The organism is Anatilimnocola aggregata (genome assembly GCF_007747655.1).
GTDB lineage: Bacteria > Planctomycetota > Planctomycetia > Pirellulales > Pirellulaceae > Anatilimnocola > Anatilimnocola aggregata.
Genome location: NZ_CP036274.1, coordinates 7,957,091 through 8,014,761 on the forward strand (window position 1 = coordinate 7,957,091; position 57,671 = coordinate 8,014,761).

The 57,671-nt window shown below is 58.7% G+C and carries 46 protein-coding genes (2 of these 46 running past the window's edge); 22 read left to right on the forward strand and 24 right to left on the reverse strand.

Annotated features, from left to right (window positions below; all coding sequences use genetic code 11):
* Positions 1–380, reverse strand: partial view of a phosphotransferase enzyme family protein gene (locus tag ETAA8_RS30285; RefSeq protein WP_145097867.1) — the start only. It extends 628 nt beyond the left edge of the window; only the first 380 of its 1,008 coding nucleotides appear in the window; it begins with the start codon at positions 378–380; the stop codon falls past the left edge of the window.
* A 357-nt stretch (positions 381–737) separates the two neighbouring features.
* Between ETAA8_RS30285 and ETAA8_RS30290 the strand changes: the two genes are divergently transcribed.
* The 4 genes from ETAA8_RS30290 (at position 738) to ETAA8_RS30305 (ending at position 7,710) form a co-directional block, all read left to right on the forward strand.
* On the forward strand, positions 738–3,398 hold the full coding sequence (locus ETAA8_RS30290; protein ID WP_145097870.1) for a zinc-dependent metalloprotease: 2,661 nt from the start codon (positions 738–740) through the stop codon (positions 3,396–3,398).
* A 205-nt stretch (positions 3,399–3,603) separates the two neighbouring features.
* Complete coding sequence (locus ETAA8_RS30295) at positions 3,604–5,829, forward strand: hypothetical protein (RefSeq protein WP_145097872.1); 2,226 nt, start codon at positions 3,604–3,606, stop codon at positions 5,827–5,829.
* Positions 5,830–5,841: 12 nt separating this feature from the next.
* Positions 5,842–6,774 carry an ABC transporter ATP-binding protein gene (locus ETAA8_RS30300; protein WP_145097875.1) on the forward strand — a complete coding sequence of 311 codons (933 nt, stop codon included), beginning with the start codon at positions 5,842–5,844 and terminating at the stop codon, positions 6,772–6,774.
* Positions 6,775–6,864: 90 nt separating this feature from the next.
* Positions 6,865–7,710, forward strand: a complete 846-nt coding sequence (locus tag ETAA8_RS30305; protein WP_145097878.1) for a sugar phosphate isomerase/epimerase family protein — start codon at positions 6,865–6,867, stop codon at positions 7,708–7,710.
* Between the two features lie 23 nt (positions 7,711–7,733).
* Here ETAA8_RS30305 and ETAA8_RS30310 read toward each other — a convergent pair whose 3' ends face one another.
* Genes ETAA8_RS30310 through ETAA8_RS30320 form a run of 3 tightly spaced genes read right to left on the reverse strand, consistent with a single transcriptional unit; the run spans position 7,734 to position 11,127 of the window.
* Positions 7,734–8,168, reverse strand: coding sequence for an acyl-CoA thioesterase (locus ETAA8_RS30310; protein ID WP_145097880.1), 435 nt, complete (start codon positions 8,166–8,168; stop codon positions 7,734–7,736).
* On the reverse strand, positions 8,165–10,375 hold the full coding sequence (locus tag ETAA8_RS30315; protein ID WP_145097883.1) for an ABC transporter permease subunit/CPBP intramembrane protease: 2,211 nt from the start codon (positions 10,373–10,375) through the stop codon (positions 8,165–8,167). The genes ETAA8_RS30310 and ETAA8_RS30315 overlap by 4 nt, the downstream gene beginning before the upstream one ends.
* The gene (locus tag ETAA8_RS30320) at positions 10,375–11,127 is read right to left on the reverse strand and encodes an ABC transporter ATP-binding protein (RefSeq protein ID WP_145097885.1); all 753 of its coding nucleotides are present in this window, start codon (positions 11,125–11,127) and stop codon (positions 10,375–10,377) included. Before ETAA8_RS30320 ends, ETAA8_RS30315 begins: the two co-directional genes overlap by 1 nt.
* 240 nt (positions 11,128–11,367) lie before the next feature.
* Between ETAA8_RS30320 and ETAA8_RS30325 the strand changes: the two genes are divergently transcribed.
* Positions 11,368–12,174: a sulfite exporter TauE/SafE family protein gene (locus ETAA8_RS30325; protein WP_202921356.1), complete on the forward strand. Its 807-nt coding sequence runs from the start codon at positions 11,368–11,370 to the stop codon at positions 12,172–12,174.
* On the forward strand, positions 12,167–13,153 hold the full coding sequence (locus ETAA8_RS30330) for a sensor histidine kinase (protein ID WP_145097890.1): 987 nt from the start codon (positions 12,167–12,169) through the stop codon (positions 13,151–13,153). The genes ETAA8_RS30325 and ETAA8_RS30330 overlap by 8 nt, the downstream gene beginning before the upstream one ends.
* Here ETAA8_RS30330 and ETAA8_RS30335 read toward each other — a convergent pair.
* The 3 genes from ETAA8_RS30335 to ETAA8_RS30345 form a co-directional block, all read right to left on the reverse strand.
* On the reverse strand, positions 13,128–14,354 hold the full coding sequence (locus ETAA8_RS30335; protein WP_145097893.1) for a DUF58 domain-containing protein: 1,227 nt from the start codon (positions 14,352–14,354) through the stop codon (positions 13,128–13,130). The two genes, ETAA8_RS30330 and ETAA8_RS30335, sit on opposite strands and share 26 nt — an antisense overlap.
* Before the next feature lie 45 nt (positions 14,355–14,399).
* Entirely contained in the window at positions 14,400–15,296 is an 897-nt protein-coding gene (locus ETAA8_RS30340) for an AAA family ATPase (RefSeq protein ID WP_238397836.1), read from the reverse strand.
* 163 nt (positions 15,297–15,459) lie between these two features.
* Positions 15,460–15,975, reverse strand: a complete 516-nt coding sequence (locus ETAA8_RS30345; protein ID WP_145097899.1) for a YhcH/YjgK/YiaL family protein — start codon at positions 15,973–15,975, stop codon at positions 15,460–15,462.
* Positions 15,976–17,098: 1,123 nt separating this feature from the next.
* On the opposite strand from ETAA8_RS30345, the gene ETAA8_RS30350 reads away from it, so the two are divergent.
* From ETAA8_RS30350 to ETAA8_RS30390, 9 genes are all read left to right on the forward strand, one after another.
* Positions 17,099–18,913 carry an SLC13 family permease gene (locus ETAA8_RS30350; RefSeq protein WP_202921357.1) on the forward strand — a complete coding sequence of 605 codons (1,815 nt, stop codon included), beginning with the start codon at positions 17,099–17,101 and terminating at the stop codon, positions 18,911–18,913.
* A 124-nt stretch (positions 18,914–19,037) separates the two neighbouring features.
* Complete coding sequence (locus ETAA8_RS30355) at positions 19,038–19,997, forward strand: DUF1559 family PulG-like putative transporter (RefSeq protein ID WP_145101112.1); 960 nt, start codon at positions 19,038–19,040, stop codon at positions 19,995–19,997.
* 112 nt (positions 19,998–20,109) lie between these two features.
* On the forward strand, positions 20,110–21,486 hold the full coding sequence (locus ETAA8_RS30360) for a neutral/alkaline non-lysosomal ceramidase N-terminal domain-containing protein (protein WP_145097901.1): 1,377 nt from the start codon (positions 20,110–20,112) through the stop codon (positions 21,484–21,486).
* Between the two features lie 180 nt (positions 21,487–21,666).
* The gene (locus ETAA8_RS30365; RefSeq protein ID WP_202921358.1) at positions 21,667–22,062 is read left to right on the forward strand and encodes a response regulator; all 396 of its coding nucleotides are present in this window, start codon (positions 21,667–21,669) and stop codon (positions 22,060–22,062) included.
* 114 nt (positions 22,063–22,176) lie between these two features.
* Entirely contained in the window at positions 22,177–23,844 is a 1,668-nt protein-coding gene (locus tag ETAA8_RS30370; RefSeq protein WP_145097907.1) for a glycosyltransferase family 4 protein, read from the forward strand.
* A complete protein-coding gene (locus ETAA8_RS30375; protein ID WP_145097910.1) occupies positions 23,841–24,716 on the forward strand; it encodes a DUF3472 domain-containing protein in 876 nt (291 codons plus the stop codon). The genes ETAA8_RS30370 and ETAA8_RS30375 overlap by 4 nt, the downstream gene beginning before the upstream one ends.
* Positions 24,717–24,761: 45 nt before the next feature.
* On the forward strand, positions 24,762–25,355 hold the full coding sequence (locus ETAA8_RS30380; RefSeq protein ID WP_145097913.1) for an isochorismatase family protein: 594 nt from the start codon (positions 24,762–24,764) through the stop codon (positions 25,353–25,355).
* A gap of 66 nt (positions 25,356–25,421) precedes the next feature.
* Positions 25,422–25,682 carry an addiction module protein gene (locus ETAA8_RS30385; RefSeq protein WP_202921359.1) on the forward strand — a complete coding sequence of 87 codons (261 nt, stop codon included), beginning with the start codon at positions 25,422–25,424 and terminating at the stop codon, positions 25,680–25,682.
* On the forward strand, positions 25,679–25,972 hold the full coding sequence (locus ETAA8_RS30390) for a type II toxin-antitoxin system RelE/ParE family toxin (RefSeq protein ID WP_145097916.1): 294 nt from the start codon (positions 25,679–25,681) through the stop codon (positions 25,970–25,972). Before ETAA8_RS30385 ends, ETAA8_RS30390 begins: the two co-directional genes overlap by 4 nt.
* Before the next feature lie 12 nt (positions 25,973–25,984).
* On the opposite strand, the gene ETAA8_RS30395 is transcribed toward ETAA8_RS30390, so the two are convergent.
* On the reverse strand, positions 25,985–26,422 hold the full coding sequence (locus ETAA8_RS30395) for a VOC family protein (protein ID WP_145097919.1): 438 nt from the start codon (positions 26,420–26,422) through the stop codon (positions 25,985–25,987).
* Between the two features lie 17 nt (positions 26,423–26,439).
* Positions 26,440–28,005, reverse strand: coding sequence for an MFS transporter (locus tag ETAA8_RS30400; RefSeq protein WP_145097922.1), 1,566 nt, complete (start codon positions 28,003–28,005; stop codon positions 26,440–26,442).
* Positions 28,006–28,255: 250 nt separating this feature from the next.
* Here ETAA8_RS30400 and ETAA8_RS35045 point away from each other — a divergent pair, with 250 nt between their 5' ends.
* The 3 genes from ETAA8_RS35045 to ETAA8_RS30410 are packed head-to-tail and all read left to right on the forward strand — an operon-like array spanning position 28,256 to position 32,190.
* A complete protein-coding gene (locus ETAA8_RS35045) occupies positions 28,256–29,653 on the forward strand; it encodes a hypothetical protein (RefSeq protein ID WP_202921360.1) in 1,398 nt (465 codons plus the stop codon).
* Entirely contained in the window at positions 29,625–31,346 is a 1,722-nt protein-coding gene (locus tag ETAA8_RS30405) for a tyrosine-protein kinase family protein (protein WP_202921361.1), read from the forward strand. Before ETAA8_RS35045 ends, ETAA8_RS30405 begins: the two co-directional genes overlap by 29 nt.
* 25 nt (positions 31,347–31,371) lie before the next feature.
* Positions 31,372–32,190 carry an ExeA family protein gene (locus ETAA8_RS30410; RefSeq protein WP_145097927.1) on the forward strand — a complete coding sequence of 273 codons (819 nt, stop codon included), beginning with the start codon at positions 31,372–31,374 and terminating at the stop codon, positions 32,188–32,190.
* 1,215 nt (positions 32,191–33,405) lie between these two features.
* Here the strand turns inward: ETAA8_RS30410 and ETAA8_RS30415 are convergent.
* The 9 genes from ETAA8_RS30415 to ETAA8_RS30455 form a co-directional block, all read right to left on the reverse strand.
* Positions 33,406–35,028, reverse strand: coding sequence for a hybrid sensor histidine kinase/response regulator (locus ETAA8_RS30415; protein ID WP_145097930.1), 1,623 nt, complete (start codon positions 35,026–35,028; stop codon positions 33,406–33,408).
* 94 nt (positions 35,029–35,122) lie between these two features.
* Positions 35,123–37,543, reverse strand: coding sequence for an ATP-binding protein (locus ETAA8_RS30420; RefSeq protein WP_145097933.1), 2,421 nt, complete (start codon positions 37,541–37,543; stop codon positions 35,123–35,125).
* Positions 37,544–38,200 carry a hypothetical protein gene (locus tag ETAA8_RS30425; RefSeq protein ID WP_145097936.1) on the reverse strand — a complete coding sequence of 219 codons (657 nt, stop codon included), beginning with the start codon at positions 38,198–38,200 and terminating at the stop codon, positions 37,544–37,546.
* A gap of 212 nt (positions 38,201–38,412) precedes the next feature.
* Entirely contained in the window at positions 38,413–38,832 is a 420-nt protein-coding gene (locus ETAA8_RS30430) for a hypothetical protein (RefSeq protein WP_145097939.1), read from the reverse strand.
* Between the two features lie 65 nt (positions 38,833–38,897).
* Positions 38,898–39,800 carry a DUF1559 domain-containing protein gene (locus tag ETAA8_RS30435; protein WP_202921974.1) on the reverse strand — a complete coding sequence of 301 codons (903 nt, stop codon included), beginning with the start codon at positions 39,798–39,800 and terminating at the stop codon, positions 38,898–38,900.
* Between the two features lie 388 nt (positions 39,801–40,188).
* A complete protein-coding gene (locus ETAA8_RS30440; protein ID WP_145097945.1) occupies positions 40,189–41,628 on the reverse strand; it encodes a DUF1501 domain-containing protein in 1,440 nt (479 codons plus the stop codon).
* Between the two features lie 154 nt (positions 41,629–41,782).
* A complete protein-coding gene (locus tag ETAA8_RS30445) occupies positions 41,783–42,844 on the reverse strand; it encodes a WD40 repeat domain-containing protein (RefSeq protein WP_145097948.1) in 1,062 nt (353 codons plus the stop codon).
* A gap of 69 nt (positions 42,845–42,913) precedes the next feature.
* Entirely contained in the window at positions 42,914–44,200 is a 1,287-nt protein-coding gene (locus ETAA8_RS30450) for a DUF1501 domain-containing protein (RefSeq protein ID WP_145097951.1), read from the reverse strand.
* A 117-nt stretch (positions 44,201–44,317) separates the two neighbouring features.
* Positions 44,318–45,925 (reverse strand): DUF1549 domain-containing protein, encoded by a 1,608-nt coding sequence (locus ETAA8_RS30455; protein ID WP_145097954.1) that lies wholly within the window; start codon positions 45,923–45,925, stop codon positions 44,318–44,320.
* A gap of 218 nt (positions 45,926–46,143) precedes the next feature.
* Between ETAA8_RS30455 and ETAA8_RS30460 the strand changes: the two genes are divergently transcribed.
* Together ETAA8_RS30460 and ETAA8_RS30465 are read left to right on the forward strand one after the other, a co-directional pair.
* Positions 46,144–46,356 carry a hypothetical protein gene (locus tag ETAA8_RS30460; RefSeq protein ID WP_145097958.1) on the forward strand — a complete coding sequence of 71 codons (213 nt, stop codon included), beginning with the start codon at positions 46,144–46,146 and terminating at the stop codon, positions 46,354–46,356.
* A gap of 48 nt (positions 46,357–46,404) precedes the next feature.
* Entirely contained in the window at positions 46,405–47,361 is a 957-nt protein-coding gene (locus tag ETAA8_RS30465; RefSeq protein ID WP_145097961.1) for a serine hydrolase domain-containing protein, read from the forward strand.
* A gap of 271 nt (positions 47,362–47,632) precedes the next feature.
* On the opposite strand, the gene ETAA8_RS30470 is transcribed toward ETAA8_RS30465, so the two are convergent.
* Together ETAA8_RS30470 and ETAA8_RS30475 are read right to left on the reverse strand one after the other, a co-directional pair.
* Positions 47,633–47,959, reverse strand: a complete 327-nt coding sequence (locus ETAA8_RS30470; RefSeq protein WP_145097964.1) for a hypothetical protein — start codon at positions 47,957–47,959, stop codon at positions 47,633–47,635.
* Positions 47,959–49,206 (reverse strand): glycosyltransferase family 4 protein, encoded by a 1,248-nt coding sequence (locus ETAA8_RS30475; RefSeq protein ID WP_145097967.1) that lies wholly within the window; start codon positions 49,204–49,206, stop codon positions 47,959–47,961. The genes ETAA8_RS30470 and ETAA8_RS30475 overlap by 1 nt, the downstream gene beginning before the upstream one ends.
* A 256-nt stretch (positions 49,207–49,462) precedes the next feature.
* Here ETAA8_RS30475 and xylB point away from each other — a divergent pair, with 256 nt between their 5' ends.
* Complete coding sequence (xylB, locus tag ETAA8_RS30480) at positions 49,463–50,980, forward strand: xylulokinase (RefSeq protein WP_145097970.1); 1,518 nt, start codon at positions 49,463–49,465, stop codon at positions 50,978–50,980.
* 8 nt (positions 50,981–50,988) lie between these two features.
* Here the strand turns inward: xylB and ETAA8_RS30485 are convergent, their stop codons facing one another.
* Positions 50,989–51,426, reverse strand: coding sequence for a hypothetical protein (locus ETAA8_RS30485; RefSeq protein ID WP_145097973.1), 438 nt, complete (start codon positions 51,424–51,426; stop codon positions 50,989–50,991).
* A gap of 562 nt (positions 51,427–51,988) precedes the next feature.
* On the opposite strand from ETAA8_RS30485, the gene ETAA8_RS30490 reads away from it, so the two are divergent.
* Entirely contained in the window at positions 51,989–52,291 is a 303-nt protein-coding gene (locus ETAA8_RS30490) for a hypothetical protein (RefSeq protein ID WP_145097976.1), read from the forward strand.
* A gap of 9 nt (positions 52,292–52,300) precedes the next feature.
* Here ETAA8_RS30490 and ETAA8_RS30495 read toward each other — a convergent pair whose 3' ends face one another.
* From ETAA8_RS30495 to ETAA8_RS30505, 3 genes are all read right to left on the reverse strand, one after another.
* Positions 52,301–52,945 carry an NUDIX hydrolase gene (locus ETAA8_RS30495; protein ID WP_145097979.1) on the reverse strand — a complete coding sequence of 215 codons (645 nt, stop codon included), beginning with the start codon at positions 52,943–52,945 and terminating at the stop codon, positions 52,301–52,303.
* The gene (locus tag ETAA8_RS30500) at positions 52,942–54,687 is read right to left on the reverse strand and encodes a DUF6798 domain-containing protein (protein WP_145097982.1); all 1,746 of its coding nucleotides are present in this window, start codon (positions 54,685–54,687) and stop codon (positions 52,942–52,944) included. The genes ETAA8_RS30495 and ETAA8_RS30500 overlap by 4 nt, the downstream gene beginning before the upstream one ends.
* A gap of 289 nt (positions 54,688–54,976) precedes the next feature.
* Positions 54,977–57,671: the 3' portion of a hypothetical protein gene (locus ETAA8_RS30505; RefSeq protein WP_145097985.1), read on the reverse strand. 35 nt of this gene lie beyond the right edge of the window; only the last 2,695 of its 2,730 coding nucleotides appear in the window; its start codon lies off the right edge, out of view — the gene reads right to left on this strand; it ends in the stop codon at positions 54,977–54,979.

Sequence of the window (57,671 nt, forward strand, 5' to 3'; positions counted from 1 at the left end):
AACGCGGAGCGAAGTCGCGCCGGCGACGGGTTTTGCTGATAGTCGGCCGAGCCCGGCAACCAGGTCATAAGTTCCCAGGTGCTGCCCGCCACGTCGCAGATGGTGGCTCCCTGTGGCGTGATTTGCGGTTCGGGGAGGAAAGTCATCCCCTGCCCGCGAGCGTGCTGCAAGACGTGATGGATCCACGGCAATCGGGCAGGAGACGGATGACTGGCCGGCCAGCGCTTAAGACAGAGCGACTCGGCATCGGGCGCGGTGACCCGCCACACGGATGACCCGCTAAAACCTTCGCGCCCCAGCCGTTGCAACTGGAATTTTGTGGCGCTGCCCCTAAAGATACTAAGGGCGGTAAGTGCGGCGGAATCGTCCATTCGTGGCATAGGCTTCCAGCCTGTGAAGAACTGCAGATGACAGGCTAGAAGCCTATCCCACGGAAGGCAGCTATCCCACCGGAAATAGCGAAGATTGTGCCGGTCGGGCGAATCAGGCAACCAAAACCGTCGTTCGAGGCACAAAACTTAGTAATTTGCTGAAACTTCCACTGCAGCAGCGACCTAGAGTGCAACCATTTCGACGGAATCGCCGTAGGAAAATGGCAAAGTGAAACGGCTGGGGTATATTTAACGGTCGCTGAGGGGTCGGTATACGAGTTGGTTTATCCAAAAATCTTGATTCGCAATCGCTGACAAGCGGCTCATCGCTGACTTGTAGGGTTGCGGCAAAAGCGAGTGATTCACATGCTTCGACGGATTCTGGCTGGCACTCTGTGCTCAGTGGCGACAGCTTTATCGTTTTTCCTGCCGGTCGATGTGACCAGTGCTCAAGAGAAGCCCGCCGAGAAACCGGCTGCTCCCGCGGCACCACCTCATGCTGCATTGCTGAAGGACGCGAAAGCGGTCAGCGGGCTGTTGCAGTTGCATCAAAAAGGGAACAACCTTTTCGTCGAGTTGATGCCCGGCGACTATAGCTCCGAATACATCGTGCTGATTTCGATCTCGCGCGGCATTTCGCAAGGTCCGCTGTTGGGGGGCATGAGTTGGGGCTTCGGCGACGACTGGGTGTGGCAGTTCCGCAAAGTGGACGAGAACGTTCACATCATCCGCAAGAATGTCCGCTTCAAGGCGACCAGCAACTCGCCCGAAGCTCGCGCGGTTCGCAATGCCTATACCGATAGCGTGCTGTTCAGCATTCCGGCCACGGTCAAAGGGCCCAAGGGTGGCGACCTGGTCGATCTGACGCAAGTCTTCATGAGCGACCTGCCACAAATTGGCCAGGTGTTGCCGGGCTTCGTCTTCTCGCCCAGCAAGAGTTCGTGGGCGGCGGTGAAGGGTTTCGAAAACAACATGGAACTCGAAGTGGCCGCGACCTATGCGTCGAGTGGCAGTGCAGAAATCGATACCGTTCCCGATAGCCGCGGCGTGACGATCAACGTTCACTACTCGCTGAGCAAGATTCCCCAAACGTCGTCCTATCAGCCACGCCTGGCCGATGACCGCGTCGGTTATTTTCTCACAGCCGTGAAAGATTTCTCGAGCAAGAGCAATCGCGAACAGTTCGTGCGCTACATCAATCGCTGGGATCTGCAAAAGTCGGATGCTACAGCCAAACTGTCGCCGCCGGTCAAGCCGATCAAGTTTTGGATCGAGAAGACCGTTCCCTATAAGTACGAGAAGGCGATTTACGACGGCATTTACGAGTGGAACAAAGCCTTCGAAGCTGCTGGCTTTGTGAATGCAATTGTTGTCGAACGTCAGCCCGACAATGCCACGTGGGATCCAGAAGATATCAACTACAACACGTTCCGCTGGATCACTTCGAACGCGGGCTTTGCCATGGGCCCCTCACGGACCAATCCATACACGGGTCAGATTCTCGACGCCGATATCATCTTCGATGCCGACTTTTTGACCTTCTGGAAAGAAGAGTACGAAACCTTCACGCCGGCCACAGTGGCCGCCATGACGGGTGGCGAGCTTGACCTTCGTCCGACCGAAAACAAGCCCAGCGTGCTGTTCGATACACGCACGGGCCTGATGCCCGATTGTGCCTTGAGCCGCGGCATGAGCATGCAGTTGGCTTCCGGCGCAGCGGCGATTCTCGCTGCCGATCCGAAGGCTGCTCCGGAAAATACCGAAAAGTTCATCACCCAAGCTCTGAAAGAAGTGACGATGCACGAAGTCGGGCACACGCTCGGCCTGCGGCACAACTTCAAGGCCAGCAAATGGCTGAGCTTGAAAGACCTGAACGACCCGACAAAATCGGGGGGCGCGATGGTTGCCTCGGTGATGGATTACAACCCGGCGAACATCGTGGGCAAGGGCGAAAAGCAAGGTGACTACTATCCCACGACCGTCGGCCCTTACGACATGTGGGCCATTGAATACGGTTACAAGCCACTTTCGGGCGGCGTGCAAGGTGAAGTGGCCGAGTTGAAGAAGATCGCGTCGCGCAGTGGCGAAGCCACGCTTGCCTATTCGACTGACGAAGATACGCGGGGCATCGATCCCGATCCGGATAGCAACCGGTTCGACCTCGGGGCCAATCCGATCGACTTTGCCAAGCATCGCCTGAAGATGGTGCAAGACCTGATTCCGGGGCTCGTCGAACGGACCACGGCCGAAGGAGACGACTACACCCAGGCTCGCCGCACATTCAATATCGTCGTGGCTCAAGCGGGACAGTCGATGTTCTTTGCTTCGCGGCAAGTTGGTGGTTTGAAGACCAGCCGCAGCCACAAGGGTGACAAGAACGCCAAGCCGCCGATTCAACTCGTCGACGCCAAGCTGCAGCGTGAAGTCCTCGACCTGCTCGATAAGAACCTGTTCAGCGATAAGCCGTTTGCCTTCCCACCGGAAATCTACAATCAGTTGGGTTGGTCGAACTGGTCGCACTGGGGCGTCTCGCCATCGGTACGCAAAGACTTTGGCGTGCACGATTTTGTGCTGATGTGGCAAGAGCGAGTCCTGGCGCAGTTGCTCTCGTCGATCACGCTGGAGCGGATGCACGACGCCGAACTGAAGGCTTCGCCTGATGCTGACGTGGTGACCACGGCCGAACTGCTCGATCGGCTGACCAAGAGCATCTTCAGCGACGTCGAGGGACTTAAGGAAGGCGAGTACACCAATCGAAAACCTGCCATCACCAGCTTGCGTCGTAACTTGCAGCGGTCGTACCTGAAGAGCCTCTCGCAAATGGCAATGGGCAACACCGGTGCTCCCCAAGATTGCCAAACGGTTGCGTACATGCAGTTGGGCGATCTGCAAGGCAAGATCAAGAAGGTGCTGGAGAACGCCGAGATGACCGGCAAGCTCGATGTCTATAGCCGGGCCCATCTGCAGGAAACTTCGGCCCGCATCCAGAAGGTGCTCGAAGCACGGTTGAGCCTCAACTCGCCGTAGTTACGTTCGCTTCTCAGCGGGTAAAGCAACCAATTCACCCGGCCAGTTGATTCCGTTCAGCTGGCCGGGTTTTTGCTTTACGCGGCACAATTTGTCACCTGCGGGTAAACACAAACTTCACATTAGCCGCCGACTCGGCGGAAACAGCCAGCCCGGGCATTTACCGCCCATTCTCCCGGTGAGCCCGGCCAGTTATTCTGGCAGGATGCTTTGGTCCTCTCACGTTTGGCGGCTGCTCCTTTTACTCCTCGCCTGTTGCTGCGCGGTTGCGAGTAGTCCATCACCAGCGCTGGCTGCCGATCGCCTGGCGATTGAATCTGTCGTTGCCGGTTTCGATGGCGTTTATAAAGCGGGTTTCTGGACCCAATTCGTCCTGCGATTGAAGGCCGGACCAGAGGGCGCTCAAGGTCGGCTCGACTTGCTCACTGAAGATGGCGACGGAGTGCCGGTCATTTACCCGGCCGACGATTCGGGCGTGATTGACCTCGCGGCGAACGCCACAACGACCGTGCGGTTGTATGCCAAGGCTGGTCCACAGCGTAGCGAGTGGCACTTGCAACTCCGCCGGCCCGATGAAGACCAGGTTCTCTGGTCCCAGCGGCTTAACATTTCGCCACCGCAAAAAGCCACGCGCGAACTGCTGGTCACCATCGGTCCCGATCAGGGAATTGCAGCCGCCGTGAACCTGGTGAAGCGCCCCGAAGAAGTTTCGTTCCTGCTCGCGGGTGTGAAGCAGGCCAACGAGCTACCGGATCGAGTGTGGGGTTATGAAGGTGTCGAACGTATTCTGCTAATTGCCAGTCCGGCCGGCATTGCGGATGACCTGACACCGCCACAAATCGAAGCACTCGAGAAATGGGTCCTCCTCGGCGGCAAGCTGATTCTGTCGATGGGAACCAAGGCTCCGGAGTTGCTGGCCCCAACGCGACCATTTTCCAAGTTCGCACCGGGCAACTTCGAGTCGCTCGATTCGCTGCGCGAAGTGACGGGGCTTGCCAACTATTCAGGTGCCGAGTTCCCCCGCCGCCTGCTGGCCGATGATCGCCGGCCCGCAGTGGTAAAACTGGCGAAGAACACGGCGCGCGTGGAACTGGAGCAAGGTGGTCAGGCAGGCAATCCACCATTGATCCTGCGGCAGATGCAGGGCTTCGGGCAAGTGACCTTTATCGCATTGGAACTCGATCATCCCACGCTGCTCGAGTGGAAAGGGCATAGCCGCTTTGTAGCCCGCGTGCTGCAACTGGGTGGACCGGCGGCCGATAACCTGGCCGCAGCCCGCAGTAACTCGATCACACATCTGGGCTACGACGATCTCGTCGGCCAGTTGCGCGCGGTGCTCGATCAATTTCCCGGCGTCACGGTCGTCAGTTTCACAGCCGTTGCGATGGTCGCCATCTTGCTGCTGCTGCTCATCGGCCCCGCCGACTACTTCGTCATCAATTACTTGAATCTGCCGCGCACCATCACTTGGGTTACGTTCCCGCTGGTTTGTCTCGCCTTCTGCCTGGGGACGTGGTTGCTGGGCCGCTCGGCGCACGGCAACTTGACTCGCATCAATCAGGTGGAAGTTGTCGATATCGATATCAGCCAGAATCTGGTTCGCGGCACGCTCTGGACGCATCTCTATTCGCCACATGCCCGCAGCGCTCAACTCTCGCTGCGTGTCCAAGGCAGCGGCGAACTGTGGCAAGAAGTGCAAGGCGTGGCCGACTGGCAAGGACTTCCCGGCGCGGGACTGGGGGGCCTGGCTTCGCCGCAAGTGGCCCTCGACGCGTCGACTCCTTATTTGATTTCACCACCGGGACGCATTTCGGTCATCGATGGCTTGCCACTTCGCACGGCCAGTTCCAAAGCTCTCTCGGCCCGCTGGTGGGGCAAGGCGACCTTCACACCCGATCTGACGCCGCTGCGGTACAACACCTACGGACATCTAGCTGGCGAACTAACGAACCCGCTGCCCATCAAACTGAGCGACTGCTTGCTGGCCAGCGGTGAGTGGCTTTATCGTCTCGAAGCGCTCGAGCCGGGACAAAAGTTGCAACTCAGTTCGCTGACGGCGCTGAATCTGGAATCGCGCCTGCAGCGCCGACAAGTGATCGACACCAAAGACCTCTCGACGCCGTGGAACCCGACCGACACCGACCTGACCCGGATCATGCACATGCTAATGTTGCACGATGCGGTTCACGGCCCCAAGTACACCGGCATGAGCCATCGCTTTCAGCCCCAGATCGATCTCAGCCAGCATGTACGGAGCGGCCGCGCGGTCCTCATGGGGCGGGCCGAATCTCCCACGGCTTCGCTCCCCCTCGAAGGTTTGCGGGCCGATGAATTGCAGGCGCAAACCTGGACCTGGTATCGCCTGGTCTGGCCTGTGCAAGATCGCGAAACCGATACGACGACCGCCTCCTCGAAATCACTCTCGCCTTGACCTTAGCTTGCCATGATTAAGACCGTCGATCTGACGAAAAAATACGATGAGTTGTATGCGATTCAGGATATCAACCTGGATCTCCAAGCTGGCGATCTATTCGGCTTTATCGGCCCCAACGGTGCGGGCAAGACAACGACGATGAAGATCCTCGCCACGCTGTTGCAGCCATCGTCGGGCGAAGCTTACGTTTGCGGTCATTCGATTTATCGCGAGCCCAAAGAGATTCGCCGTCTCGTCGGTTACATGCCCGATTTCTTCGGTGTGTACGACGATATGAAAGTGATCGAGTACCTCGAGTTCTTCGCCGCCGCTTATCGCATCTCGGGTGCCAAGCGCCGCGAAGTCTGCAACGAGAAACTGGCCCTCGTCGATCTCGATTTCAAGCGCGACGCCTTCGCCAGCACTCTGTCGCGCGGTCAAACGCAGCGTCTGGGTCTGGCCCGCGTGCTGCTGCACGAACCGCAAGTGCTGCTGCTCGATGAACCCCTCAGCGGGCTCGATCCGCGAGCGCGGATCGAAATGCGCGCGGTCCTGCGGCGCTTGGGCGAGCAAGGCAAAACGATCATGGTCAGCAGCCATATTTTGCCGGAACTGGCCGATATGTGTAATAAGGTCGGCATCATCGACCGCGGCGTGATGGGCTTTAACGGCACCGTAGCCGACGTCATTAAGAAGGTTCGTCCGCGGGTTGTGCTGCACATTGAAGTGGCCGGCGATCAGCAGGCGGCCGCAAACAAACTGCGAGAAAACCGACTTGTCGAGAGTGTCGACTTAACCCCTCCGTTATTGACGGTCACACTGCGAGAAGGCATCGAAGAGTACGCCGAACTCTCCACACTCTTGATCTCGGCGGGCTTTCCCCTCAAGCTATTCCGCGAGGAAGAAGTCAACCTTGAGTCCGCTTTCATGCTGCTGACCAAAGGGCTGGGCGTACGTACGTAACGATTTCGCACCTGGCGACCCAACCCGTACTTCCTTTCCTGGTTCTTCATTCTGCCTTCTAAATTCTGGATTCAAACAGGGGGTTCTGCGATGGAAGTCTGGCCGCTCGGAGTTTTTACTAGTGTCGACGCCGGACTCGGTGTGAAGTTGGAAGTAGCCCACGAATTGGGCGTTCCGACGATTCAGATTCACGCGCCGCACGAAGCGACCCGCACCAAAGCGGCCGCTGATGCCTTCTTAAAGAAAATTGGCGACTACAACATTCGGCTGACGTGTGTCTTCTGCGGATTTGAAGGGGAAAGCTACGCCGATATTCCCACGGTGGCCAAGACCGTCGGCCTAGTCCCGCCGGAGACTCGCGCGGCCCGCACCCAAGAGACCAAAGAGATTGCCGACTTCGCCAAGCTGCTGGGGTGCAATACCGTCGGCATGCACATTGGCTTTGTGCCGCACGATAAGCACGATCCGCTGTACCAGCAGATCGTGACGACCGCCCGCGAGATTTGCGATCACTGCGATCGCAACGGTCAGCAGATCAATCTTGAGACCGGACAAGAATCGGCCGCTGGGTTGCTGCAATTCATTGGCGATGTACAGCGGGACAATCTCTACATCAACTTCGATCCCGCTAACATGATTCTGTATGGCAACGGCGAACCGATCGCCGCCCTCGCCGAGGTGGGCAAGTTCGTTCGCAGCGTCCACTGCAAGGATGGCAAGTGGGCGAAAAATCCGGGCCAGGAATGGGGGCAGGAAGTCGCGCTCGGCGAAGGGGACGTCGGCATGGAAAACTACCTGCGCAAGCTGCTCGAAATTGGCTACCGCGGCCCGCTCACCATCGAACGCGAAATCCCACAGGACCCTGTTCGCCAGAAGGCCGAAATCGGCGGCGCACTCGCCCTGCTGAGTAGTTTGAAGAAGAAGATTCTCGGTTAGATCGCACTCACGCGTGACGAGTGCTAGGCCATGAGCGCGCGAAACTTCTGCTGCATATCTTCGGGAATGGGAGCCGCGCGCATCGGTTGACCGGGGCGGGCGGCAATGCACGCCAGCCGCAACCGACCGCGGGCGACGAGTTCTTCCCGGCGAAAGACCGTGAACTGCAACATCACACTGCTGGGACGCAGGCGCTCAATGGCAACTTCGATTTGCAGTTCGTCGGCCAGTTGAATCGGCAGCAGCAGGTCGCAAGCGGCCGAGACGCGCGGCCAGCCTTGTTCGACACCATCATCTCGTCGCCAGAGCATGGGAATGCCCAGCGAGCGAAAGAGTGCCTGCTCGGCTTCTTCGAAATATCGCAGCAGATTTGCGAAGTGCAGACAGCCCGTGAGATCGGTTTCGGAGAATGCGACCCGGCGGGCATGACGAAAAGGAACTGGCGAACCCTCGGTCATGGGCTCGCCTTGCGTTTGCCAACAAACACGAGGGCGGCACCGACAATCGCCATGACCGCTGCCACCGCGAGGAGCTGCCCCGGCAAGTGCGATTCGTTCTCGGGATCGAAGCCGAACTTCTGAATGTCCGACTTCCAACGGGCCATGGCCATCAGCAGACCGTTGTGGACCATGTGAAGCAGCATGCCGGGCCACACGCTACCGCTGCGCCAACAGATCCAGCCCAGCACGAGGCCAAGCATAGCGCTCGAAATCACGCGTTCGAGTACTGCCAGGCCGCCGACCGACAAGTGAAACACACCGAAGAGGGCCGCTGAAATCAAAATCGCTCCCCAGTAGGGCAATTTCTGTTGTAGAGCATTCTGCAGATAGCCGCGAAAGAACAGTTCTTCGCAAATCGCCGGCATGATCGCCATCGAGATTAGCACGAACGCAAACGGCACCTGCTGCAACTGCTCGATGAACTTCTCGACGCCGGGAATCAGCTTGGCCAGGTCGGCCGAAGAGAGTGTCGAGATGCCCAGATGCTGCGCGAGTACGACGAGTTCGTGCGCGAACGGCCACAAACTGAGTCCTAACAAACCCGCGCCGATGACCGCCAGCGGCGAAGGGATTCGCAATTGCCACGCGGTCGTTAGCCGCAAGTGCTGCCAAAGGGAGAGACCGAGCGGGATCAAGAAAAAGACAAACCCCAAACCGGCGGCGGACCACGTCAGCTTTTGCTGCATGGTGCCTGTGGTCATTTGCCCAAGCAGGCCGTTGACCACGAAGTAGCTCGGGTAAATGATGGCGACTGCCGTGGCTGCCTGAGCCAGCGTCGGCAGTGGTTGCGGCTCGGAGGGGCGACGCATCAAGTCGGCCCAACTTCCCTGACTGCCATACAGAACGGCATCGCTGCCGAAGATCTTCGCCGCAAAAGCCAGGGCAGCGAGGGCATACAAAACGGTCGTTATCACGGCGGTGGCGGCGGCAATCGGCTCCGCGCGGTTCTGCAGCAAGTCGCGCGAGAGGAGCACGATGTTCGCCAGGGGCGTAATCGCGAGCACACCTTCCAGTTTCAATCCGGGCAGGAGGCTCAAAAATCCGGGAGCCAGCGAAAGGAGCACGAGGGGAATCAGATAGGCCTGCGCCTCTTTAAAGCTACGGGCAAAGCTGGTGACGGTGAGCATTACCGCCGAGAAAAACGCAGCAAACAGCAGCAGCAGGCCAAGCACGGCAAAGACGGTAGAGATTGGCAAACCGTGCGGACCCAGCAACAGTTTGCTCAGGCCGCTGGCCTGCAAGGTGATTGTCATGGCCGTGAGGTTGATGACCGCGGTCATCAGTGCCACGAAGAGCACGGCAAAGTACTTGGCGAGGAGCAGTCCCAAGCGTGGGACGGGGGCGGCCATCAAAGCTTCCAGCGTGCCCCGCTCTCGCTCCCCGGCAGTCAGGTCGATCGCAGGATAAACCGCGCCGGTCATGGTCATCAAAATCAAAATCAGTGGAATCAATGAGGCGATCTGCACCGTCTCGTCGTCGGTGCGAATGGGCTGGTGCGACCAACTGATCCGCGGCCGATCATCGCCACCCAGGATCTTCAATTCGCGATACAGCAGGGCATCGTTGGCGGCGCGCAGGCGGCGGTCGATGAACTTGGCCAGATCGCGGCCATACGAACTCTTCGGCAGATAAATCAGATCGAAATCCAGTCGCTGCGGATCATCTTCATCCCGCTGGTGGACCCGAATGGCAACATCGGCCACCCCGCCATTGACGAGCGCCAGCAAATCGGAATCGTAGACACCTTGGATGCGATCGAGTTGCGGCTCTGGCAACGCTTGCTGCAACAGCGAAGTTGCACTCGGCACCGAACCGCTGGGCTTGGTGGTTTCGACGTTCTCGGCGGCAGACTTGATTTCGCCCGTTTCGCGCAGCCAACTATCGCCGAGCTTCACGCGCTGCATCAGTTCGAGAACTTCCGATTCATCGCTGGCGGCAATGGTCCAGTGCATCGCACTATCGGCCGGTGCGCTAAGGAGCATGAACTGCTGAAAGACCACGCTAATGATCGGATAGAGGAGCAGCGGCATCAGCACCAGCGTGACGATGGTGCGGCGATCACGCAGCGTCTCACGCAGTTCTTTGCGCGTCAGGCGCACGACGCGGGTAACCCACGATTGCCGGACGACGCCCAGCTTGTCGGCAGGTGTTGGCTCGACAGACATCAGTTCCGGGCCTCCAGCAAGTCGGCGGCCGAAAGTCCTTTCAAGAACATTTCGGTCAACGTGTCGCAGCTCGTCCGCATGCGCAGTTCGGACATCGTTCCTTCGTGCATCAAGCGTCCTTTGTGCAACAGCCCAAACCGATCGCAGAGCCGTTCGGCTTCATCCAAGCGGTGCGTACTGACGATCACCGCTTTGCCCAAATTTCGGGCCGCGGCGATGAAATCGAAAATCACCTTGCTGCCAAGCACATCGAGCCCGCGGGTCGGTTCGTCGAGCAACAGCACCGGCGGATCGTGAATCAACGAGCGCGCGAGATTCACCCGCTGCTTTTGTCCTGTGCTAAGGGTAGCGCTGCGGCGGTCGAGAAAATCTTTCAGATCAAACAGCCGGCTGAGGTTATCGAGACTCTGGGCGGCTGTTTCATCAGGCACGCCATATAAATCGGCAAAGAAGAGGAGTAACTCGCGCGGCGTCAGCCATTGGTACAAACCGGCGCTGGTACTCACCAGGCCAATGCGCGCCTTCACGGCGTCGGGGGATTCGACCGAGCGAAAGCCATCGACCTCGGCATAGCCACTGGTCGGCGCAAGCAGGCCCAGAATCATCCGCAGGGTCGTCGTTTTGCCAGCTCCGTTTTCGCCGAGCAGGCCGTAAACTTCACCGCGGGGTACGACCAGCGATAAGTGGTCGACGGCGACGACATCGCGGCCTGGATTGGGGAATGTCTTGGTCAACTGTTCGACGGTGATCATTTCGCCTCAGTCGGCACGTGCGGGGGAGCGAGCAGGAACATGACATTATCAGCATCCCCTGCACTAAGGGCGATGGCCCGTTGAACAATTTCTTCACAAAGGCTTGTTCTTCGCCGGAAAAACCGGGCATTTCGCTCCCTGGCTATTGAACGCCACACAGGACGATTGGTTCTGCTCGCGACTGTCGAGTATTCTAATCACTTCTACCCGCCCCCCTCCTTTCCACATCTATCTTCCCCAGTGCCCCCTTACCTCACGGTTTTGTTGATCTTGCTGGCCAGCAGCGTGGTGCAGGGGGCTGTTGGTTTTGCGGGTGGTCTGTTCGCGATTCCGCTGTTGCTGATGATGGGCATTAGCGCGCCCGAAGCGGTGTCGATCAATATGGTCGCATCGACGGTGCAGAACGCCCTGGGTGCCTGGCGACTGCGGCGAGAAATCGATTTTCGGGTGGCCTTTCGCCCGACGATCATTCGTTTCATCACGTTGCCGCTGGGAGTGGCAACGCTCTACTGGGTCGGCAACGCCAACAAGGATCTGGCGTCGCAAGTCGTCGGCTGCATCATCCTGCTGATTCTTGCCGCTCAATGGCTGCTTAGCGTGCCGCCGCAAGATCAGTTGCACTGGGCTTGGGAGATTCTCGCTTTCAGTTTCGGGGGCTTCCTGCTGGGACTGTGCGGCATGGGTGGCCCGATGATGGTGCTGTGGGTGATGGCTCATCGCTGGCCAATTATCAAGGCCAAGGCTTTTTTATATTTCATCTTCAGCACCGGCATGTTGCCGCAGGCTTTTTTCCTGTGGCTCTTTTTTGGCGACGAGATTTTCGGGGCCATCGGGCTTGGGCTGGCCGGCATTCCCTCGCTCATCATCGGCATGCTGATCGGACTGAAGATCGGCAGTCACCTGCCCGATCACGTCATCCGCCGGCTGACGATTGCCGTTCTGGTGGTGATTGCACTTAGTTCGATCATCGTGCCGATGCTAAAATCAAAACCAGCTGCTGCTCGCTTATCAGCCCCTTACACCACTCACGGAGCCTGCCATGTTTGAACGTCGCTCGCTCCGCTTGCCGATCACGCTGGGCGTCGTGCTAATCGTGCTCGTGGTCTTGATGCTGGTCGGCACGATTCTGACGCTCGTCATAGCGCTCCTCAGTTCTCCCACTGGCGCAGGCTGGTATTGGGCTTGGCTATCCATCGGCACGACGTTGCTCATTCTGATCTTGCTCGGTGTCATCATGTATCTGGTGCTGTCGATCAAGGCAGTCAACCTTACGCGGCGGCAGTCGAACTTTATCGATAGCGTCACCCACGAATTGAAGTCCCCCATCGCTTCGCTCAAGCTTTACATTCAAACGCTCAATCGGCGACAGATCAGCCCAACAGAGCAGGAATCGTTCTTTAAAGACATGCTCGAAGATGTTGAGCGCCTCGACCAACTTATCAATCACCTGCTCGATGTGGCTCGCATGGATCGCGTGGCTAAGCCCGGCGAAGAAGCCGACGTGGCAATTGACGACGTCCTGCGCAGTTGCACTCAGCAAGTTTGCTTGCGGCATCAGGTCCCGCTCGAAACGGTCCGATTGGACCTAGCCCCCGCAATCATTCATTGCCGCCGGGTCGATCTCGAACTGGTCTTTCGTAATCTGATCGATAACGCCGTGAAGTACGCAGCCGATGAGAATCCGAGCGTCGAGGTCAAAATGGACTTCAGCGAATCGGGACGCGTGATTGTCCGCGTTTGCGATAATGGCCGCGGCATCCCCCCCGAACTTCGCCGCAAAATCTTCGGCCGCTTCGTGCGATTGGGGAGCGAGCTCGAACGAGATAAGCCCGGTACGGGTCTCGGGCTGCATATCGTCCGCACGTTGCTCGGCCGCCTGCGCGGCCAGATCCAGGTGCGCGATCGGCCGCAGGGCCGGGGGACGATGTTCGAGGTAAATTTGCCAGGGACACAGCGCGCAGCCCTCGCCGAGACCGAAGACAAGCCTAGTCCATCGAATCCTATTCCAACGAATACAGAGAGCTGAATTCGGCGCTGGCAACGCGAATGGTGTGCTGTGCCGAAAGTGACGAAGTCTGTTCAATAGCGCCGGGCGGCAGAATCTCCGGTTCATCGCTGCCCGGACGCGAACTGACCACCAACACGCAGGCCGATGCAGGGAGTTCAGCTTCTAATTTCGCGCCAGCGGCAGACCGATGATCGTTCGTTTCGCTCTTGAGCAATGCCAGCTGGGCCAGGACTTCTTCCAGAAACACGGGCGAACGCGAACCCACCCAACACTGCTGCTCGGCACTGGCGATCAAAACCGCCAATTGACCCACGTCGCGCTGGGCCAGATCTGCCAGCGCGGTGCAGACGAAACTAATCGCACCTTCGAGCCGAGCTTGCTCGCCAGCAGTGGGAGTTGGAGGCAAGTAAGGATCGAGCACGATGGCTACCATCCGACTCGCTTCGCGCTCGAACTGCTTGACCATCGGTCGCCCCGCGCGGGCTGTCGTGCGCCAGTGCAGCCAGCGAGTACTATCTCCCGCTTGCCACGGGCGAACCGCAAAGAAGTCGCCGTCGCTGGCCCGCTGTCGCAATTGCGGCTCTCCTTCACCACTGATGGCAGCAGCAATTCGATGCGTCCACTCGGCACTCAAGCGGCCGATGCGCGGCAAGATCAGCACCGCGCGCGGCACGGCAATCAGCACCTCAGCTTCGACCAGACCAAGCGGAAAGCAAGTTCGCAGGCGAACCGCAGGCGAGCGGTATTGGCCGCGGCGCGAAAAGACCAGTTCATAGTGAACGCGGACCGATTCGCCGGGGCCCAGGTGCGGGCAAAACGTCGTCGCCACCGTCTGCACCGAGTGAAACAATTCGGCCACGTCACGCAGGCGGGCAAACAGCGGGGTCACTCCGGCGGGCGGAACCGAGCGATCCATCGTCCAGCGATCTTCGACAGTTAACAGCCAGGCGGCAAACCAGCGGCGCTCATTGCTGATCTCGAACTCGGCAATCAACGGCTGCCCGGCATGCACCGCGCGAAACGGCAGCGGGCGGATTGAAACGCCGCGCATGCTGGCCAGCGACAACCGCCAGTTGATTAGCAGCGGGGCCAGCATCATGCCGCCCAAGACAACCAGCAAGTTCACGTGGCAAAGCGCTGCGCCGCCGACAATGAAGACGAGCACGGCCAGATAGTACCAGCCTTCGCGCGTCAGTCGGGCTTGCAGTTGATAGGACATAATTTCGTAGGCCGACGACTGAGCAGGGGGCAGCTCCAGAAATCGCTAGCGCGGCACGGCCACCTGGTCGGTTAGGCGGCGAATGATCCCTTCGGCCGCTTCGCGGTGCGACGTGCGAGCGAGCCCCTTGAGGAGCACGCGATGAGCAAACACAGCAGGCGTTAAGCGTTTGATATCGTCGGGAATCACAAAGGTGCGCCCTTCGATCAAGGCCAACGACTGGGCCGCCCGATACAAACTGAGCGCGCCGCGCGTACTCACACCGACACGCAGTTCGGCACATTGCCGCGTGAGATGAACGATCTCCAGCAGGTAGTCGCCGAGCGAATCGTCCACGCGCACTTGCCGCACGGCTTGCTGCAGTTGCAGAATCTGTTCGCCCGTCACGGCGGGCTGCAAATCTTGCACAGGCTCGCCCAAGCGATGGCTCGACAGCACGCGCCGCTCGTCGGCAGCGTTCGGATAGCCCACCGAGATGCGAACCAGAAACCGGTCGAGCTGACTCTCGGGAAGGGCGTAAGTCCCTTCGTATTCGTAAGGGTTTTGCGTGGCAATGACCAGAAACGGCACAGGCAGCTGCATGGTCTGGCCATCGACCGAAACTTGACCTTCGCTCATTGCTTCGAGCAGCGCGCTTTGCGTGCGGGGTGGAGCCCGGTTCACTTCGTCGGCGAGCACGATGTTGGCGAAGATGGGCCCGCGATGAAACACGAACTTCGCGTCCTTCGCGTCATAAACGGTGCTCCCCAGAATGTCGCTGGGGAGCAGATCGGGGGTGAACTGTAGCCGACAAAAATGCCCGGAAACACTCTTGGCTAAAGCCTTTGCCACGAGAGTCTTGCCCACGCCTGGCACATCTTCCAGCAGCACATGCTCGCCCGACAAAAGCGCGACGAGACACATCCGCACCACTTCGGGCTTACCCAGCACCACGCTGCAAATGTTCTTTTCGAGTCGCGCTACCAGCTCAGCGATAGTGGCCTGCGGTCCAGTGGCCGTTCGAGCAGCAGGAGAGGTGGCAACGTTCATGCAGAGAAGTACTTCCAAATAGACGGGCCAAGCGACTCTTGCATTCTGACTGAACAGGCCCCGCACCGCCATCCTATCAATTGCGGGGATCGACCTTGATGACGATCTTTCGCACCTGTTGCTCGGTGGGGCCGGAGAGGTGTGAAGATAGCGTGAAGTCGCTGGCGGGGTCATCGCTGACGGCGACACCGGGCATGTGAGCATCGTGGGGGCCGAAGACGGTAAAGAAGCTGGCAGGCACCAGGACGAAATCGCCCGGATCGCTGGCCGAACCGGCGAAAAAGCCCACGTCCTTGGTCGCATCGTGAGGTTCGGTAACCGTCAGGCGCGAGCGTGCAGCCCAGCCCATCCGTTCGACGCCGCGGGCGACGAATTGCACGTCCCAGTACCGCTCGTGGGCTTCGAACTTGCCGACCGAGCGCGGTTTGGGAGTGTACTCCTGCACGAGGGCGAACAGTTTGTCCCCCTCTAGTTCGTGCTTGCCGAGCGGCAGGTTGAGGACGTCAGCAGAGCGCAAAAAGTCGAAGGCCTGGGCGAACCGCGGTCCCAGTCCTTGGTACAGATCGGCCCGGGAAAGGTGGTCGATAATCATGGTCGGTGTCTCGTCAGCAGAATGAATTCCGGATTCAAAGCGGGTCTATCATACCGCAGCCCCGCGCGCCTTGCCGGGCTGGGAGAGCGTTCGCTCCAGCCCTTTCTGAGGTGACCCGAAACGCGAATCGGCCTCGGCGTCCGCAGCTCTAAGGACTGGCGTGGATAGTTAGAAGATGCGGTAGCCGTTCCCGCCAGCATGATGTCGGGGATACTGACCCTCGGTTTTGCCGCATTTCAGGTAACCCGAAGCGTGAGCGAGGCGCGTGCTTATCGCGGTTAAGAGCCGTCGCGAGAGTTAGACCATTCGAAGTTGCCCGCGCTATGGTGCTGCGATAGTCATCCCAACGCATTGCGAGAGACTTGCACTTCCTTGCCTCACGCTCGCTTTCCTCGCTGACGCTTCGGGTTTCCTAAAGAAGTGCCAGCGTGGATGGTCAGAAAATGCTGCTTGCAGGGACCAAACTAGTCACGGGCCAAGCGTCTAATGTTGGCGAGCAGCTCCTTTTCAATTTGGTAGCAGATGTGTGTTAATTACGTGGATTTTCGTTGGCAAAGAGGAAAGTTATGTCGCCCGGTTGCTGATGACTAACGGAACATACCGCTCCACTAACTCGCTCCGGCTTCGCTTGACGTGATGGATTGCCAAGCGGTGATGGGAGGGGATTTTTAGTGGAAATTTCCGGAAATCGATTTTGGCGGTTTGGCTGCGAATTTCCGCTATCAAATTGGCATAACCGATTACTGAATTGCATCTTACGATCCAAACAAGGAACTGCGAAAAAATGCGAATTACGGAAATTTCCACAGCCCCGTTGGCTGGTGTTTGGTGGGCTGTTCAAGCCGATTCCATTGCCGATTTAGGGCGGGTAAGAAGCCCTGAGCGAAGGCGCGATTGTGGCAGGATTCCGGAAATTTTTGCCTGACGAAATCAACCAACTGGCGGCGGGAACATGCGTAGCTTGCAGTGGCAATAGCTAGCAACCAGAATGTTACTCTTGCAAATCAACATAATGATCTTTCTGTCGAGATGACGATGGTGATTCGCAGGGGCGGAGTCGTCGCGAACCAAAGGCGCGCTGACTCAGCCGCGTACACGTCAACGTGCCACGCAATGATTGATCATGATGCTGCTTGCCGCCTTCGATCCGAGATTCATCTGGAACTACCTGCCCTTTACGCAGGGGCAGTTTACGCTGTCGCTGGTCTTGGGCACGCTTGGTTTGCTCACGTTCACCAATCTGGCTCCCGACGTGGTGCTGATTTTGGGGGTGTGCCTGCTGGTGCTGATGGGCATTCTGACGCCCGGCGAAGCCCTCTCGGGCATGTCGAACGAGGGGATGATTACGGTCGCGATTCTGTTTGTGGTCGGAGCCGGGGTGCAGCAAACCGGAGGCGTCGATTGGATCGCCAAGCGAATCTTCGGGCGGCCGAAGACTGCCCTCTCGGCCATTTCGCGACTCGTCTTTCCGACGATGTTCTTCAGCGCATTCATGAACAACACGCCCCTGGTGGCGATGCTTATTCCTGCCGTCGGCGACCTGGCCCGCCGCGAACGAATTCCTGCCTCGAAGTTGATGATTCCACTTAGCTATGCCGCGATTCTGGGTGGCACCTGCACTTTGATTGGCACCAGCACCAACCTGGTGGTGCAAGGCATGTGGATTAAGGAAGGTCATCCCGCGCTGGGAATGTTCGATATCACTTGGGTCGGCTTGCCGGCCGCGCTGATCGGGGCGTTGTACATCATCTTTGCAGCCCACTTTCTGCTTCCCGATCGTCGCCCGGCCGTCAGCACGACCGACGACCCGCGTGAGTACACCGTTGAGATGCACGTGCAGCCCGGCAGTCCGCTGGCGGGAAAGTCGATCGAGAACGCGGGACTGCGACACTTGCCGGGGCTGTTCCTGGCCGAGATCGAGCGGGAAGGTGTCGTTATTCCTGCCGTTTCGCCGCAAGAGATTTTGCATGGCGGCGACCGGCTGCTGTTCGTGGGTAATGTAGAGTCAGTGGTCGAGTTGCAGAAGATTCGCGGCCTGGCTCCAGCAACCGACGAAGTCTTCAAGCTGTCGGCACCTCGTCCGCAGCGGTGCTTGATCGAAGCGGTGGTTAGCAACACGTGCCCGTTTGTCGGCAGCACCATTCGCGAGTCGCGTTTCCGCAATCACTACAACGCAGTGGTTGTCGCCGTTGCCCGCAATGGTGTGAGGCTGCATCAGAAGATCGGCGATATCATTCTCAAGCCGGGCGACGTGCTGCTGGTCGAGGCGCATCCGTCGTTCGCCGAACAGCAACGAAGTTCGCGAGATTTCTTTCTCGTTTCGACCGTCGAGAATTCGACGCCACCTCATCATGAGAAAGCGCTGATTGCAACTGGCCTGCTGATGATGCTGGTGTTCCTCACCACGATCGAAGTTCTGCCAGTGGTCGTTGCTGCGTTTCTGGTTGCCGGGCTGATGATCCTCACGCGGTGCCTTTCCGTCGAGAATGCTCGCAAGAGCATCAACTGGGAAGTACTGCTGGCCATTGCGGCAGCTTTCGCCTTGGGCAAGGCCCTGGAGGTCAGCGGCGCGGCGAAGCAGGTGGCCGACGGACTATTATCGCTGGCAGGGACGAATCCTTGGCTGGCACTGGTGATCATCTATTTCACGACCGTAACCGTGACCGAGCTCATCACCAACACTGCTGCGGCGGCACTGATGTTCCCCTTCGCCATGGCCACCGCCTCCAACCTGGGGGTCAACCCGATGCCCTTCGTGATTGTGATCATGATGGGTGCTTCGGCCGGCTTTGCGACCCCGATCGGGTACCAGACGAATCTGATGGTCTACGGCCCGGGTGGCTATCGCTTCAGCGACTATGTGCGCGTCGGCCTGCCCCTTGATATCTTGATTGGCATCGTGACGATCATCATCACGCCGTGGATTTTTCCGTTCTAATAAACCCTCCTGATTCGCCAACAAAGAAAAATCTCGAAAAAACTCTTGTCCAGAGTTTTCTCCCTGGGTATTCTGCGGCGTCCCTCTCCTTGCACCATTCGGTCGTTTCTTGGGAGAGTTTGTTATGCGGTCTGGCCGGTTTCGTCGACCTGTGTGCGCGGTAGCGAACCGCGGTTTTACTTTGGTCGAATTGCTAGTGGTCATTGCGATCATTGGGGTGCTGGTGGCGCTCCTGTTGCCGGCGGTTCAAGCGGCCCGCGAATCGGCCCGCCGATCGACTTGCCAGAACAACCTCAAGCAGCATGTTCTGTCGTTGCATAACTTCGAAGATGCCTATCTTCAGTTGCCACCGATGGTGTCGGCTGGCTGGACTTCTGCCCACGCCACGCAAGAGAAGTTTAAGGGAGCCATTGGTTTTACGTTCTTTACCTGGCTGTTGCCGTACATCGAACAGAAGCCGCTGTACGATGCATCGGCAATGAATGTGGGAACCGTGGTAAACGGGCGAACGGTTTATTTCACGCCAATCAAGGCTCATCTCTGTCCGAGCGAGATCAGTGCTCCCAAAGGAATTGGAACCACGACCAACGCCAGTGCCAACACGTGGGCGACGAGCAACTATGCCGGCAATTACTACGTGCTTGGCAATCCGTCGGGCACGACGGTCGCCCAATGCCGAGAGGGGCAATCGCGCCTGGCCAGCCTTGTCGATGGCACTAGCAACACGATTGTTTTGGCAGAGCGCTATGGTATTTGCGGTAACACGGGAGTCGTCAACAGTAGCGGCACAAACGGCAATCTGTGGTGCGATTCGAACCTCAATTGGCGGCCCGTGTTTTGTTTGAATCCATCCAAAGAGCCGGCCCTAGCGACCGGAGCTTATCCGCCGTGCGCCAAGTTTCAGCAGTCGCCGCATTGGTACAACAACTGCGAATATTTGCGGACACAAACACCCCATCCCGGCGGCATCATCGTCGCCATGGCCGACGGCAGCGTGAAATCGATTCCGCACTCGATTGCCGATGCCGTGTGGGCTGCGGCCTGTGATCCCACCGACGGCGTTCCCCTGACAAACTGGCCGTAGAGCGTTTTACGGTACTCTGCTGGAAACGATTGACACCTGAGCACGCGACCGTTCAGTTAGGAACATCGTGCGTGTATCGCCCGCCTTCCTCTCCGCCTGCCTGGAGCCACTCATGTCTTGGCATCATTGCCTCTGTTCGTTGGCGCTATCGCTACTCCTCACGCTGGTCGTGCCGCAATCGATTCTGGCTGCTGATAGTTGGCAAGCAGGGCTGGCCAAAGTCAACATCACGCCGACGAAATCGATGTGGATGGCCGGCTATGGTGCGCGGAACAAGCCTTCGGAAGGGAAGTTGACCGATCTGTGGGCAAAGGCGATCGTGCTGCAAGACGCCAGTGGCCACCGGGCACTGGCCATCACGCTCGATCTGGTTGGCATCGACCGGATATTGTCGCAGTCGATCTGTCAGCGGATTGAGAAAGAGCACCGGCTGAAGCGTGATCAGGTGGCGCTCTTCTGCTCGCATACACACAGCGGACCCGTGGTGAGCAAGAACCTGAGACCGATGCACGAGTATCTGCTGCCAGCCGATCAAAAGGAACTGATTGCCGAATATGCCCAAAAACTGGAAGACCAATTGGTGGAGTTGGCAGGGGCAGCCGTGAAAGACATCCAGCCCGCCAAGCTCAGCTGGGCTAGTGGCAAGGCGACCTTCGCGGTTAATCGCCGTACCAATAAGGAGGCCGAAGTCCCCCAACTGCGCGCGGACGGCAAAATTCTTGGCCCCAGCGATCACGATGCGCCGGTTTTGGCTGTGCATAACGAACAAGGTGAACTACGCGGCCTGCTGTTTGGCTATGCCTGTCACGCGACGGTACTTTCGGGCTATGACTGGTGCGGCGATTGGCCCGGCTATGCCCAGCTGGAACTCGAACAGCGACATCCGGGTTGTCTGGCGCTTTTTTGGGCGGGCTGTGGTGCCGATCAAAACCCGCTGCCGCGTCGCACGGTGGCGCTGGCCGAGGATTATGGTCGTCAAATGGCTGATGCCGTCGATGCCACCTTGAAGCAAGCGGGAACTCCGCTCACCGGTTCGCTGAAGACGACCTATCGCGAGCTCGCGGCACCCCTGGGAACGTTGCCGACCAAGGAGGATTTGCAAACCGCCGCCGATGGCAAAGATAAATATCAGGCTGCCCGCGCCAAGATGCTGCTGGCCGATATGGCTGCAGGCAAGGCGCTGCGAAGCGACTATCCTTACCCCGTCGCGGTGTGGCAATTGGGCCCCGACGTACAGTGGGTAATCCTCGGCGGCGAAGTCGTGATCGACTATGCCTTGCGATTGAAGAGCGATCTGCGCGGCACGAAGACTTGGGTCGCCGGTTATGCCAACGATGTGATGGCCTATATTCCCAGCCGGCGAGTGCTGATTGAAGGAGGCTACGAAGGAGGCGGCTCGATGGTCTATTACGGGCTGCCAACTATTTGGGCTCCGGAAATTGAAGAGTCGATTGTGAAAGAAGTGCTGCAGCAGGCAAAAACACCATAAATTCCGCAGCGAAACAGGCTTTGACACCGCGCGGTCAGCCAGCTATTCTCCCGACCCACCTGGACTGCCCCACGCAGTCCGTTGAGGATTGGCGTGCACAGATGGCCACGCTTTTCCGAGCTAGCAGTGTCGACCTCCCCGGCCTGGCAATTTGAGAAATTCCCTTGCGGAGCCCCGCGCGTGAACCGATCCTACCCCGAATCGTCTCGCCCCGATTCAACGCAGCCTAGCGTGCTGCTCGTCGAACCTTCGTCCGAAGCGCGTGAGGTTCTTGCCACGATCCTGCAGTTGCGGGGGCTGCGCATTTTCGAAGCGGACGAACCACGTCACGGTCTGGTTATTGCCCGTGCCGAGCGGCCGGATGTGATCGTGCTAGACTTCGATCAACCTTGTGTCGACGATGGAGTGCAGAATGATTTTGCCGCCGAAACTCGTCACCCTAATACGGGCCTGATCGTGCTTGGCAACAGCCCGCCTCATCGCCAAGCGCAAACCGACCGCTTCGTAGCCAAGCCGTTTCACTACGGCCCGCTGGTGCAGGCAATTGAACGACTCGCGGGCAACAAAGCTGCCTAGGTAAACTCAACCGCCTCTCCGCGCTGCCACTCTCGCTGCGGTATTCTATCGTCGTTGCAAGCTGCGCCTTCGTAGTTGCGGCGTGGTGAATTCAATCTCGCAGAGGACATCGGCGTGACAACAACAGCGGCCGTCTGGTACGAACCGGATGGCTACGATACCAGCGGCAAACGGTTGGTGGGGCGCCAAGCGGCCGGCGAACAGTTCCTCAAGGGCTGGGTGCGTTATTCCGGCGCGACGTTGCTTCCCTGCGCGTCCCCTGGCAAAAAAGAGTACGAGGACTTTGTCGAGCGCATTCAGCCTTGGCTCCCCGCTGGCAAGTCGCCGCAATGGATTCCTGCCCGCTGGCTCGAAGGTCTTTCCAAGGTCGGCACGCTCTACCGGCCCGACCCAGCGCTTGGCGATCTCGCCTGGCAGCGTCGCAGTTACGATCAGCGGGCATATAGTCTGTGCGGCATCACCCACACGATTTGCAGTAAAGCAGTGATGAGCTTTTTCAGCGACCTGCCTCTCGCTCCGCTGCAAAGTTGGGATGCCCTGATTTGCACGAGTCAGGCCGTGAAAGACACCGTCGATTACGTGCTGCAACATTGGTGCGAATACCTGGCCGAGCGCACCGGTGGGCAACCCAAGTCGCACGTTCAGTTGCCTATCATTCCCCTTGGCGTCGACTGCGCTGCCTTCGTGCCCAATGCCGCCCGCGCGAAACTGCGTGACGGCCTGCGCAAGACACTCGGTATTGCCGACAACGACATCGCCATCTTGTACGTAGGCCGCTTGAACTTTTACGCCAAAGCCCATCCGTTAGCTTCGTATCAGGCGATCTCGCGCGCAGCGCGCGCGACCAAGAAGAAACTCTGTTTGATTCAGGTGGGCTGGTTCGAAAACGATCGGGAAGAGAAGGCCTTTCGTGACTCGACGAAGAGCTTTTGTCCCGGCGTCGATTGTGTGTTCCTCGACGGACGTCGTCCTGAAGTCCGCGAACAAGCCTGGGCCGCTGCGGATGTCTTCATGTCTCTGTCCGACAATATTCAAGAGACCTTCGGGCTTACACCACTGGAGGCCATGGCCAGTGGGCTGCCGGTCATCTGTACCGACTGGAACGGCTATCGCGCCACTGTGCGGCACGAAGTCGACGGCTTTTGCATTCCCACGGTGATGCCGCCAGGTGGCGTCGGCGAAGAACTGGCCCGCGATCATTGGAGCGGGCTCTTGGCCTACAACGCCTATATTGCGCGAACGGCGATGATCACTGCGGTTGACGTCGACCAATGCACGCGACGGCTGTTGCAACTGATTGAGAACCCTGCGCTCCGAAAGCAACTTGGTGCCTCGGGCCTCGCGCGAGCAACTGCGGAGTTCGATTGGCGGCACATTATCGCTCGCTACGAAGCCCTCTGGCGAGAACTGGCAGAACGACGGAAGACCGATACCGAGCACGCGCCTCGACGAGCGAATTCGCCGGCCAATCCCCTTGGCGAAGATCCATTCCACTTGTTCGCCCACTATGCCACTGAACAGCTATCACCCACGACCAGGCTGCAACTCGGTGGCGAAGTCGATGAAGCATCGCTGGCAAAAATCAACGCCGACTGGATGATGTCCTTTGGTGCCGATTCGCGCCTGCCGGCCGAACAATGGCAGGTGTTACTTGGACATTTGCAGCTGGTTCAGGAAACGACAATCGAAGACCTGCTAATGACCTATGCGGGCCGCGAAGTACAATTGTGGCGAACGATTGGTTACCTGCTCAAAATCGATGCCTTGCGAATTAAAAGATGAAACTAATTCTAACCCAGCTCTTGCTGCTTTCGTTGTTGATGCTGACTCTGACTGCTCCAGCCACGCACGCGGACGAAAAGCTCGCGGGACTGGCGTGCCGTAGTGTTCACCTGGGCTATACCGCGCCAGCGGGAAATGCGTTCTATAACGAGGTTATCGTCGATCAATCGGCACCGGGCACTTACTTTTGCGTCTGCGGTTTCAATCACGGCTATTTCGGCATTCAACAGCTCGATGAGAAGCGTAAGGTCGCGATCTTTTCCGTCTGGGACCCTGGCAATCAGAATGATCCCAAGAGCGTCGAAGAAAAGGAGCGTGTGAAGCTTCTCTATAGCGACCCAGCCGTCCGCGTAAAGCGATTTGGCGGCGAAGGAACTGGTGGGCAATCATTTCTCGACCTCGATTGGCAGAATGGCCAGACTTATCGCCTGCTGATAACGAGCGAGCGAAAGGACGAGCGAACTGCCTACACGGGCTGGATCTACCAGGACAAAGAGAGTCGATGGTTGAAGCTGGTGACCTTCAGCACCATTACGAAAGACGAAGCACTCGGCGGCTATTATTCATTCGTTGAAGATTTTCGCCGCAACAAGATCTCGGCAACTCATGCCCGCGTGGCTCGCTTCGGCAACGCCTGGGTGCGAGATATTGAAAACAAATGGCAGCCCGTGAATCGAGCTCGCTTTACTGCGGACGGCAATCCGGCGATGAGTATCAACGCCGGACTCAAAGACCGCCTCTTCTTTCTGGCCACCGGCGGCGAAACCACGAACACCGATATACCGCTGAACAAACCGATCGACCTGCCGATCGCCGACCGGCAAGTTCCCGCCGACTTAGCGAAGTTGCTCGCCTTGCCCGCGAGTAAATAGCGGTGACAGCTTTAAGAAACCGGGCTAGTGGGATATGTTCGGGGAATGAACGAATCACCTGAAAATCCGCGGCTGCAGCGCAGCATGGAGTTAATGAATGTTGGCGTTACTGGGCTGCTGGTCGTCGATATGCAAGAGAAGTTGCTCAAGCTGATTGCTGGCCATGAACGCGTGACCTGGAACTGCCGCCGCCTGATCGACGGCGCGAAACTGCTCGGCGTGCCAGTCGCTGGCACCGAGCAATATCCCCAAGGACTGGGACCGACGACACCAGCTCTCGCCGAGCGAATTGGCCCCCTGCCCGCGAAGAAGCTCTTCAGCTCGCGTGAGTGTGCCGAGATTTTCTACCAGTGGCGGGACCAAGGGATCTACAAGGTGCTGGTCTGCGGCATCGAAGCCCACGTCTGCGTGCAACAAACCGTGCTCGATTTGCTCAGCGAAGGCTTTCGCGTCTACCTGGCGGTCGATGCCATCAGTTCACGCTCGACGCTCGACGCCGAGATCGCCATTCGCCGCCTCGATGCCAGCGGCGTGACCATCACCACCACCGAAGCGACGTTATTCGAGTGGTGCGAAACGGCTGCGAATCCGCAGTTCAAAGCCATTAGTGCGCTAGTGAAGGAAGCGGGGCCTGGATGAGGCACAATTGGCAAACTGGGAGTAGACTATCAGTAGGTACTTATTTCCGATCGAGCGAGATTTGCTATGTCAGTAGGCATTCCCACAACAAGCATCACAGACGAATGGCGTGTCCGTCTTAATTCGATGACCGTTGCAGAAAAGCTGGAGGCAATGGAAATTATTTGGCATGCTCTGGCGAAGAACGCAGAGGATATCCCCTCGCCAGATTGGCACTATGAGTTAGCCCGCGAGAGAAGAAAATCGCTCGATGAAGGGCGTACGCAAGCCAAGGATTGGGAAGTAGCCAAGAGCGATATTCTGAACCGAATTAACGAACGCCAATGAGGATTGAGATTGCCCCAGAAGCAGGATCAGATCTCGACGAGGCATTTTATTTCTACGAGAAACAAGCTCCAGGTCTTGGGCGATACTTTTTGAATTGCCTGTTCGCAGACATCGATAAGTTGAAGCGATTCGCTGGGATCCATGCACGGGAACAGGATATTCATAGATCTCTGTCCGACAAATTTCCGTTCGCGATCTATTACGACATTCGCAATGATCTGGTTACTGTCTTGGCAGTCGTTGATCGACGGCGCGATCCCGATTGGATCAAGCAGCGCCTGAGCCACTAGCAAATCACCCACTCACCCCTGCGGCTTCACTGTCCACGGGTCGTACGTGCCGAACGTCCAGAGGTTCCCTTCGGGGTCGAGGCAGGAATAGCCGCGACCACCGTAGTCTTCGGTCTTCAGCGGGATGACGACCTTCGCGCCGTGTGCGATAGCCTGAGCGTGATGCGCGTCGGCATCCGCGACGATGATGTACGGGCTTTGCGTGCCGCGACCACCGACCTCGGCAGCAAGAGCGGTGAGTTTGCCAAACTCACTCTCCACATTCGAGCCCAGCATGACCATCCCATTGCCGAACGTTAGTTCGGCATGATGCACCATCTGTTCATCCGCATAGACAGCCCGCTTTTGAAAGCCGAAGGCGGTGCAAAGCCACTCGATCGTTGCGTGCGCGTCTTGGTAGCGCAGGCAGGGGATAATATTCGCGGTTGTCTTCGCGGGTTCAGCAGGCATCGTAGACACCTTTCTGCTTACTCGTGCAAGCTCTCGGGGCCCGGTTCCGGTAGCCAAAAGCTGGCGATAAAGTTCACCACATACAGGGTGAAGGCTACTCCAGCCGCTGTGTAGGCAACTTTGGTGGGATAAGGCTCGTCGATCGGCAGATACACCGCAATCCATTGCGTAACGCCCGCGAAACAAGTCCCGATAAGTCGGCCACCGATGTTAGCGGCAAAGCTTTCCCCCGTGCCACGCAAGTGAACTGGATATACCAAAGGCAAATAATTTCCCCAGAAACTGAACTGAGCCACCGTAAGCAAACCGGCGACGAAAATGCCGTACTCGAGATAATGCAGGCTGGTGGTGCCGGCATAGCCAAAGATGATCGGCATCAGAAGCATGCCGGGAATCAGGAACATTCGCAGCAGTGTTCGCCGACTGGCAACGAATAGAATCAAGATGGCGAGCAAAAAGCGGCCGACAAGCCCGCCCACTTCTTGCCGTTCCGTCGCATGGCTGGCCATCGATTGCTCGATCGGTCCGGCAACCTTCCGAATCTCGAGATTAACGGCCTTCGTGATATCCACTTCACTTTTGCCTTCCGCAGCCAGTTTTGCCTTCAGCGCTTCCTGTTTCTCGGCCGGGAACCTCGCTTCCAGTGCCTTGGCAATGGCTTCTTTCGTTTCCGGAAGTCCCGGCACGATCTGCGGCATCTGTTGGATCGCGCCAAAAGCTACACCAAAGCTGCAAGTGAACATCAATGTGGTGACGATGGTTGTCCGCTTCAAGGCGGGTGAAAACAACTCGGCAATGGAAGGCCGGCGGAGCTTGCCGCTCTCGCGCTTGGCGGCCCACGCAGGCGATTCAGGCAGGAAAGGGCGAATCAAGATCAGCGGAATGGCCGGAATCAAACCCGACATGAGCAAGTAGCGCCAACCAGCATGCGGGTTTTCGATCGTTCCCAGAAAACTCAGAAAGCTGGGCAATGCGATTGCGGGCAACTGCAACGCGGGAAGCGTAATCGACTTGAAGAGAATGCTCGGGGCTTCGTTCTTGGCCCACGAGGCTACGATGATCGAAACCATGGCGACGGACAGACCACCCAACGACGAGAACGCCTGCGTGAAGCCGAGCACTCCTTCGCGCTGCTTGGGGTTGTCGAAGAGTTCAGCTAACCAGGCAACTGCAGCTACGAACTCGACGCACACGCCGATGAACACAAGGCAGCGGAAGAAAAGTAGCATTGGCAAGCTGGTTGAGAAACCGGCTGCGAATGCTGCAAACGCGTATAGCAGAATGCTCCACGTCAGCACGCGGCGACGACCGAGTCGATCGGTAAGGTAACCACCCAGCAACCCAAAGATGCCACCAGCCACGGCCGGCACATAGAACAGGAGGCTGAACCACATGGTGAACTCTTTGGTGCCTGGGCGAATCTTGCCCAGTTCCAACAGGGCATCGCGCACGATCAGCGGCAGCATTAACAGCTCGTAGATGTCGAAGGCAAACCCGATGGCTGCGATGAAGCAAATCAGCCATTGCACGGTGGTTAAGCTGAAACCGCTGGAGGAATTCAACGGTTGGCCAGGCTGAGACATCTCTCACTCCAAAATCGCGGGGAGGAATTCGGCGGGAAGGTCAGAATGATAACATGCCGAACGGGTGGACGGAATGCGCGCACTGCTGGCACAGCAACGACATTTGACCGCAAAGTTTCACCAAAGCTCAAGACCGTTAAGTCCGTTACCGATAACAGGAAGGCGACAACATCCCTTCGCGCGCCGCCAGGATGGCATAGCGCGAGCATGATCTGCCCTCGTGGCAGCTGGGGAAAGGACTCCCCCACTCATGAAGAATACAACCGACCAATCGACGGGTGCTTCTCTCTGGTCCGCTCGTCCGGAGCCAGCGACCGAACTGCATCGTGCCCGCGAGATGCCCCTGCTATTTCAATTGGCAGACATCAACCGACTGCCGCCCGTGCCGGCGACAGCGCCCGTTCCGGCGGCTATGACGGCTCAGGTGGCTGCCAGTCCGGCTCCCATCGAAATGTCGCCACTTCCCGGCTCACACGCCGCGGTGGGCACCCCAATTGTCGCGTACCCAGCCAGCACGTTCAGTGACCCGTGGCCCAAGACACCGACCGGATTGTTCGAAACCCCGAGCGGACTCTCGACGACCGCGCTTACGATGGGTTTAACCACTTCGCCCAGCGAAGATCGACCACAGCGAACGGCGAAGACTCCCGCCAGTGCCAAGCCACTGCCAGAAGTTAAATCTGAGCCATTAGTCGCCCCCGCAATTGCCAGCACTTTGCCAGCTGCCATTGAGACTGCCGTCAAGGCAGCTGCCCTTGTCAGCGATGCGGGGGAAGCGAAAGTTGAAATCAAGGCTGAAGCAAAAACCCCCGCCAAGAGCGAAGTCAAAGCCGAGGCCAAAGTCGAAGCCAAGACCGACGTTAAGTCGGAAGCCAAGCCTGCGGCCGTTACAGTGGCTGCGACTTCCGCTCCCAAAGCCGAAGCAACTGATGCTGCCGCCAGCGCTGCCAAACCTTCGCCCGGTTCGCTCCGGCGTCAACGGAACGAAGCACGCCAGCAGAAGGTGGCAGGCAAGGGTGGCGATTGGTTGCAGTCGCATGGCAAGATCATCGCCATTGGCTTTGTCTTCGCGTTGATCGGTACGATCTACCTCGCCCGCCGCAATCAACCCAAGCCTGAAGTGGCCGATCCCAATACGTCTGCTCCGGTTGGTCTGGCAATTGAAGAGCCCGGACATCACGACCACGATCATCCCCCAACTGAAGCGGCCAACACTGCGCCGCGCTTGGTCGAAGCACCGAGCCATCCACTCGATACCACACCTTCGCCAGCAACTGCCGATGCCAACAAGCCTGGCCCTAGCTCGACCGCTGATCTGCATCCGCCGATGCCAAACCCAACTCCGGCAAATGCCGCTCCCAGTGGCGAACCATTGTTCCCTTGGCAGCAAAGTGGCGAAGCGCGAGTTGCCACTCGCCCCGATGCTCCGGCCGCAACGGCTCCTGCTGCATCAAACGCTCCGGCCACTGCCCCGACATTAAACGCCCCGCAGTATCCCGAAACAAACTTGCGAGATGCCCCGCTCCTGCCCCCTGCTCCACCCGATGAGCAAGGCAGCGGTCGCGCACCTTCGCGCACGTCTCCTACTTCGTTCACCTCCACCCCCGGCGGTAATCGCTATGAGCGCACTGGATCAGGCCTTTATTAAAGCCTTTGCGAAAGAACCGTCAGCTGCTGTTCCACGCACTCCGCCGAGCAGCAACTACGCACCGGCCACATCCACTCACGACCACGGCGAGTCAGCCGCGTTCGACGCCATGTATGATGCTGGTGCGTTCTATCGCGTCGATGCGGAAGCCGGCGAGCGCACTGTGCCCCATTCGCATTTGCAACCGGAACGCAAGGTTCCGCGACGCTTGCAGCGCCGCACGGCGAGTCGACCGGAAGTCATTCTGCCCGAACCTACGCCCGTTGAACCCGTTGCCGAATCATCGCCCATGTCGCTGCCGCCGCGCCGTAACTGGTCGCGAAGCATGCTCGAGGTCGCCCGGCAACTTGCCCGGCTCGATCTGCTCCAACGTGGCACCGATGGCGAACTTCCGCCGGAAATTGTCTTCAGCGAACCACCAGCGCCAGAAGTTCCTCCGGAGCCCATTGTTCACCACGAACAGAATCTGGCGGTTGAACCAACGGCCGAGTTGCCTCCGTCTGCACCGCAAGCGATTGCCAATCTCTGGGCCGTCGATGGACCAATCGTGGCCCACTCTTCGCTCATCTCGCTAGCCGATGCCGAGACCTGGCTCGCACTGCCGATGGCTCCTGCAGTCACCTGCACCGAGAGCGTCGCCAACGGTTGGCAAACCACGAACGACACCGAAGAAGCCACTGCCGAAACCGAAATTGCTGAAGCGGCCATCGTCGCAACTCCCATCGAGAAAAAGTCGAAGCGCAAGCTTCGTATCGATAACAGTCACGCCAGCGTTCCTGCGCCTCACGTCGCTCCCGTTGCAACATCCCTCGAAGACGAACTGCAAATCGTCGAAGACATGCTTTCGGCCCCCGAGTCGATTGCGATCTCGCCGACTGCCTCACCTGAAGGCTTGCCAACCACCGAACAAACTCAGCCCGCGGTCTCGACTCCTGAAGAGGCTAAACCAGCTGAACAGAAAGCTGAGCAGCAAGCCGAACAGAAGGTCGTCGAGGCGACAGTTCCCAAGCGGCCCTATGTTCCGCTCTGGGAAGTCGATCGCTTCACCTGGCCCGCCCTCTGCGACAAGTTGATGCACGATCCCAGCGGCTACTTCGCCAGTGCCAGCAGCAAGTTGCTGAGCGTGGTTCGTGGTGGCTTGAAAGTGCTCGGTGTCACTGGCAGTCGTCGGGGCGAAGGGCGGACAACGCTCGCACTTTGCCTGGCTCGTGCGGCCGCTCAAGCGGGCATTCATGTGGCCCTGGTCGATGCCGACTTCACGCGCCCGCAATTGGCATCGATGCTCGGTCTCGAAACCGCCTACGGCTGGCAAGAAGCGGCGACCGGCAAGATTCCACTCAGCGAAGCAGCGGTAAAGTCGCTGGCCGATCGCCTGACCGTCTTGCCGCTGGAAGTCACTTCGTCGTCGGCACCGTTGTCGCTGGCCGATCCACGCGTCACCGCCACCTTGCGAGCCACGGCCGCAACGTTCGAATTGGTGATCGTCGACCTCGGACCTTTGGGCGCCGGCAGCGAGCCACTCTTTCCCAAGGGAGAGAACTGCCCGCTCGACGCTGCGGTCGTTGTTCGCGATACCCGTTTCGCTTCGGTCGGCGAGAGCCGCACCGTGGGCGATCGCTTGTACGAATCGGGCATCGAAGCCGTCGGCATTGCCGAAAACTTTGTCACGCACCCCGAAATCTCCTTCCTGTAATTGCTGTTACTGACGGACCCGCACCATGTACGAAGCGCATTGGCAACTCAACGCTCGGCCGTTCGATCACACGGCCGACGCGCGCTTCTACTACCCGGGCGAAAGCCAGCAGGGGGCACTTCTCAAACTGCGCTACGCCGTCGAGATGCGACAGCCCGCGGCACTCCTCGCAGGCCCAGCTGGTGTGGGCAAGACCACGCTCATTCAAACGCTGCTGCGGCAGTGTGGCGAAGGTCTCACCCCGCGACTCAACATCGTCTTTCCGCAACTTCCCGGCGATCAACTTCTCATCTACCTCGCTGGGCAGTTGAACGAAGTCAGTTCGCAGACTGCGGAAACACTCGAACAAAGCCTCCGCCGGATCGAAACAGTTCTCGGCGAAAATGCTCGCGCGGGCAAACACGCGCTGGTCATCATTGACGAAGCACATCTGCTCGCGGCCAATGGTGGACTGGAAACGGTGCGCCTCCTGCTCAACTTGCAGTACGCTGGGCGACCCGTGGCGACCTTGCTGCTCATCGGGCAAACGGGGCTACTCGTCGCCATCGAACGAACACCCAACCTGGAGGAGCGATTTGCCGTCAAGTGCTTGCTCCGCCGCCTGACGCAGACCGAAACCATGGCCTACGTGCAACATCGTCTGCTGGCTGCCGGCGTCGAACGCCAGATCTTCAGCGACGACGCGCTCGAAGCCATCCATCAGCACTCTCTGGGCGTCCCAAGGCGCGTGAACCGCCTCTGCGATCTCGCCCTCCTCGTCGGCTTTGCCGAAGAGGCCACCACCATCGACGCCGCTCAAATCGACGCGATCTCGGAAGAGCTCCTCACGTCGTCGGCTGAGTAACCCAAGCCCTCATTCCGCACCTAAACGTTCAACAATACCGGCAATAGTTGAACACGGACAGCTCGGAAACCCGAGAGTTGCGCTAGGTGCTGTTCAACTATCGACTTCTTATTTGAACACCCCCCTGCCACTGTTTTGCACGCCAAGCTGTTAATTGATGACCGCTTAAATTTGCAAACTCGCAATGGGCTCTCCGCCCACTCAGAACCGTGAACAGGAAATTTCCGTTAAGTGAAGTCGCGCGAGAAGTTTACATTATCTCGTAACACTTTGTCAGCCCAGCCTTTGCGGCACATGCACTCGCCATAAGTCCTTGCCACGATTTGGAACCATCACTTTTCAATTTCCATTATCCGGATGCCGCGCGAACGAGCAGCGTGCGGTTCAGGTCTGAGGGGCGAACTGGAAATTTCCATTAAGCACAGTTGTTCGCAAAGTTTCCGCTATCTCGTAATGAGTCTAGTGGCAAGGATTTGCGACTGATGCCCTCGCCCTAAGTCCTTGCCCCGGTCTGGAAACCATGCCATTCAATTTCCATTATCCGGATAGAACGGGGACGTGCGTCGCACTGTTTAAGCCTGAGGGGCGAACAGAAACTTTCCAATATCCCAGCGGAACATTCCATCACGCTCCACAGCAGTGACTCAGCAAGACGCCCACACATCACGACGAATCGCTGTAGATTTTATATGCGATTATCGCGCCAAAATTACCAAATTGAAAAAGATCACCTGTTGAATATTAGATGCTCTCGGCGTGACACGTCTGGTCACGGCCGCGAAAAAAAGTTGCAATTCACACTGGCATGACGAGTTTTCTAAGTAGCCCGACGCATGAGCGAGGGAGCTATTCTGTTATCTCGTTCCGCTGCGAGGAACGGTTGATCTTGATTTCCCCTCGCTGACGCGTCGGGCTATTTGCACAGGCATTGCCCCTGCAACAGGCTCCTCCATGCCAACGTGAGTGGTCGAACATTATTGTAACCATTCATGCGTGTAGCCAGCTTGGGAGGGAAGGGAGCGGAACTGATCTCTCTGGGCGCGAAAGCGCTATCGGTGACCGGTTGGAAGCACATTCTCGCCGTCTAACTTGTTGGGCGCTTTCGCGGAACGCGAGACCGCCAGTCTTACGGACTTCCTTGGTGCGCCTCGTCGCGGGAAATTCAATTGACATGGCTACGACATCAGCCGCGACGTCGGCCGCACCCTACTTGTGTCAGCGTGACTGGTTGTTTTCAATTCGCAGCGCAGCCAGGTTCGTCGAGGTCGGCTTCACCCATTTGCGAATGACGGTGAGGAGCGTGCTGCGGTCGATGGGCTTGGTGGCAAAGTCGTCGCAGCCAGCAGCCAGGCATTGGCTCCGCACTCCGCTCATGGCGTTGGCAGTGAGGGCGATGATCGGCAGCCGCAGCCCCGCTTCGCGAATCCGCCGGGTCGCTTGAATGCCATCCATGCCCGGCATGATCATATCCATCAACACCAGGTCGAATGGTTCTTCGGTCGCGTCCGCGGCCAGGGCATAATCGACGGCTTGCTGACCATCCTCGGCCAACGTCACTTGCGCGCCTGCCTTGCAGAGCAGGTACGAAATCAGCCGGCGATTGTCGGGGCCATCTTCCGCAAGTAGGACGCGGCAAGCGAGGCGGATGTTCGTCATCCGCAACGTTGTCCGCACATTGTTCTGGGCTTCGCTTTCTTCAATCGTATTTAGCCGCGATACGCCTTCGAGCGAGCCGGTTGCGACGCAGGCAAAGAATCGACTTCCCTGCCCCAATTCGCTTTCGAGCGAGATATCGCCTCCGAGCTTGCGCGCCAGTTCGCGACTGATCGCCAGGCCGAGACCCGTGCCGCCATACGTGCGGCTGACCCACGAGCCCCCCTGTTGATAGGCCTTGAACAGACCGTGTTGCTGTTCAATCGTCATGCCGATACCAGTATCGCTGACGCTGAACTGCAGTAGTGGTTCGTGAGCGGGGCGCTCGATCAAGCGCACTCCAATCCGCACTTCGCCGCTGGTGGTGAACTTCACCCCGTTGCTGACCAGGTTGAGCAGAATCTGCTTCAGACGCACCGGATCGCTGGTGATCGTGGCGGGAACGCCCGGCGTCCAGTCGAGCGAGAGTTTCAGCCCTTTGCCCCGAGCCCGCGGTTCGAGGACTTCCATCACATCGAGCACGATCTGCGCCGGGCTGCAGTTCAATTGATCGATTTCAAACCGGCACGACTCGATCTTGGAAATGTCCAAAATGTCGTTGACGATTTCGAGCAGGTGCTCGCTGTTGCGCTTGATCGTTTCGGCGGCGGCCACCACTTCATCGGGCGCGAGCTTCGGTTCCAGCAGATTATCGGAGAAGCCGAGAATCGCGGTGAGCGGGCTCCGAATCTCGTGGCTCATGTGCGCGAGGAACTCGCTCTTGGCGCGACTGGCCGCCAGCGCCTCTTCTTTGGCGCGTTCGAGTTCCATCTCAATCTGCTTGCGCTCGTAGGCATACCGCACGCTGCGCGAGACGAGGCCATAGCTGACGGCCTCTTTGATCAAATAGTCTTGCGCGCCCGACTGAATCGCCGTGATCGCCATGTCTTCGTCGGCGATTCTGGTCAGCACCACCACCGGCAATTGGGGGAATTCGTTGCGCAGGCGGTCGAGCGTGCGCAGGCCCTGTTCGTCGGGCAGATTGAGTTCGACCAGCACCACATCGATTGGCTTCGAGCGGAGAAACTCGACCCCCAGTTCGAACGTGTCGACGTGCCGAATGTTCAGCCCACTCGCGCGCATGCTGGCAGCTTCGCACAGCAGGCTGGCGATCCAGGGATCGTTCTCGATCAGCAAAAGTTGCATGACATTCGAACCGACGAAGTGTTTCTGGTCCGATCTGCCGCCTGACAGATCGGTTCTCAAATCTACGTTAAAAACGACTGCTCTCACTCACAATTCATCTCTGCACGGGCTCTCGAATCAGGGTCGCAATCTGCGCAAGGAGTTGCTCGCGCTGCAGCGGCTTGGTGGCATAGTCGTCGCAACCCGCAGCCAGGCATCGTTGCCGATCGCCCGACATGGCATGGGCGGTTAGCGCGATAATCGCCCCCGCATAACCCAACTCGCGGAGGAACGTGGCCGCTGCATAGCCATCCATGATCGGCATCTGCATGTCCATCAGCACGACATCGAACGGCCGGCACTCGGCCAGTGCTGTCAGCGCTTCGTCGGTGGCACTTCGTCCATTGTCGACAACGGTGACTTCCGCGCCGGCCTTTTTCAGGATGTACGAAATGAGCCGTTGATTATCCGGTCCATCTTCGGCAAGCAGAATGCGGCAGCCCTCTGGCAGGATCGCTTTGTTTGCATTCACTGCGGGCGCAGCGACCTTCGTAATCATCGCCTCTTTGCGCTGGTCGCCGTTAGCCACCGGCCGCGACTCGGTCCGCAGTTCTCTCACCCCTTCGATGACCAGGCGGAACGTAGTGCCCCCCCCGGGAGTCGATTCCAGAATGCTGACATCGCCGCCAAGCATTTCGGCCAGTCGCTTGCTGATCGTCAGACCCAAGCCAGTACCGCCAAACTTGCGCGTGGTCGAAGTATCGGCCTGTGTGAACGGGCGAAAGAGTTTTTGCTGTTGCTCGCTCGTCATGCCGGCACCGGTGTCGATGACGTCGAACGTGAGTCGCCCGAGTTCCGAGCGCTCAAAACGAGCAACGATGCGCACGCCACCGTGGTCAGTGAATTTGATGGCATTCCCCACCAGGTTCACCAGAATCTGCCGCACGCGAGTCGGATCGGACTCGATCGTCTCAGGCAGCGAGCGATCGGCTTCGAAATGTAACGAGAGACTCTTTTCCTGCGCTCGCAGCCGCATCAACGATTCCACATCGGCCAACAACTGGCGCGGCGAACAGGCGATCGATTCGACCCCTAGCTTGCCGACTTCGATCTTCGACAGGTCGAGGATGTCGTTAATCAACGTGAGTAAGTGCTCGCCGTTCCGCAGGATCGTTTGCAGCGCCGTTACGCGATGCGGGGGGGCTTGCGCGATATCTCCCTCTTCGAGCAGCAGATCGGCATAACCTAGGATGGCCGTCATGGGGGTGCGGATTTCGTGGCTCATGTTGGCGAGAAACTCGCTCTTGGCCTTGTTCGCCCGCTCTGCGTCGTCCTTCAGTCGCGACATCTCTTCGGCTGACTGCGTCAACTCTCGCGCCTGGTCGTTCAAAGTTTCTTGCGCGGCCATCAGGTCGTACGTGCGGTCCATCAGTTCGTCGCGCGAGATCCGGAGCCGATCTTCGGTCATCTTGCGCTCGGTAATGTCGATCATCACGCCGCGCAGCAAGTGCCGTTCGTGTTCGGCGCGCGATACCGAGACCAGGTCTTCGATCCAGATGGTCGCGCCTTGGCCGGAAAACATGCGGTATTGAATGCGGTGGTCGCGCCCGCCGTGCGTTTCGGCCAGGCAATACTCGACGGCTGCATCGCGATCGTCGGGATGCAACGAACGCTTCCAGAAGCCGGGCTGGTACCAATCTTCCAGTGGATAACCCAGCTTCACGGCGCAGGGCGAGACGTAAATGAAGGCGTCGGTGCGGGAATCGTACTCCCACACAATCACGTCTGTTCCTTCGATCATCAGCCGCAACCGTTCTTCGCTGCGGGCGAGCGATTCCGTCTTTTCGGCCAATTCGCTGGTACGGGTTTCGACCTGACGCTCGATCTCGGCATGGACGGTGATTAACTGCGCCTGGCGAGTAGCAATCTCCCACATTTCGCGCTGCGAACGAACGCAGTTCAGCACCAGAAATACATCCTCAAACATGATCCAGCCGATATGTTCGCCGGTGCGAATCAGGCCGGAATCGAGGATTCCATAGATCGACTGCGGCCAATACCAACCGCGGAGGAGGTGATCGGCAGCAGTCACGAGTGACGCCACCATCAGGACTTTCCAGTCGCGATAAAACGAAAGGAGCGCGAGCGAGCCGAAAACGTGGAAATGCGTTTCGATTCGTCCGCCCGACAAGTGCACCAGCAGGGCGGACATCAACATTTGACCAATGGCAATCGAGTAGCGCGCGAACACGGTGCCGGGCAACAGAATCGCAAACAGCACCGGAATGCTGACGATCAGTCCACCCAGCAGGATGGAGATGCCGATGTGCGGATGCAACGAACTGGAGAGCCCCGCCCAGGTGAGTGGCGAGACCCAAACCGCCAAGAGAAAACCAAAGACCCACTGCGCGGCCAGTAGCCAGGCAAACAGGCGGTCGGTCTCGCGAAATACCTGCTGCTGATGTTCGCGCAGCAGGATCTTCGCCAGCTCCTCGTGGCTGCCAAACGGTATGGGATGGGAACCAGCGGCGTGCATTTATTGGCTCTCCGCTGGGGCAGTGGGAGCACAACGCAAGCTGCAACCAAACACAGGGGCTGAGATCAGCGGGCCATGCTGGCCGCGATTACCGGCCAGGATGGCGGTGTGCCCGCTGCTCCAGCCGGCATGGCCGCGCAACGAGGTCACCCCGCCGGAATAGATCAGCTGGCCTGTCGCATCGTAAAGCAACGCATGTCCGGAGGTTCGCACCCCCAGTTGATTCGTCAAGTGCTGGCCGGCATCCCACTTCACTTGCACACCGATCATGCGGTTGGCCTGGCGAACCAAATCGCTGTTGGTCCAGGCCTCGTCATCGATTGCTGGTGCAGAAAAGATCACTTGAATCGGAGCCAGGTCCGGAGCACGCGCCACGATGACGGCCAGTTCAGCCAAGCTGGAACGGGTGCAAGAGCAACGCGGATGAGCAAACATCACCAAGGTGCAGCCGTGCGGATTCGGCGCGAGCCCCGTCGCGGAGAAATTCGCGGGAACGACCGCGGTCGAACCTGCAATCGCCTTAAAGTGCACCAGTGCGATAAACCCGACACCGATAATCAATAGCCAGGCGAGCATCACAGGCCAGCGAAACTTCGTCAGCGCATGGCGCAGCCGCGCTAGGAGCGCAGATCGAGTCGCTGAAGTTAATTCGCTCATTCGCAAGTCTCGCCCTGGATGGCTCGTGACGAGCCACAGTCCGGCAAAAACCTGCTTCTGGCCGGACTCTTCCGCAAACTATCGGCAGGCGGCACAGATTGCCGCGAAGATTAGCCGAAAATGGGCGACTCTGCCGATAACACGACGTTTAACCCGTCGGGCGAGCGCCGAAGTGTCGTGGCGTAACAATCGTGCGGAGTGTAGCGAACGTACTAAATCTCAGGGCTGGGGGGCTTACGATTCGCCGCTGTAGCGGGAACGCTGATCGGCAGTTCGGAGTCCTGCGGGGGGAGATCGACGGAGTACTCATACTCGCAAATCAACTTGCTCTCTGCCCCTCCTTCGCCCATGACGCGCACAATTGTCGGCCCACTGCCAACACCACTTCCATTCGCGGTCGAGGTGTCGTACTTCCCATCTGTAATCATCGCCACCCCCTGAGGGCCCGAGTTTCCTTTCGAGCTATCCGGAGTGAAGACGATCATCCCTTTGGGAATCGGCTGGCCATCGAACGTGATCGCGCCGGACAGTTTGTAGGTTGGCGGGCCACTCTTCATCTCGCAGCCAACCAGGTCCGCTCCCAAGAGGACTAGCACTGACCAGGCAACACCATGACGAATTGAAATATTCATCGATCAAATCCTCTTCGCCGCGGGACAACTGCTGCATAACAGGTAACAAGCATCGCTGTAGAATTCTAGAAGTTGTCGATGACTTCACCACTGGCGCGACTGGCCAGCGGCAGCAAGACCTTGTTCAGATCCACCGTTTCGGACAAGAATCGGATGCTGCCGTCACCCATGCCTATGTTGCAACCGCCGGGATGATTGCTCCCCATGCTGATGTTGTTGAAGTTGCCACTTCCATACTTCACCTTCCGCATCGCATTCTGAATGTTCTTGGCGGTTACATTCTCGCTGTTCCAGCGATAGCCGCGGGGCCAGGCGCGGAACGCGTCTTCCATTCCCTTCCACGCCATTTCGAAGAGCATGATCGTGTTGCTCGTGCCGTCGGTCACTTCACCCATTTTGATGCCAGTGGCGACGGGCGTGGTGGTGGTCATGAACGGGACCGGCGACATCATGCCATCGGCGGCAATTCCACCTTGGTCCGCCCCGGTCGTGCTGACCGGATAAGGAGTCGACGTGCCGGGTAAATTGCCGACCGGGCCCATACAGCCGACATAGTGGGTCGTGTACGCTTTGCCGAAACCGCTGATTTCATCGATGGTGCTGAATGATTTTTCCACGACAAAACTCGGGCAAAGCAACATCACCAGCTTGTTCTGCCCCATCAAACGATTGGCATTGGTGGCATCGCTATACGACGCCGCAGTGGGGAGCACCTTGTCCCCGATCGCTCGCTGCTCGACAAACGGCAGCACGAACGACGGCCAGCCAACGCTGCTGCTGGTGTACTTGGGAAACGTGCCGTAGGTATCGTGAAAATTGTGCAGCGCGAGGACATTCTGCTTCAGGTTATTGCTGCACTTCATCCGGCGAGCAGCTTCGCGTGCGGCCTGCACGGCAGGCAATAGCAGCGCGACAAGCACGCCAATGATCGCGATCACCACCAGCAACTCGACGAGCGTAAACCCCATTCGCTGACGACTTGAACGAACCGGCCGACGTGCAGAACAAATTGGCACAGCATGACGATGCGCAGTAGCGCTCGAACTAGTAGTACTCATCATCCACTTCCGATGCCAGAGAGGAGCTTCGAATTGCAAAGGGGCAACGTGGCAGGTTGATGTGGAATCGTAAAAAGAACGCGAGTTAATTCAAGGAATTAACTTGACACTTGGAGTCATTTGCGGCGATTCGCACAACGCGGTTGGCCGCAACGATTTGCGTAAAGTGTGCTCACCGGTCAGGTTTATCCCCTCCGGCGCGAGAACATCTGCCGGTCGAAAGAACTTGCTGAAAGGCTCTTTCGGGGAGCAGCGTGCGCGACATTTAGCGCGCACTCGCACAGCTATGCACAATTCATTAAGAGAGCAGACCGGGGATTGGGTCGGCATGATAGATGTGATGCGGGCGATCCGATTCGTCTCGCCAATGCGCGACTGGAGGAATACCCAGCGACGAGTAAATGGTGGCAGCCATCTGCTCGGGGGTTTGCGGATCGTTGTGCGGATAGCCGCCGATGCGATCGGAACTGCCGATGACCGTGCCACCTTTCACGCCGCCACCTGCGAAGAAGACACTTTGCACCGCGCCCCAGTGATCGCGACCTGGCAAGCGCGTGGCCGAAAGTCCAAACACGCGCGGTGTGCGACCGAACTCGCCCGCCATCACGATTAGCGTATCGTCGAGCAGGCCGCGCGCTTCGAGATCGTCGAGCAGGGCCGAGACACCCTTATCGGTTGGGGGCAGCAGGAAGTTTTTCAGGTTGGGGAAAATCGATTGGTGCGTATCCCAGGCTTCGTTATTACCCAGGTTCACTTGCACCAGCGAGACGCCTGCTTCGACCAACTGCCGCGCCATCAGCAGCGAGCGACCAAAGCTGTTGCGGCCATAAGCGTCCTGCAATTTTTCCGGTGCGCGAGTAACATCGAAAGCCGCTTGTGTGCTCGGTTCGCTGAGGAGCGAAATGGCTGACTGGCGAAAGCGATCGAACTGTTGCACGCCAGCCGCTTGTTCCAGTTCGCCCCGCTGACCATCGAGCAAACGGCGCAAGTGCTGACGATTGGCAAACGACTCTTGCGACAGCCCTTCGGGAAGTGCCAGGTTGGGCGCTTGAAAGCTGAGTTGCGAATCGGCCTTGCCCGTTTCGTGATGGAATTCGTACTCGGGATAAGCGCCGTAGGTCTTGCCATTGAACGGCGAAGCCGAGATGAACCATGGCTCGCGCTTCGGTCCCATCAGGCCCGCAAACTGGCCAGGAATGACGCGCCCAGTACGATGGATCAACCGTTCGGGCAGCACCACGGCGGGTGGCAGGTTGTTCGTCGGGCGCAAGACGTCGCTAGTGATCGCGGCCATCGACGGCCAATCACCGGGCATCGGCTTCGAGGGGTTAAAGCCCACGGGCATCGGCGAGCGACCCGAGAGCATTACCATGTGACCTTGCGAATGTTCGTTATAAGGATGCGTCAGCGAGCGGACGACGGCCCACTTATCGCTGCGCGCGGCCAGCAGCGGCAGATGTTCGGAAACATGCACTCCCGGGGTCTTGGTATTGATCGCCTTGAACTCGCCGCGAACATTTTCGGGCGCGTCGGGCTTCGGATCAAAACTATCCTGCTGAGCGAGACCGCCGGACAGAAAGATGTAAATGACCGACTTGGCTTTGCGAACTTTGCCCGCGCTATCGGCAGCCTGCAGCGCCGAGAGATGATTCATCCCCAGCCCGAGCAGGCCAATGCTCCCCGCTTGAATGGCAGTGCGGCGTGAAAACTGAGGATGCTGTGCGGCAAGTTTGGTCATGTTCGAATCCTGCGAATTAGCTCAGTCTCGTGACTCGGTCATCTCATCCTTAGCCCAGTCATTCCCTGACTGGCACCTCGTAGTCCAGTCATTCCATGACTGGAAACTGCGAGTCACGGAGTGACTCGCCAACGTGCCAGCATTCTACGAGCGGTTAAGCGGGAATCGCAAACAGGTGAATGGGAGATTTGTTCCCCAGGTACTCGCCATCTTTGCCGAGGCGGCGGCCGTTGCCGTTGCTGCCAGTATTGGTCGCGGCGACGGCAAAGCGTTTGCCATCGGGGTGCCAACTCAGGCTGTGCGGGTTCGCCAGCTTTTTCTCGGTGAAGAACGGGGTCTTCTCATCGGGCCGCACATAGAGCAACTGCCCCTTGCCAGGCGTGCCGTAGGTGACGAGCGACAAAAAGCCTTCGTCATGATAGCGCAAATCGGCCACAAACACGTCCTGACCATCGCCCAGGTCGAACTTCTGCTTCTGCTCGCCGGTAGCCATGTCGAACAGCAGCAGCGTCGGCACACCAACGACCGTCCCGCCGTTCTTCGGCAGCGTACCGCCGACAGCCAGCATTTTTGCTTCGCGATCGAAGGTCAGGCACTGCACGCCGCCGCAATCTTGCAGGCGAGACAATACGAACAAGATGCCCGCGTCGAACTTCTTAATCAGCGTGCCGTCGAGCTTCAGCCACTGGACGATTCCCTTGGCATCGCCAACGAGCAAGCTGCCATCGGGATGAAACTTGACCACGCGAGGATCTTCGACAATGGACAACTCGTGTTGCAATTTGCCATCGGCGATCGACCAGATCTTCAGTTTGTGATCGGTGGCGATGCTGGCGAGCAACTGGCCGTCGCCGTTGATGGACAGGTCGCGAATCCAACCATCATGGGCCTGTTCGTGTTGCCACGTGGCAGCGGGCTTCTCGCCGTGAATGTCTCCCCAGCAAACGAGCTTGCCCCACGAGTCGCCAGCAAAGAGTTGTTCACCGCCGGGAGTGAAAGCAAAAGCTTCGATCCAACCGTGATGACCTTCGAGCGCCGCGAGTTCGGTGAACTCTTCGGTTTGAAAATTCCAGCGGCGAATCTTGGCGTCGTATCCGCCGGCCACTAGCACTTTGCCACACGGGCTGAACCGCGCGCTCGAGACCTGGGGATCGGCATCGATGACTTTGAATTGCTTGGGCTGGTATTTCTTCAGTAGTTCGGGAGTTTCGATCATGGTTCGTTCCTACGTGTTCAAACTGTGGAAGGTGGTCAACCGCAATTGTCATCTCGCGGAGTGAGATGACTACGAAAGGAGCTCCTTCACAGGTTGCATATCGTCGTGGGCGATCGGCAGGGGCTGCCCGACGTTGTTGTATTCGATCTTCTTCGGGTCAATACCCAGGGCATTGAACCAGGTGTGGAACAAATGACCAATGTCGTGTTCGTCACCATCGACCCAGGTTCCTTGGTTGTTTGTCTTGCCCACCACCAGCCCGCGGTTGATACCGCAGCCCGTCATGGCAACCGACCAGGCTTCGGGCCAGTGATCGCGGCCGATGTGGCCGTTGATGCGCGGGGTGCGACCAAACTCGCTCATGGTAATGACGAGCGTGTTATCGAGCATGCCGCGCTCGGACAGGTCTTCGATCATCGCCGCAAACGCCTGATCGTAGCGCGGCATCAAGCTCAGGTGACCATTGAAGTTGTCGCCGTGCGTATCCCAGCCATAGCTGTTCACTTTGACGAACGTCACGCCCGCTTCGAGCATCTTGCGGCCTTGCAGCATGTGCCGGCCGAACTCGTGCGTGCCATACCGCTCGACATCTTTCGGATCGAACTTCGATGTATCGAACAGATCCTGCCTGCGCATCAGCGTGCGAGCCACGTCGTAGACATAACCCTGAGCATCGCCGACTTGCTTGCGGCGACCAGCGGCATATTTGGCGTTGGCCAGCTTGCGCAGTTCGTCCCGTTCGGCATCGAGTTCAGGAGTGATCTCGCTATGCAGGGGCAAGTTCTCCGGCGGCTTGCCGTCGCCGAAGGCGATGCAGCCATACTTAGGGCCGAGAAAACCAGCATCGGTATGGATGAACCCGCTACTGCCTGGCTTGATCCACACGTAAGGAGGCAGCCCGCTATCGCCGGAACCAAGCAGCTTGGCCACGGCAGAACCGAAGAACGGATACGTGACGCCCCGGTTCTTAGGATCGCCGCGCTGAATGCGAGCCACACCCGCCGAGTGAGAATTGTCTTTGGTGCAAACGCTGCGAATCACGGCCAGGTGATGCATCTGCTTCGCGGTCTTCGGCATCAGTTCGCTGATGTGAATGCCGGGGACCGAAGTCGGAATGGCGCGAAAGGGACCACCGAACAGCGTGTTCGGCTTGGGGTCCCAACTTTCCAGCTGGCTCATGCCGCCGTCGATCCAGATGAACAGCACTTGCTTGTTCTTCTTTTTCACTTCTTCGGCAATCGCCGGCTGCAACAAATCGCTGACTCCGAGTGCGCCGACGGTACCAGCAGCCGCGCCGAGCAATTGCCGCCGCGATAGGGTGTGCTCCCATGGTTTGCAAAGACGGTTGTTCAGCATCGGAGGTCTCGTTGAGGTAGGGTGGGCCGAGTGAAACGAGGCCCACCGTAATGTGCGTGGCGATGTCGATTTCGGTGGGCCTCGCGTTGCTCGGCCCACCCTACGGAAATGGGGAAACTAGTGATTAATTCCAAACTCGTTCGAGGCCAGCAAACTCCAGGCGAGCGTGCGAATCGACTCGGTGCGAGCATCGGCATGCTTGGCCAGGTAGTCGGCAACAATCTTCTTCTCGTCAGCGGTCGGCTGGCGAGTCAGCACGCTCAGGTAGAGTTCGTCGGCGAGCGCGCCAGCATCGGTTAGTTTTTCCAGGCGGGCTGTCAGGTTATCCTCCTGCGGCTTGAGCCAACCGATGACCGTAGTGTCGTTCAGCAGGAAGAGGGCGGCCTTCACCGAAGGAGCATGCTCTACTTCCGGCTCGCGAGCCGGCAGGGCGAAGGCCTTGTCGAACTTGGCCTGCAAATCGGCCAGTTGCTTGGCTTCTTTCACCGTGGCCGACATACCAGTCGCGGTGAGCATGCTTTGCAGCAGTTGTTCCGAGAGGAGCGGCTTCTCGAGCGCCACGCGATACGACTGGAGTGGAATATCGTCGGCGGCGAACGAGGCGACGGTGCTCCGTTGATACGTCTTCGTGAGGGCCAGTTCTTTGAGCAGCCAGCGCAGGTCAAAATCCTTGGCGGCCAGTTCATCGGCCAGCAACGACAGAACGGCCGGATGCGACGCAGGGTTGTCCTTGTGCATCAGATCGAGCGGATGAACTTGCCCGCGCCCCATGAGCAACCACCACATGCGGTTGGCAATGTTCTGTTTGAAGAACGGATTGCTGGTTGTCGGCAACTGCTCGGCCAGGGCTTGCAGCGCGCTGAACTTCGGCTTGCCCGGCGTCTTGGCTTTAAGATCGGGCTTAACTTCGTATTCTTCTCCCTTTTCGAACGTGGGGAGCGACACTTCCTGCAAGCCGGGCACCTGTGGGCCGATCGACTTCGGCTCCTGCACAAACACCGACATGAACTCGACCTTCTTCAGCAGCGGCTTCTCGGCAACTGCAGGAAACTTCACATCGGTTCGCAGCCCCACCTGGCTGATATATGCAAACAAGCCGTGATAGTGCTCCTGCTTGTATTCGTCGACGAAGAGATGGTCATGACACTGAGCACACTGGACATCGATGCCCATGAACAGCCGGCCGACATCGCGGACCAGCGCGGGCACATCGACCGGTACCTGCCCGTTAGTTTCCAGCCGCTTCGAAAAGAAGAGGGCGCTGCCCCGAGTCTGTTCGTCGTCCGCATTCGGGTTGAGCAGTTCGCGAACGAGTTGGTCCCAATGTTTGTTCACCTTGACCGATTCGGCGAGAAACTTCTTCCACTCTTCGTGGTCTCCCAGCCGTTCCATGAGCATCACGTGCAACACTTGCTGCAGGCGGCGAACGTGGTCGTCGCTGGCCAGCAACTGGTCGATGACTTTGGAGCGCTTGTCCTTGTCTTGGTCGGCAAAAAACGCAGCCGCCTCGTCTCGCGTGGGAATGCGGCCGGCCAAATCGAGATAGACCCGGCGGAGGAACTCGCCATCCCTGGTCTGCGGAGCTAACTCTCCCCCAGCAGCTCCCTCGATTAACTGGTCGATGCGCGCGTGCAACGGAGCGTCTTCAGCATGAGCCGAATGCCACGCTTGGCAAACGAATGAGCAGCCGAACAGGAGAACAAAGCAACTAACCTTCCAAACCATAGGAGAAACCTCTGTCGGCAGGCTGGGCGGCGGGCGGGACGATCTGTTTTTGGCGGGGGTCGCATGAGCGACAGCTGATGCTTAGTCTAATGAATGGCATCGGCGACAGGAAAGCAGAATCTGGCAAAATTCTGCCTGTGCGGTGCTGCTTGTCGGGCTCCTTTTCTCGTTCCGAGGTCGCAATGTCCTGCAGCCGCTTGGTTTTGGGTTGTTTCCTGATGTTATTGTCGGTTGGCTGGACGACCCGGGCAGTTGGGCAAGCTATTCCGTCTGCGCCGCCGCCCCTGAAGTTGGTCGCGCCGGCTGATGCGGGCTTTGAGGCAGAGAAACTGCCAGGGGTTGAGAAAATCGTCGCGGCTGGCTTGGCGGCGAAGAAAATGCCGGGCTGCGTGGTGGCGTTTGGCAGCCGTGGAAAACTGGCCTGGCTTTAGGCGTATGGAGTCAAATGCGTTGCCGATGGCGACGAGCCAGCTGAGTTGATGACGACCAACACGGTTTTCGATCTGGCTTCGCTGACCAAGCCGATTGCTACGGCGACGAGTGTAATGCTGCTGGTCGAACAAGGGAAAGTGAAACTCGACGAGCCAGTCGCCACCTATCTGCCGACATTTATAGAGACTGGCGATGCCGAAGCTAATGCAGCGAAGCAGAAGGTCACAGTGCGGCAACTGTTGCTTCATACCAGCGGGCAAATCGCCGATAACGCGCTGCGGGACTACTTGCAGGGCGTGGACGAAGCCAACCAGCGACTGCTGGCACTCAAACTGAGCAAACCGCCGGGCGAGACGTTCGTCTACAGCGACGTGAACTTCATCACGCTCGGGCTGCAGATCGAAAAACTGAGCGGGCAGAACGTACACGAGTTCTCACAGGCTCACATTTTTCGCCCTTTGGGGATGGACGAGACCGGCTTTGTGCCTGGCAAGTCACTGGGCTATCGCACTGCGCCGACCGAGAAACGTGACGGCCACTGGATGCGAGGTACCGTGCACGATCCACGGTCTTATGCGCTGCGAGGTATTGCCGGGCACGCGGGACTCTTCTCCACGGCCGAAGATCTGGCCCGGTATGCCTCGGCAATGCTCAACCGAGGCGAATATCAGGGCGTGAAGATCATGCAACCCGAGACCTGGCAGTTGATGACGACCGGCAACGTGGTTCCCGGTCGCCGCAACGATGGCGAGAAGTACGAAGGACTGCGCGGACTGGGTTGGGACATGCGGACCGGCTTCTCGACCAACGGCGGCACTGCCCGCTCGGCAGCTGCGTTTGGTCACGGCGGCTTCACCGGCACCGCGATCTGGATCGACCCCGAGCAGGATTGGTTCCTCATCTTCCTGAGCAACCGCGTCCATCCCGATGGCAAAGGAAGCGTGAATCCGCTCATCGGCGAAATTGCCACGCTGGTGGCCGCAGCGAGGCAGGCGGGTAAATAGGGGGAGATACCAGGCGAACAATCCCAGTCCGGGATTGGGATTATCGAAATGAGATGACAGCGTGATCGAACGGATCACACCGGAAACGGCTGAGAATCCTCTGGCATTTCGCAATTAGCGACTTTCCTGGATGTTTCCTGCGTTTTACAAGGCTTTTGCAGCGAAGCTACGGCGCAGGAAAGAGATTCTGCAGGCTCTGGCACGGGGCGTGCTTTAAGAGAGTTTCATCACCCGAGCATGTTGCTCAGGTGTCCCACCTCAATCGTCCCGCCTAGGAGTCCTTGCCATGAATCGTGCTCTCTACACTGTCGTCGCTGTTGTCGCCCTGATGCTCAGCAGCTTGTCCGCTTCGTCCGCTTACGCCGGAAATGGTTTCGGTGGCGGCAGCAGTTTCCACGGCCATAGCGGTAGCTTTGGTGGTGGCCATAAGAACTTCAAGTTCAACGGTGGTGGCCACAACTTCCACAATGGCGGTCACAATTTTAATGGCTTCCACTTCAACAAGTTCCACAACTTCCATAACCACAACCAGAACTTCCACCACAACAGCTTTAAGTTCCACGGCAAGAAGTTCGGCGGCTAGTCCTTCGCGATACATCACGAGTGATCGCGGTGAGCTGCGACCAGATTGAGCAGCCACCGCGATTCTTTTTCACTCGAGATCGTTGCCGCCGTCGAAAGTGCCGATTGCTTTGCCACCTGACCTAGCCGCTCGCGCAGCGCGGCATTCTCAAATAAACGTGTCAGGCACAGCGTGAGCGAGTTCTTCTCACTCGCCGCATACAGCAGCCCATTCTGTTCGGGCTCGATCCACTGCCGATGCTCGGTCTGATCGGTCGCCACCACTGCCAGCCCACTGGCCAGCGCCGCGCGCAGGACAGTCGTTTGACTGGGCCGAGGAGCGGGAGCAATCAGCACGTCCGCCGCTTGCAGCAAATCGGTCCAATCGTCGAAGGTACCGGGCAAGACCACGCGATAGCGCACATCTAAATCGCAAACCAAGCGAAACATTGTTTCGCGCGCGGGGCCATCGCCGACGATCCACAGCCGGGCATGCGGCCAGCGATGTTGAATGGGCAGCCAGGCGCGAATCATTGCCTCCAACCCGCGCTCGGGTTGCAGCGAAGCAATGCACACCGCGACTGGTGCTTCGCCGACGATATGCAGGTCGTGATTCGCTGCTGCGAGCGCCACCCGAGCCGCAGCTTTGGTGGCAGGAGTGCGAGTTGGCAATTCCTGATCGGTCGTCGATGGCAAAACATGAATCCGTTCAGCCGGATAATTCGCGGCGCGCAATTCAGCGGCGACGAACGAAGAGTTGGCAATGATCGCGCCCGCCTGCCGACAGCTGTTCGCAATTCGACTGCCAAACCGCGCTTGCTGTTGCCAGGCAACTTCGCCATAGGTGCCCGCTTCACTCGCGCGCAGGACGACGGGAATCTCATTCTCCGGCAAACTGGCCAACGCGCAAAACGCTTCGGCCCGCAACCCAGCGACGAGGACGGCATCAAACTCCTGCCGCTGCTGGCGCAAGTAACGCGACAAACTATACAAGTAGCGCAACATTCCCCAGCCTGGCGTAGCTGGCCAGGGCAAGCGCACGACCGGCACGCCGCGCACGCGACTCCGCTCCGACCATTGTTTCTCCCAGCGGGGCGTAATGATGGTCGGGGCCGCGCCAAGTTGCGACAACTCTTCCGCGAGTCGCACGAGATCGAGTTCGGCTTCGCCCGCGATGGGCCAGAAGCGGCGCGCGACGATGGCGATTCGCGGCGCTGCCGGCAACGAATCGCCCGTCTGGCGTGACAACCGCTGACCAACAGGATTTTGGAGCGTACCAGACATCCGCCCCTCAATGACGCACTCGACGTTCGACGAACCCACTGACCACAGGTGTTCACTCAAATCGCAGTTCACGAACCAGCACCAAGCCTGTACTCATCGTACCGGGTTCTGCCGCCGTCCTCAAACCTGAGCGTACCGGGCGAGTCTCCAGTTCTGGTCGCTGGAGCAACAGCCAGCTACAATCCCGCCTGCTTTACGCAGCCTATTTTACACCATCGACCCTCTCTATTTATTATCCAGTTACGAGCACCCTCTCATGAGTCACTTTCTCGGCATTGATGTCGGCACCTCAGGCACCAAGACGCTGGTGGTGAGCGAAGATGGCAAGATCCTGGCCGAAGCATCGCAGGGATATCCACTCTCGATGCCCAAGCCCCTCTGGAGCGAACAAGATCCGGAAGATTGGTGGCAGGCGACCATCGCCACTGTCCGCGCCGCGGTGAAGAAAGCCAAGCTCAAGCCGGCCGATATCAAGGCCATTGGGCTCTCGGGGCAAATGCACGGCAGCGTGTTTCTCGACAAGAATCACAAGGTCGTGCGCCCCGCGCTGCTGTGGAACGATCAGCGGACCGCGGCCGAGTGCGCAGAAATCGAAGAGCGCGCTGGCGGGCGGAAGAAGTTAATTCAAATGGTTGCGAATCCGGCCCTCACGGGCTTCACCGCGCCGAAGATTCTCTGGCTCCGCAATCACGAGCCCAAAAATTTCGCCAAGACGGTGAAAGTGCTGCTGCCCAAGGACGACATTCGTCGCCGCCTGACGGGCGAATATGCGACCGAAGTCAGCGACGCCAGCGGCATGCTGCTGCTCGATGTTGCCAAACGCAACTGGAGCACCAAGCTGCTTGAGAAGCTGGAACTCGATGCTTCGCTGCTCGGCAAGGTCTATGAGTCCGAAGAAGTAACCGGCAAACTGACGGCTGCGGCGGCGAAGGAACTGGGCCTGACGACCGACTGCGTCGTCGTCGGCGGTGCCGGCGACTGCGCGGCGAATGCAGTCGGAACCGGTGTGGTCGAAAGTGGCATTCTCTCGAACTCGCTCGGCACCAGCGGCGTGATGTTCGTCCACAGCGAGCAGATTCAAGTCGATCCCGCTGGCCGGCTGCACACCTTTTGCCACGCAGTGCGCGGCAAGTGGCACATGATGGGGGTGACCCTTTCTGCCGCCGGTTCGCTGCAATGGTTCATCGAACAAGTTTGCCAAGACATTGCTGCCAAGGGCAAAGTCGATCCCTACAAAATCCTCACCGACGAAGCGGCTGCCACTCCGCAAGGAAGCCAGGGGTTGTTCTTCCTCCCCTACCTATCTGGCGAGCGCACCCCGCATGCGGACCCCAATGCGCGAGGCTGTTTCATTGGTCTCACGCTCTCGCATGGTCGCGGGCATCTGGCGCGCTCGATCATGGAAGGAGTTGCTTATTCGCTGCGCGATAGCCTGGCGATTCTCGCCGAGATGAACGTCCCCGTGAAGCAAATCCGCGCTTCCGGTGGCGGCGCCAAGAGCCCGTTCTGGCGGCAGATTCAGGCCGACGTCTTCGGCCAGGAAGTGGTCACCATCAATGCCGAACAAGGGCCCGCGTATGGCGTTGCCTTACTCGCCGCGGTCGGTGCCGGGGCTTACAAGAACATCCAGGAAGCTTGTGCTGCGAACATCCGCGTCGTCAATCGCACGCCCGTCGATAAGAAAGCCATTCCCATCTACGACCGCGGCTTCCCGGTCTATCAGCGGCTGTATCAGTCGTTGAAAGCCGATTTTCAAGCGATTGCGAAACTGTAACCTCGCTACTACTGATCGTCGCTGAGGTGACGTTTGTCATAGCCTTGTCGACGCACTTCGGTAGTGACTACAAACCCGTGGAGTTGTTCTGGCGATATCGCCGGCGCAATGCCAAGTGGTAGCGGCCCAATCATGGTGGAATTGATTACTCGACGTCGCGAGTCGTCCGGCGACAGAATCGTCGCAGTATGCAACGTCCCTTGCCAGCGCGGCTGTTCGCGTGAAAAAGGCGCAGCTAAGTTATTGATGCAAACAATTTGATAGTCAGTCGGTGCGAAGCACGACAGGCGAGTGACATACGGCGCTAAAAGCGTTTGGCCTGAATGAAACATGGGATTATGCCGCGTGAGGAAATTCTGGGGCGAGATGCCCAGATCAAAAGCACAGCGGGCATAGTCGGCAATCTGTATTTCGGATTCGACCTCGCTGGGCTCGTATCCAAGCATTAAGAAGCATTCTTCCGGGCCGCCGTCACGATGGAACTTCGTTGTTGTTTGTTGATCGAACCTGGCAGCGGACAAATATCCGAGGGAGTTGCCGGTAGTTGACTCGTGTATGACAGCAAGCGATTTAGTGAGGTCGAGCATTCGCTGCCGGAACTGCGACGATGTGAACTCGCTACCGCAGTTCAGCACACAAAATCCTGGAGCCGAGAAATCGGTTCGGCAAACGAGTCGATAGACTTCCGCCGCCTGAGAATTCAGAACCGTCTGGTGCCGCAAGCAAAATTGCCGGGGAATCCAAGGCTCAAACTTGGCCATCATAAATGCACTTGCGTTGATGGTTAGCGGGCAGGAAAGAAAAGTGGTATTCCTGGACCGCGATTCCAAGCCGATGCTTCACGGCAGGCGAACTTGAAAATTCGCCATAATCAGATTGACATTGCCCCGGCGACTCATAGAATAAGTCGTAGCTGAGACAGAATCTCAAAATCAGTTGGGTTCAAACCCTCGGCAATTCCCAGTTCCGCTTGAGTTCACTCCCGCCCACCTTTCCCGCCTCAACGCTATGCAATCCTCTGAAACGATTCTGAGCGCCATCCCAGCGCTGTCGGACAAGGAACGTCTGGTTGTGGTTTTGGTGCAGCTGCCCGAAGGGAGCCGCCTCGAACTGCGTCAGCAGTCGTATGGCGAAGGGGTGGGCTGGTTTACGCAATCGACCGTGCAACTTGAGCCCGGTCAGGTCGCCCAGCTGAAGAACTCGCTCGGGCACGCCACGTCTGGTTCTCCTGCCGCTCGCTTGCCGAAGTCGTTCAACCAACTCAAGTCCCCTGCCTGGCAGCCGCGCCTGGTCCAAGCCGATTCGGCTTAGCAGATCGGCCTACGCAACAAGCGCGGCCAATTCGGCGAGCATCATGCAGGTTGCGCCCCAGATACGGCGATTGCCGATCTGATAATGCGGCGCAGAAAAGATCAGCCCGCGGCGCTCGATCTGATGCATGCCGAGCACAGTCGGGTCGAGCAACTGGGCCACGGGAACTTCGATGACCTCGGCCACTTCTCCCGGGTTGGGCTGCCACGTCGGCGTCTCCAGGCAGAGTGCCAGATGAGGCCGGACAAGGACGTTGCTGACGAAGACAAACAGCGGCGATAGTTCCCCGAGCACGCGAATGCCAGTGCGCGGCCCGCCGAGTTCTTCTTCATACTCACGCAGTGCCGATTGTTGACTCGACTCACCTGCTTCGACCATGCCGCCGGGCAAACCGACCTGATCGGCATGCGCCTTCATGTGCGTGGGACGCAGAATCGCAGGAACATGCCAGCCCGACGACTTGGGATACAGAAGCAACAGCACGGCTGCTTCTCGCGCTTCGCGCGCAGGTGGGCCGAAGTGACGGCCAAAGGAAAGTTGCGGCGCGACGGGCGTTTGACTTTTGCGGCCGGGCAACCCGCGCGCGATTCGCTCACCCAAATAGTCGGCCAACTGATCGGGCGACATCTGGAGCGGCGCGATATTCGTGTTCACTGCGCGGCTCCTTCCTTGGCGGCGGCAAGGGGCGGAACGAAGTAAACCTCGTAAGCTTGATTCTCGCCTGGAAACGTGGGATAGATGCGCGGCAACTTCAGCCCGCGCTCGGCCCGCGCGCGATCGAGCACGATATAGGTGGCATTGTACTTGCGCGCGAGGCGGACAAGTTCGTCATCGCTGTGTGCAGCCAGATCGCGCACAAAGGTCGCACGCGGATAGAGTTCTTCCATGGCTGCTTTCCAGCGCATTAGTCCGGCCGCATCCTGAGGTACATCCTTCCAGTTCACCGCCTCGCGGCGCTGCGCGTACCAATGAAACGTCTGCTGGCGACGGGGTGTCAGAAAACCAGCCTGCGCGGGCGTTTCACGTTCGATCCAATCGCAAACGCGCTGCCACTCGGCAAACATTTGCTGCGGCGAAAGCTCGGGCTGTGTTGGTGCTGCGTGCGGGTCTTCCAGCGGCGAAGTTTGCGTCGGCTTGGGTTGCAGGAACGCGCCGGGCACGCGTAGTTCGCTGCGCGACCACATGGCATACGACAGGTCGATCCCCACAGCCAGCATGGCCAGCGTCATCACGGCTGCAGTCAGCCCGGGCTGCGACTTCTCGCGGCGAGAAAGCTCGGCAGCAATTGCCAAGGCCACACCAATCGCCAGCATCGAATCGCTAAGGCGGAACCAATAGTAACGGAGCAACCGGGCCGCGAGTTCGCGCTGCCAGAGCAACGACTGATCGATGGCGGCCCCCACCGCGCCCATGAGCACCGCCCCTAGCACGAACAGGTGCAATGCGCGCAAACGGACATCGTGACGCTGATGCCAGGCGAGCGCGGCCCAGGCGATGAGGAGTGCCAGTTGCCGAGCCATATAAAGATGTTCGAAGCGATGGAACACCAGGTGATGCGGCAAGCGTTCGAAGACGTAGGCCGTCGTTGCTTCGCGGGCGATTTCGGGATCAACACCTTTGTTGAGCAAGATCGCAGGGATTAATCCTGGCAGCGAAAGAACAAAGCCGCCGAGCACCGCCGGCATCATGCGGAGCAGCGAAGGCGAATCGGGTTGATTCCGTTCGAGAAGCCAAACGCCGCCAATCAACACGCAGCCCCAACCACCAATCAGTACGTGAAACGCCGCGGCCGCGCCCATCCAGAGCCACGCTCCGGTCCAACGCCTGCGAACGAGACATTCAAGTGACAAGAGAAAGAAGACGTACGCAAAGCTCTTGGCTTCGACACCACCGACCATCCATTCGCCGGCCATGTGAAACCAGCGCAGGAAGATCATCATCAGCCCGGCGGTGAGAATCGACATCAGTCGCTGCGGCACGAGCGCGACGCTCAAGCGTTGCCAAGCAGCGGCCAGCAGCAGCCAGGTGACACCGCGGCCAATCCAAGCAGTTGTGGTCAGCGAGCAGTACTGGGTCACCCAACCAAAGCACCAATAGAACGTTAGATGGGCATCGGCCGAGTCGAGAAACAGATCGCCGCGGCACCAACTGGGATCCCAATAATGCTTAGCTTTGGGCAAGTAGTGCGATTCGCCCACGCCCGGCGGAGGTGAGCCCGCGAGAATAAAAAACAGCAAAAAGATGAACGCTATTTCGACCGCCGCTTGCAACCAGGAATAGTCGCGCCCCTCGCCGGAGTCGATCACTTCCAGCAGCGGCGGCGGGGACTTACGGCTCACGAGGATTTCGTCGTTGCGGGAGAGGAAGGAAATACTTAGCCCGACGCGTCGGGGCATGCATTCAGGCTAATCGCTGAGTACAAAACTGGCCAGTGGCGAGCCAGGCCAGGGTCGGGGCAATTTTCGGGCGGTGCGACGTTGCCTTTAGCTGGTTGAGACTGGCCCGAAAAATTGTCCTGACACTTTTCGGGTGACTCCCTAAGTCGTCACGAGCACAAAACGATTGATTCAAAGTGGTTGGCACTTCGAGTTGTTTGACTAGAAGTGGGTCAGGACAAAGTTTCGGGACAACGCCTCGCGGATGAAGATAGAGCCAAGCTGCCCGAAATTTGCCCCGACCCTGTTATTAGCGCGCCGCTGTCTCGCGGATTGGATCGGGGTCGAGCAGGTTGACATGCACGTCGTCGACCCAGGCTTCGCCGAGGCCGGTGAGGGCAAAGCTGACGACGAGTTCGCCCGATTCAGGCACCGCGCGATAGTAAGTAAATTGCCGCCAGCCGCGAGTGAGTCGTATGCGGTCGGCCAGATCGGGTCCGCCGATCGAATCGAAAATCATCAGGCCGTCGTGGCTGCCGTGGACGACCTGCGGAACGTAGCACCAACCAGTGATGCGGGCAATTTGCTTTTCACGTACCGGTACCGGGCTGCTGGTGATCCAGACAACGGGCCGTTCGAAGGGGGGAGGCAATTGCTTGGGCTCGCGCGCGGCAGCTGCCAGTCGCAGGGCACTTCGTCCGCCGTGAGGATTGACGAGTGACAAGGCGACTTCGCTCTTCACACCATCGGGCAGGCGGTTGTAGTTTTTCCAGCCAGCCTTGGTCATCTGATCGAGCGATTCAAAATCGCCCCCCGCTTGGGCATTGGCTCCCCACGTGGCTCCACGCAGGCGTTCGGCTAGTTCCCAGTGCAGGGGCAGCGTGGTGAACTGCGCGATACACGGGCTGGCGGCCGGAGCATGAAAGGCAGCCACCGATTGTTCCCAGTGACCGCGACGAATGCGGGCCTGCTGTTGTTCAGCCTTCACGATGTACGCATGAGCTGCCGAGAAATCACCGGTCGACATCACCCGCTGCGATTGGGCCAGGTTCCCTTCCGCTTCTCGCAGCCAGGTGGGCGCTTCTTTCAGCGTGTGGCCCGCAATGTTCAATCGTTGATCGATGTCGACAATTTGCGTCTGCCGACGCACAGCCAGATCGTGCCGCAACCGAGTCGCGTCTTGCTTGATCTCACTCAGCGTGCGATTGAGATAGTGAATCACGAGCGGATCGTGTGTGATGACGACAGCCGACGATGTGCTCGCTTCGTCGACCGTCACGCGCAGGCCGCCAGTTGCCATGGCCGAACGAAGCTTTCGCAGGCCAGCCGTAGTGATTTGATAAGCCTGACTGGCCGCTGGGACTCCGGCGACAACCAGCGTGAACTGATTGCGAGGCGCGGGTGTCGCTACATACTGCTGGGCAGCCGCTCGTTGCGTGACGAGGAGCAACCGCGAGCGTTCGGTCTGCCAGACGGCGGCATACACGCCCGCTTCGGGCGCAGAAAGCTCCTCGGTCAACTGACCGCCGGAGATCCAGGGCTCCATCAGCCGCAGTTCGAAATTAAGCATCCGCAGCGCGTCGGTGCGCATCGAAGTCGGAATCGTATCGATGCTCAGTGGCGTTTCGGATGGGAAAATCAACCCACGCATGCCAGCTGAAAGATTGAGATACATCGTCAAGCGAAGTTGCTCAAGGTCGCAATCGTCGGGCAGAGTCGAGTTGCGCCCAAGCAGTGTCAACTGTTGCTGCAACGCGGCGGCTGGCTGCGAGTAGACCGTGCCCCAGAAGGGCGTACCTGGCCGGGCAAGTTGTTCGCGATCGCTGAGCCAAGCGCGGAGGTCATTTTGTTCGAAGCTGGTCGCTGCCGTTCGTTTGTCGATTAGTAGTAGACTGGCAAGCCGACTGTATTCGCTTAGTTCGCAATCGGCACCAACGAGCAGCGGGCGCTGCCGCTGCGGATCGATGCTGCGAATCTCTTGGGCCAGATCGCGCGTGTAAGGAACGTCGCGATCGACGAGCCGAGTCCCCAGGCTCCAAGCCAAGACGGGCTTGAAGGCTTCGGGCGGCGGCGCAGTTTCATCGGCAAATGGTGGTGGCGCAACAATCCACATTCCCAGCCGCTGCGCTTCCTTTAGCAAGGCCGGTGATGGTGAAGCATTGAACTTTACCGCGTTGAAACCCAGCGATTGCAACCAGGCCAGCGGTTCCCCTTGATGTTGAATAATGCGTGGCAAGAAGGGACGACCCTTGGCCAACAAATGCGAACCTTGAATCTCCGCTCCTGGCGTTTCGAGATTAGCCGGTCCCTCGTTGGTGCCACCAAAGGGAGTGTTGTCGATGGTGGGGCGCGAGACATTCACGCCCACTTTGTCTTGTGGCACGAAGCCTTTGATCTCGACATCGTCGATCCAGAGTTGCAGATTGCCGGGACTGCTGTACGCATTGAGGACGAGCAGATCGACCTGAGCGCCGCGAACATCGACTTCCGGCCCGAATTCGCGGCGCAGGCGAATCAATTCGGGGCCATCGAGCCGGCGGAGAACTTCTTTCACAGACAATTGTTGCCAGGCACCCACGTCGGTATAAGTATCGCCTGGCAGGAGCGTCGTCAGGGGCTTGCCGGTGCCGCGGTCGGTCGTGCGGGGGAGGACGACGCGAATCAGCACTTGTAAATTGGGCCGATCCGATTTGATCCAGAGCGAAGGCTCGAACTCGGCAATTACGGGAACTCGTTCCAGCTGATAGGCCAGGTGAACGTAAGTGCCCGTGCCGACCGACAGCCGCAGGTATTCGCTACCACTTCCCGAGCGCGACTGGCGAAAAGTTCGTTCCTGCCCGATCAACCGCACGCCAGCATCGGCAGCGGCCAGTTGCCAGGTCGCTTGCGGCGATTCGAACGTATCGCGGAACTGTGCGACCGCTGGCTGCGTAGTGATGAACTGCAGCACCGTCAGCAGCCCGAACACTAACCCTAACAGCCGCGCGCACCGCGACCGCTGAGGT

Bases quoted from the DNA above. Each gene is read 5' to 3' on its own strand.
- ETAA8_RS30500 (WP_145097982.1), bottom strand. From the start codon at position 54,687: ATGCCCCGACGCGTCGGGCTAAGTATTTCCTTCCTCTCCCGCAACGAC.
- ETAA8_RS35045 (WP_202921360.1), top strand. From the start codon at position 28,256: ATGAAGAATACAACCGACCAATCGACGGGTGCTTCTCTCTGGTCCGCT.
- ETAA8_RS30445 (WP_145097948.1), bottom strand. From the start codon at position 42,844: ATGATCGAAACTCCCGAACTACTGAAGAAATACCAGCCCAAGCAATTC.
- ETAA8_RS30305 (WP_145097878.1), top strand. From the start codon at position 6,865: ATGGAAGTCTGGCCGCTCGGAGTTTTTACTAGTGTCGACGCCGGACTC.
- ETAA8_RS30390 (WP_145097916.1), top strand. From the start codon at position 25,679: ATGAGGATTGAGATTGCCCCAGAAGCAGGATCAGATCTCGACGAGGCA.
- ETAA8_RS30405 (WP_202921361.1), top strand. From the start codon at position 29,625: ATGAGCGCACTGGATCAGGCCTTTATTAAAGCCTTTGCGAAAGAACCG.
- ETAA8_RS30465 (WP_145097961.1), top strand. From the start codon at position 46,405: ATGACGACCAACACGGTTTTCGATCTGGCTTCGCTGACCAAGCCGATT.
- ETAA8_RS30375 (WP_145097910.1), top strand. From the start codon at position 23,841: ATGAAACTAATTCTAACCCAGCTCTTGCTGCTTTCGTTGTTGATGCTG.
- ETAA8_RS30355 (WP_145101112.1), top strand. From the start codon at position 19,038: ATGCGGTCTGGCCGGTTTCGTCGACCTGTGTGCGCGGTAGCGAACCGC.
- ETAA8_RS30335 (WP_145097893.1), bottom strand. From the start codon at position 14,354: ATGTCCTATCAACTGCAAGCCCGACTGACGCGCGAAGGCTGGTACTAT.
- ETAA8_RS30300 (WP_145097875.1), top strand. From the start codon at position 5,842: ATGATTAAGACCGTCGATCTGACGAAAAAATACGATGAGTTGTATGCG.
- ETAA8_RS30310 (WP_145097880.1), bottom strand. From the start codon at position 8,168: ATGACCGAGGGTTCGCCAGTTCCTTTTCGTCATGCCCGCCGGGTCGCA.
- ETAA8_RS30425 (WP_145097936.1), bottom strand. From the start codon at position 38,200: ATGAGCGAATTAACTTCAGCGACTCGATCTGCGCTCCTAGCGCGGCTG.
- ETAA8_RS30315 (WP_145097883.1), bottom strand. From the start codon at position 10,375: ATGTCTGTCGAGCCAACACCTGCCGACAAGCTGGGCGTCGTCCGGCAA.
- ETAA8_RS30410 (WP_145097927.1), top strand. From the start codon at position 31,372: ATGTACGAAGCGCATTGGCAACTCAACGCTCGGCCGTTCGATCACACG.
- ETAA8_RS30345 (WP_145097899.1), bottom strand. From the start codon at position 15,975: ATGATTATCGACCACCTTTCCCGGGCCGATCTGTACCAAGGACTGGGA.
- ETAA8_RS30295 (WP_145097872.1), top strand. From the start codon at position 3,604: ATGCTTTGGTCCTCTCACGTTTGGCGGCTGCTCCTTTTACTCCTCGCC.
- ETAA8_RS30385 (WP_202921359.1), top strand. From the start codon at position 25,422: ATGTCAGTAGGCATTCCCACAACAAGCATCACAGACGAATGGCGTGTC.
- ETAA8_RS30455 (WP_145097954.1), bottom strand. From the start codon at position 45,925: ATGGTTTGGAAGGTTAGTTGCTTTGTTCTCCTGTTCGGCTGCTCATTC.
- ETAA8_RS30360 (WP_145097901.1), top strand. From the start codon at position 20,110: ATGTCTTGGCATCATTGCCTCTGTTCGTTGGCGCTATCGCTACTCCTC.
- ETAA8_RS30350 (WP_202921357.1), top strand. From the start codon at position 17,099: ATGATGCTGCTTGCCGCCTTCGATCCGAGATTCATCTGGAACTACCTG.
- ETAA8_RS30450 (WP_145097951.1), bottom strand. From the start codon at position 44,200: ATGCTGAACAACCGTCTTTGCAAACCATGGGAGCACACCCTATCGCGG.
- xylB (WP_145097970.1), top strand. From the start codon at position 49,463: ATGAGTCACTTTCTCGGCATTGATGTCGGCACCTCAGGCACCAAGACG.
- ETAA8_RS30380 (WP_145097913.1), top strand. From the start codon at position 24,762: ATGAACGAATCACCTGAAAATCCGCGGCTGCAGCGCAGCATGGAGTTA.
- ETAA8_RS30490 (WP_145097976.1), top strand. From the start codon at position 51,989: ATGCAATCCTCTGAAACGATTCTGAGCGCCATCCCAGCGCTGTCGGAC.
- ETAA8_RS30415 (WP_145097930.1), bottom strand. From the start codon at position 35,028: ATGCAACTTTTGCTGATCGAGAACGATCCCTGGATCGCCAGCCTGCTG.
- ETAA8_RS30485 (WP_145097973.1), bottom strand. From the start codon at position 51,426: ATGCTTGGATACGAGCCCAGCGAGGTCGAATCCGAAATACAGATTGCC.
- ETAA8_RS30460 (WP_145097958.1), top strand. From the start codon at position 46,144: ATGTTATTGTCGGTTGGCTGGACGACCCGGGCAGTTGGGCAAGCTATT.
- ETAA8_RS30470 (WP_145097964.1), bottom strand. From the start codon at position 47,959: ATGTATCGCGAAGGACTAGCCGCCGAACTTCTTGCCGTGGAACTTAAA.
- ETAA8_RS30395 (WP_145097919.1), bottom strand. From the start codon at position 26,422: ATGCCTGCTGAACCCGCGAAGACAACCGCGAATATTATCCCCTGCCTG.
- ETAA8_RS30290 (WP_145097870.1), top strand. From the start codon at position 738: ATGCTTCGACGGATTCTGGCTGGCACTCTGTGCTCAGTGGCGACAGCT.
- ETAA8_RS30475 (WP_145097967.1), bottom strand. From the start codon at position 49,206: ATGTCTGGTACGCTCCAAAATCCTGTTGGTCAGCGGTTGTCACGCCAG.
- ETAA8_RS30400 (WP_145097922.1), bottom strand. From the start codon at position 28,005: ATGTCTCAGCCTGGCCAACCGTTGAATTCCTCCAGCGGTTTCAGCTTA.
- ETAA8_RS30440 (WP_145097945.1), bottom strand. From the start codon at position 41,628: ATGACCAAACTTGCCGCACAGCATCCTCAGTTTTCACGCCGCACTGCC.
- ETAA8_RS30330 (WP_145097890.1), top strand. From the start codon at position 12,167: ATGTTTGAACGTCGCTCGCTCCGCTTGCCGATCACGCTGGGCGTCGTG.
- ETAA8_RS30420 (WP_145097933.1), bottom strand. From the start codon at position 37,543: ATGCACGCCGCTGGTTCCCATCCCATACCGTTTGGCAGCCACGAGGAG.
- ETAA8_RS30430 (WP_145097939.1), bottom strand. From the start codon at position 38,832: ATGAATATTTCAATTCGTCATGGTGTTGCCTGGTCAGTGCTAGTCCTC.
- ETAA8_RS30320 (WP_145097885.1), bottom strand. From the start codon at position 11,127: ATGATCACCGTCGAACAGTTGACCAAGACATTCCCCAATCCAGGCCGC.
- ETAA8_RS30435 (WP_202921974.1), bottom strand. From the start codon at position 39,800: ATGGGGTTTACGCTCGTCGAGTTGCTGGTGGTGATCGCGATCATTGGC.